Source organism: Novosphingobium sp. ST904 (genome assembly GCF_001298105.1).
Taxonomy (GTDB): Bacteria; Pseudomonadota; Alphaproteobacteria; order Sphingomonadales; family Sphingomonadaceae; genus Novosphingobium.
Genome location: NZ_LGJH01000151.1, coordinates 1 through 57,045, shown reverse-complemented (window position 1 = coordinate 57,045; position 57,045 = coordinate 1). Strand labels below are relative to the sequence as shown.

Here is a 57,045-nt window from a genome sequence, read left to right as displayed (position 1 = left end):
CAGCACGGCCTTGGCCTGGCGGGGATCGCCGGAGGGCAGCGCGGCCATCATCGGTTCGCGGTGGATCAGCACATGATCGAAGTCGGTGCGGTCGATCGGCGGGCGCACGAAGGCGAGGTCGATCAGGCCGGTGAGCAGGGCGTCGAGCTGTTCCGACGTCACCATTTCGCGCAGTTCGAGTTCGATGTTGGGCAGCTTTGCCAGCGCCTGCGCGACGATGCGCGGCAGTAGGTCGTAGCCCGAGGCGGCCGTGAAGCCGATCACCACGCGTCCGGCGTCGCCCTTGGCGATGCGCCGGGCGGCAAGCGCCGCGCCTTCGGCAAGGCGCAGGATACGGCGGGATTCGATGAGGAAGGCGCTGCCGGCAGGCGTGAGTTGCACCTGCCGGCTCGTCCTTTCGAGCAGGGTGACGCCGAGTATCCGCTCAAGCAGCTGGATCTGGCGGCTGAGCGGCGACTGGGTCATGTTCAGTCGCCGCGCGGCGCGGCCGAAATGAAGCTCTTCGGCCGCGGCAACGAAGCAGCGCAGTTGGCTGAGATCGAACATCGCCAACCGAGTAGGCCATCCCTTCGGCGCTGTCACCCTGTCAGGCCCTGGTGGTCCGGGCCTTATGCCCTGACGAGCGAGACGTCGGAAACGCGGGCGATCAGCGCGGCCAGTTCCTCGTGTTCGGCGGCGGTCAGGTCTGCCAGCGGGGTGCGGACCGGGCCCGCATCCCGGCCCACCGCGCGCATTCCGGCCTTGACGATCGAGACCGCGTAGCCGCGCCCGCGATTGCGCAGGGCGATATAGGGCAGGACGAAGGCATTGAGCTGTTCGACGACGAAGGCCTGGTCGCCCGCGCGCACTGCTGCATAGAAGCGCAGCGCCCACTCGGGCAGGAAGTTGAAGATCGCCGAGGAATACGTCGTGACGCCCATGGCGAGATAGGGCGTGGCGAAGGTTTCGGCCGTGGGCAGGCCGCCGATGTAGGTCAGGCGGTCGCCCATGCGGGCCTGGATGCGCGCCATCAGCTCAATGTCGCCGACGCCGTCCTTGAAGCCGACAAGATTGGCGTTGCGTTCGCAAAGGCGCGCCAGCGTCTCGTCGTTCACGATGCCGTTGTCGCGGTTGTAGACGATCACGGCGAGACCGGTCGCACGGCAGACCGCTTCGATATGGGCGGCAAGGCCGTCCTGGTTCGAACCGATGAGATAGGGCGGCAGCAGCAGCAGGCCGTCGGCGCCGGCCTTCTCGGCCTTGCGGGCGATGTCGGTGGCGATCGCGGTGCCATATCCGCAGCCCGAGATCACCGGGATGCGACCTGCGGTTTCGGCCACGGCGCGGCAACGACGGTGGCGACTTCATCGGGCGTGAGCGAGAAGAATTCGCCGGTGCCGCCCGCGGCGAACAGGCCGGCAAGGTCGTGTTCCAGCATCCAGCCGCAATGCTCGCGGTAGTCCGCTTCCACGAACCGGCCCTCGGCGTCGAAATGGGTGACGGGAAACGAAAGCAGGCCCGTTCCCAGCTTCGATCCGACTTCCACGGGGCTAAACATTATGAACTGACCTCTCCAAACAGATGCACCCTTCGTGCTTGCCGGGCGTTATTGCAGCGGTCGGAGTGGGTCCAACCCAATTAGGCAATCGATCAATGCCCTGCTTAGCTGGATCGACCCAGCGTAGTTCGGAAAATGACCCGAATTCCGCCAAATTTCGCATATTCTGCTATAAGGTCCCGACACCGGTTACCGCCCGTCAGTGCCGAGTTTGCATGGATTGAGCCAGAATTGGCATTGGTATTTGCCCGACAAATCCCGCAATGAGCCGTCCTCCGCCGGGGATGGCGGTCGCAAATCAGGAACGGGCCGGACAACCGGCCGCCGCAGCGGGGGAGTGACGAATGGACCGCAGGAACTTCATTCTGGCAGCAGGCGCCGGTGCATCGCTGACGCTGGCCGGTGGGGCTCAGGCAGCCACGCGCCGCTCCGGTAATCGCGCAGCAGGCGCTTCGGGTCGCAAACCTTATCTGATGAAGCTCGGCTGCCAGAGCATGCCGTCGAGCGAGGCGCATTTCGCCGATTTCGCGCGCTTCGGCGTCACCAACATATGCGCCCGCGCGCCGTTGCGGATGGGCGGCTCTACCCCACCGTGGACGAGCTTTCGCGCCTTCGCGAGATGGCCGAGCGCCACGGCCTCAGCCTCGACATGCTGGAGCCCGACCTGCTGGGCTCCACGCATATCGACCGCGAGAAGCACCCCGCGATCATGCTGGGCGACGGCGCGGCGCGCGACCGCGACATCGAGGCCTTCGCCACGACCCTGCGCAATTGCGCGGCGGCGGGTATTCCTGCGGTGAAGTACAACATGAGCCTGCTCGGCGTCCTGCGCACGGGCCCGGCCGAAGGGCGCGGCGGGTCGCACTATTTCGCCTGGGACCTTTCGAAAGCGAAGCCGGCCACGCCGCTCACCCGTGCAGGCGTGGTCGATGCCGACCTGTTCTGGGAACGCATCACCTATTTCCTCGACCGCATCGTGCCGGTCGCCAACGAGACGAAAGTGCGGATTGCCTGCCATCCGCAGGACCCGGGCACCCCGCCCGGCGGCTATCAGGGCATTACCAATGTGCTCGGCACCGTCGAGGGGCTTCAGCGGCTCGTCCAGATCAACGAGAGCCCATACCACGGGCTCAACTTCTGCCAGGGTTCGGTCTGCGAGAACCTGACGGACCCGGCCAACCAGATCTTCGACGTGATCCGCTGGTTCGGCAGCCGGAAGAAGATCTTCAACGTCCATTTCCGCAACATCCAGGGCCACCGCGACCGCTTCAACGAGAGCTTCCCGGACGAGGGCGACATCGACATGGTTCGCGCGCTCCAGACCTATGCGGAAGTCGGCTACGACGGCATGATAATGCCCGACCACGTTCCCGGCATGGACGATCCGCAAGTGGTGGACGGCAAGCCGGTCTGGACGCCGCGGGCCGAGAATTTCGCTTTTTGCTACGGCTACATTCGCGGGCTTCTGCAATCGGCGCAGCGGCTTACCTGATTTCGCAAGATCGACGCCCGGCGGGCGAAACAATCAAGATCCTTTGGAGGGGAGTTTTCACAAATGATGCAGCGGTTTACCGTCCTTGGCGGAGTGTCGGCGCTTGCCCTGTTCACGCATACGGCAGCCATGGCGCAGGACGCGTCGGCTTCCACCGATGAACAGCCTGCGATTTCGACCGAGGATATCGTCGTCACCGGCAGTCGTATTCCCCTGAGCGGCTTCAACCGCCCGACGCCGGTCACGGTAACGAGCGCGGAGCAGCTCAATGCGGCCGTTCCGACCACGCTGGGCGATGCGCTCAAGCAGCTTCCGGCGTTGTCGTCCTCGGCGGGGCCGCGCGGTGCGCAGACCTCCAGCGGGCAGGGCGGCGCCTACCTCAACTTGCGCAACCTCGGTACGACCCGCACGCTCACGCTGTTCGACGGCCGGCGCTTCATTCCCAGCGACGGCAGCGGCCAGGTGGACACCAACATGTTCCCGCAGGCGCTGGTTGAGCGCGTGGAAGTGGTAACCGGCGGCGCTTCGGCGGCCTATGGTTCTGACGCCGTGGGCGGCGTGGTGAACTTCATCATCAACAAGAAGTTCACGGCCTCACCGGCAGCATCCAGGGCGGCGTCACCACTTACGGCGACAATGACGAGCAGAAGGTCGAACTGGCCTACGGCACCCGCTTCGCCGACGACCGCGCGCATTTCCTCATCAGCGGCGAATATTACCGCAACGCGGGCGTGGACGATCGCCTGGAACGCCCGTTCTCGCGCAAGAGCTGCCAGCCGATCTCGTTGCCGGCGGGTTCGGCCACCCGGCGCGACTTCGCCTGCGACGTTCGCGTGGCCAATGCCAATTTCGGCGGGCTCATCACCTCGGGGCCGCTCAAGGGCACGACTTTCGACGCGAACGGCAATCCGGTCGCGTTCAACTACGGCAGCAGCCTGACCGGTTCCACCATGATCGGCGGCGACGGCCCGCGCCCGCAGTTCGCACCCCTGATCGCAGGGCTGGAGAAGAAGGTCGTCTATTCGCGTCTCGCCTATGACGTGAGCGACAGCTTCACCGTCTTTGCGGAAGGCAACTACGGCAAGACCAAGAACGATTATCAGGTCGGTTCCTACTCCAACCAGCTTGGCACCACCGCGCTGACGCTGAGGCGCGAGAACGCCTATCTTCCGGCCGAACTGGCCGCGATGATGGACGACGCGGGCGTGACCACGCTCACCATGGGCCGCTACGATGGCGACCTGCCGCGCACCCGCGTCAAGGTGGCGAACGAGACCCTGCGCGGGGTGCTCGGTGCGGAAGGCAGCGTGCTGGGCGGCCTCAAGTGGAACGTCTATGCGGAGGCGGCGCGCAATACCCGCAACCTTGCGCTGCATCACGATCTCATCCAGGCGAATTACGTCAATGCCGCCGATGCCGTGGTCGATCCGTCCAGCGGCAGCATCGTCTGCCGTTCGACACTGGCCAATCCCGGCAACGGCTGCGTTCCCGTCAATGTCTTCGGCACCAATGCCGTGTCCGACGCGGCGCTGAACTACGTGACCGGCACCAATACCGCGGATCAGAAGTTCCACGAATTCGTCACCGCGGCCTCCATCGCGGGTTCGCCCTTCGCGCTCTGGGCCGGTGACGTGGGCTTCGCGGCCGCGTCGAATATCGCCGCCAGACCTTCAACCAGGTCGTCGATCCGCTCTCGGAAGCCTATAACCCGATCACCAATGCCGAGGGCGCCTACCGTGTCGGCAATGCCAAGGCGCAGAGCGGCAAGTACAACGTCAAGGAAGCCTTCCTCGAACTCGACCTGCCGTTGCTCAAGGACCTGCCGCTGATCCAGTCGCTGGACTTCAACGGCGCGGTGCGCCGCACCGACTACAGCACCAGCGGCGCGGTGACGACGTGGAAGGCCGGCCTGACCTGGGAACTCTACGACGATCTGCGCCTGCGCGCCACGCGTTCGCGCGATATCCGGGCGCCCAGCCTCTACGAACTGTTCCAGCGCGGCACCACCAGCTATCAGCCGCAGGTCTACGATCCGTTCACCAACACGACCGCCACCAATGTGCGCTCGGTCGTGCGGGGCAACCCGGATCTTCGCCCGGAAGTGGCCAATACGCTCACGTTCGGCGGCGTCTATTCGCCGTCGTTCCTGCCGGGCTTCAACCTCTCGGTGGACTATTACGACATCAAGATCCGTGACGCGATCGCCTCGCTTTCGTATCAGCAGGAGATCGACGATTGCTATAACGGCAGCGCTTCGGCCTGCGCGCTCATCAGCCGCGATGCGAACGGCGTGTTGACGCAGATCGATATCGTGACCCAGAACCTCGCCTCGTTCGATACGCGCGGCATCGATTTCGAAGCCAGCTACCGTTCGAACCTGCCCTGGCTCTCGGGCGACGCCGTGCTCTCAACCCGCCTGCTGGGCAACTACATCGACAAGTACGAGCAGAGCTCGCCGGGCGTGGCCGCGATCGACCGTGCCGGCCAGATCGGCACCGCGCCGCATTGGCGCCTGACGGGGCAGGCCGACTTGCACCTGGGCCCGGTCTCGTTCTTCAACCAGGCCCGCTTCATCGGCGGGGGTGCCTATGACAAGGGAACGGCGGCCGAGGACCTGCCGCAGCGCCACTTTGCCGGGCAAGTGCTGTTCGATACCCGCATCGGCTACAAGCTGCCGGTCGGCGGCGACTGGGAGGCCTATCTCAGCGTCACCAACGTCTTCAACAAGCTGATTAATCCCTATGTGTCGAACGGACCCTCGGGTATTTCCGATTTCGATGCGATCGGACGTACGTTCCGTGTCGGCGTGCGGTTCACGCTCTGACGGTCGAATGAAGGGGACGGGATGATGAATGCGACGCTTTTCCGAGGCGTGCTGGTTGGCGCGCTGGCCGGGCTCTTGTTCGGTTTCGACACGGCGGTCATCGCCGGCACCACGGAAGGCATCCGCACCGCCTTCGGCCTCGACGCCACCGGCGTCGGGGTCACCGTCTCCAGCGCGCTCTGGGGCACGCTGGCGGGCGCTCTGCTGGCGGGCATCCCGGGAGACCGTTACGGCGCGCGTTCCTCGCTGACGGTGATCGCGCTGCTCTACCTTGTGTCGGGCATCGGCTGCCTCCTGGCGATGAACTGGCCGATGCTCCTTGTCATGCGCGTGCTGGCAGGCTTCGCGGTGGGGGCATCTTCGGTGCTGGCGCCGGTCTACATTGCCGAGATCGCACCCGCGGAACGGCGCGGCATGATGGTGGGGGCGTTCCAGCTCAATGTCGTGCTGGGCATTCTCGTCGCTTATCTGAGCAACTACTTCGTATCCAGCCTCCAGCTTGGCGCACTGGACTGGCACGTCAAGTTCGGCGTCACCGCGGTTCCGGCGGTGGTGCTGCTGGTGATGATGCGCACCATTCCCGACAGCCCGCGCTGGCTCTTCGCCAAGGGGCGGGAGGCAGAGGCCGCCGCCGTGCTAAGCAAGCTGGGCAATGCCGACGTTGCTGGCGAGATGGCCTCCTGGCGCCGTGCCGAAAGCCAGACGCACGCCCCGCGCCTCAGCTGGGTGCGTCACCACCGGCCGATCCTCCTGGCCATTGCGATCGCCGCGTTCAACCAACTCTCCGGTATCAACGCGATCCTCTACTACCTCAACGACATCTTCGCCGCCGCCGGGTTTACGGGGGTTTCGGCAGACCGCCAGGCCATCGTCATCGGTGCCTGCAACCTGGTGTTCACCGCACTTGCCCTGACCGTGATCGACCGGATCGGCCGCAAGACGTTGCTGCTGATCGGTTCCGTCGGCCTGACGGCAGCGCTGGCGGGTGTTGCCCTGATCTTCGGCAGCGGCACGCATCAGGGCTGGCTGCTTTACCTCCTCATCGGCTTCATCGCCTTCTTCGCCTTCTCGCAAGGCGCGGTGATTTGGGTCTATATCAGCGAGATATTCCCCACCGACGTGCGCGCACGCGGGCAGAGCCTCGGTTCCTCGGTCCACTGGTTCATGGACGCGATCATCGCTTTCGGCTTCCCGCTCGCCGCCGCCCATGCCCGCGCCCTGCCGTTCTGGCTGTTCGCGGTGATGATGGCGCTTCAGTTCGTGGTCGTGCTGGCCTTCTTCCCGGAGACCAAGCGCCGCTCGCTCGAAGCCATCGGCGAGGCCATGTAAGGGATGATCCGGCTTGCAGCGGCCATTCTCCTGACAGGCGCGGCGTTCCTTGCGAATGCCGCGCCTGTCATGGCGGACCGGAAGGAAACGGCGGCGCTCGATCCGGGGGCGCGCAATCCGCTCCTGCCCGGCTACTTCGCCGACCCGTCGATCGTGGAGCACGAGGGCGAGTGGTTCGTCTTCGCCACCGAAGACCCCTGGGGCGGGGACAGGCTGGGCCTCTGGCGCTCCCGCAATTTCCGCGACTGGACCTTCTCCGAGCCGAACTGGCCTACGAAACAGGCCGCCACCAGCCCCACCTCCAACAAGAGCAAGGTCTGGGCTCCCTCGGTGGTGCGCGGGCGCGACGGGCGGTTCTGGATGTATGTCTCGGTCGGCAGCGAGGTCTGGGTGGGCGTGGCCGATCATCCGGCCGGGCCATGGCGCGACGCCAATGGCGGCCGCCCGCTTATCCCCGGCAACTACCGCCCCGGCTATCACATGATCGATGCCGAGGCCTTCATCGACGATGACGGCACCGCCTATCTCTACTGGGGCTCCGGCCTCAACTGGGTGAACGGTCGCTGCTTCGTGGTGCGCCTCAAGCCCGACATGGTGACTTTCGACGGCGAGCCGCAGGACGTGACCCCGGCGCACTATTTCGAAGGTCCGTTCCTGTTCAAGCGTGGCGGGCGTTATTTCCTGACCTACAGCTGGGGCAACACCACGAAGGACACCTATCAGGTGCGTTACGCCGTGGGCTCTTCGCCGCTGGGGCCGTTCACCGAGCCCGAGGACGCCCCGATCCTCGCCACGGACGCGGCGCGGGACGTTGTCAGCCCCGGGCATCATGCGGTGTTCTCGGCGGCCGGGCGGGATTACATTCTCTATCACCGGCAGGCGCTGCCGTTCCCCGCAGCGGACGGCAAAGTGCGCAGGCAGGTCGCGGTGGACCGGCTGCTGGTCGAGGGGGACCGGCTGCGCGCGGTCCGTCCCACGCACAGCGGGCCTGACATTCCGGGCACTGCCGCGCATCGGCGCACCGGGCAAACCATGCGGTTCAGTGCTTCCGGCATGCTGGACGCGGCCCATGCCGCGGCCCTCGCGGGAGACGACAACTACGCCACCGGCTGGGTCTCTCCGGCGGAAGACGGCGCATGGCTGCAGGCCGACGCCGGACGCAGGCGCCGGATCGGCGCAAGCGAACTGCGCCCTGCCGATCCGGTCACGCCGTTCTCCTTCCGCCTCCTCGCCTCGGACGACGGCAGGCAATGGCGGACCGTTCACGAGGGGCACGATCGGTCCGGTTCGCCCGTGGTCCTGCCCTCGCCGGGTTCTGCCCGATACTTGCGGATCGTCTTCGACGTCCCGCCGCCATCCTTGAATGGAGTTTCCCCCGATGATGCCGCCGAGACACTTCCTGCTGGCAACCGCCGGCCTCGCGATCGGCATCGCCACGTCGGCATCGGCGGCCTCCCCGGTGCCCAGGCCGATCCAGCCCCAGATCTCCGATGAGCGGCCCGACTGGGAGAATCCGGCCGTCTTCGCCCGGAACAAGCTGCCCGCCCGCGCCACCGGTTTCCCTTTCGAGGACCGGGAACGCGCCATTGCCGGCGACCGTACACACTCCCGGCGTTTCCTATCGCTCGACGGAACGTGGAAGTTCGATTTCACGCCCGGCGCCGATGCCGCGCCGGAACACTTCTTCCGTCCGGACTACGATGTCTCGGGCTGGAAGCCGATCCAGGTTCCGGCCGACTGGCAGACGCAGGGTTTCGACCGCCCTCTCTACAACAACGTCCAGTATCCGTTCCCGCCCAACCGCCCGCTGATTCCGCACGATGCCAATCCGGTCGGCTCCTATCGCCGCGATTTCGACGTTCCGGCCGATTGGAAGGGTAGCGACGTGATCCTGCATATCGGTGCGGCGGGTTCGGCCTACCGCGTCTGGGTGAACGGGCAGGAAGTGGGCTACAGCGAGGATTCCAAGCTCCCTTCCGAATTCGATCTGACGCGCCTGGTGAAACCGGGGCGCAATTCGGTGTCGATCCGGGTCTGGCGCTGGTCGGACGGCAGCTATCTGGAAGACCAGGACTTCTGGCGTGTTTCCGGGATCGAGCGTTCGGTCTATCTCATCGCCGCGCCGCGCGCGCGGGTGGACGATGTCTTCGCCCGGGCCGGGCTTGCCAATGGCTACCGCGACGGGACGCTCGATCTTGCGCTCAAGACTTCATCCGCCGCGCGCGGGCTTACCGTGCGGGCCACGGTGCTGGACGGCGACAAGGCGCTGCTTGCCCGCAGCGTGAAAGTCTCAGGTGAAAACGTCACGCTGGACGGCGTGATCCCCGGCGTGCGTCCCTGGACGGCGGAAACGCCCGACCTTTACACCCTGCTTGTGGAACTGGTGGACCGCAAGGGACGCACCCTGCAGGCCACCGCCCGGCGGATCGGCTTCCGTAACGTGGCCATGAAGAACGGCCTCGTCACCGTCAACGGACGCCCGATCACCATTCGCGGCGTCAACCGGCATGAGCATGACCCGGAGCACTTCCATGTGATCTCGGAGGAATCCATGCGCCGCGACATCGAACTGATGAAGCGCAACAACGTCAATGCGCTGCGCACCTCGCACTATCCCAACGATGAGCGGCTCTACGATCTGGCCGACGAATATGGCCTCTACGTCATGGACGAGGCGAATATCGAGAGCCACGAATACCTCTCGGCCGCGAACCGCGCCAAGGACGACAAGACCTATCTGCTCGGTTACGACCCGGCCTGGGAAGCCGCGCATGTCAGCCGCGTCACCAACATGGTGGAGCGCGACAAGAACCATGCCTCGGTGATCTTCTGGTCGCTCGGCAACGAGACGGGCGTGGGCCCCACGTTCGAGAAGGCGGCGGCCGCCGCCCGCGCGCTCGATCCCACGCGCCTGATTTCGTTCCTCGGCCATTCGCAGATCAGCGACCACCGCCCGAACGCCTATGCCGACATCTACGCACCGATGTACGATGGCATCGACAAGATGGTGGACTATGCCGCGCACCGCGAGCAGTTCCCGCAGCCGATGATCCAGTGCGAATATGCCCATATGCAGGGCAATTCCGGCGGCAATTTCAAGGAGATCTGGGATACGATCCATGCCCATGAGGACCGCTTGCAGGGGGGCTTCATCTGGGACTGGGTGGACCAGTCGATCTACCGCTACGCTGCCGATGGCCGCCGCTACTGGGGAGACGGCAGTTCGTTCGGCCCCAATCCGCGCGGCGAGATCGAGTTCGGCGATGGGCTCAACCAGTCGGACCGCACGCCGAACCCGCAGCTTTTCGAAGTGCAGAAGGTCTATTCGCCGATCCAGTTCGCTGTGCTGGATGCCGGGGCAGGGCGGATCGAGGTGCTCAACCGCCACGATTTCCGCGATCTTTCGGGCTTCGACTTCGATTGGGAGCTCGACGAGGACGGCGTGGCCATTGCACGCGGCGCGCTTGCTGCGCTTGCTGCGCTTGCCACGCCGGCACGCAGCAAGGAAGCCTTCTCGGTGCCGCTCCCCGCTTTCGCGCGCAAACCGGGTTCGGAATACATGCTGACCTTGCGCGCCACCGCGAAGGATGGGGCGGTGCCGCTGGTCAAGGCCGGTCAAGTGGTCGGCTGGGAGCAGTTCTCGCTCGGTTCGAGTCCGCTGGCGGACGTGGCGCGACCGGTCAAGGTTGCACTGGTGCAGGATGCGGGCAGCTTCCGCCTCTCCGCCGGCGGCGCGACGCTGACAGTGGACCGCAAAACCGGTCTCGTTTCCGGCTATGCCGTGAAGGGCAGGGCCCTGCTGACGGGCGGAGCACCCAGCTTCACCCGGGCGCTGACGGACAACGACATCGGCACGCGGCCCAAGGGCGCAGACGCGCGCTGGGAGGCGATCGAGGCGGCGCGCAAGGTCGCCGCGATCAGCGCCGTAAAGACCGCCTCCGGCGCGGAAGTGACCGTGCGCTATGCCTTCGCGGATGGCAGGAACACGGCCGATGCCGTCCGTTTCGAGACGCATTACCGCATGGCAGGGGACGGCAGCGTCGAGGTGGAAGGCGCATTCACGCCGCTGGCGAAAGACCTGCCCGATCCGCTGCGCATCGGCTTCGCCTTTACCACCGTCGGCGGGTTCAAGACGGTGGAATGGTACGGCCGGGGGCCGCACGAAAGCTATGCCGATCGCAAGACCAGCGCCATGATCGCGCTCTGGCGCGGGGCGATTGCCGATCAGAACCATGATTACCAGCGCCCGCAGGAAACCGGCACGAAAACCGATGTGCGCTGGATGCTGCTCTCCCCCGAACAGGGACCGGCCCTGCGCATCGCCGGGGATCGGCCGCTGACGATGAACGCGCTGGCCTTCCCCTATGCTGACCTGGCGCGCCGGGAACCGGGCACGCGCAGGAGCACTGACATCGTTCCGCAGGAAAACGGTTCGTTGATGGTCGATGCGATCCAGTCCGGCGTGGGCGGAGATACGACCTGGAACGCGGTGGGTCGCCCACTGCCGCAATATCGCGTACCCGTGGAGCCGCGCCGCTTCTCGTTCCGTCTCCAGCCGCTTGCGGATGGCGCCGGCGAAAGCGAAAGCGCCAGGCCCGCGCAAGCGACCATTGTTCAGTGACTGGAGACCCGAGAATGCTTTTCGCCGCCATCGAGGCCGGAGGAACCAAATTCGTCTGCGGCATCGGCAGCAGCAAGGGATCGCTGCGCACCGAAGTGATCCCGACCACCGATCCCGCTGAAACGCTGTCTCGCGTGGAAGCCTTCCTTGACGCAGCGATTGCCGAATTCGGGCCGATCGCGGCGATCGGCATAGGTTCGTTCGGCCCGCTCGATCTTGATCCGGCTTCGCCGGGACACGGCCGCATACTCGCCACGCCCAAGCCGGGCTGGGAAGGCACGGACATGCCGGCCCGCCTGCGCGCCCGTTTCGGAGTGCCGGTCGGCATCGATACCGATGTCAATGCGGCTGCCTTCGCCGAAATGCGCCTGCACGGGGTGGACAACCTGGCCTATGTCACGGTGGGGACCGGAATCGGCGCTGGGATCGTGGTGCAGGGGCGCACGATGCGCGGCCTGGGGCATCCGGAGTGCGGCCATATCGCGGTAGCGCGACATCCCGCTCATGCCGATTTCGCCGGAATCTGCCCCTATCATGGCGACTGTCTGGAAGGCATGGCCAGCGGCCCGGCATTGCAGGCGGCCTGGGGTGCTTCCGCCAGCCATCTGCCGGAAGACCACCCCGCCTGGGATGCGCAGGCCGATTATCTCGGCCAGCTTTGCGTCACGCTGATTCTCACCGTTGCCCCGCAGCGGATCGTGCTCGGCGGCGGAGTGATGAACCGGCCTTTCCTGCTCGAACGCGTTCGCGCCGCCACCTTGCGGCGTTTGAACGGGTACTGCGTCCAGTGGGACGCGGCGAAGGCGAACGAGGCGCTCCTCCCGCCTCGTTCGCCGGAGGCCCCCGGACTTGTCGGCTCCTACCTGATCGCCGAAGCGGCTTCGGAGCAGTAGCCCGGCGGCGACTTAGGGCGCCGACCGGTTTCTGATCTTCGGCTTGCGATGCAGCCCGGTCTGCGGGCAAGCCTGAGGCTGGTCCTTGCCGACGATCCGGCAGATGAAGGCGCCCTTCCGCCGCCCGGCGGTGTCAATCCGGTTGCGGGCATCGGCGGGCCATCCCGGGCCAACCGCAATGCGCACCCGGCCGTCAGGATCGACCACGGCATTGCGGTCATGAACGCCGGGTCGCTGGAGGTGCTCGTACCAATAGCTGTAGACGTGAAGCGACCAGTAGCCCCTGAGGCCCGGCGGCATCGTCACTTCCAGCCATTCATGTTCCGCAAGGTCGAAGCCGCCCAGGAAATAGCGGGTATCGCCGTCCCCCTGGACCGTCTCGGCCAGTTCGCGCGGCGCGGTGTCCAGCCGGTTTTGCAGTTCCAGCGCAGCGGCTGTCCATTGCAGGTATTCGGCAAGGTTCGCGCGCAGCATCCCCGCCGCGCGGACGAGGGCCTCGTCACCATTTCCGGGAGCAAGGGCGGGCGCCGGGGCGGGATTGTCGCTGGCGAGCTCGAGGGCGGCGGGCAGGGACGTGTCGCGGTGGAGGATCCGGCACATCACGATGCGCGCCTCTGGCGGTATCGCCAGCCCGTGCGGACCCGCGACATCGGGTGCAAGGTCGATCGCAAACGTGCCGTCCGGGCAGGTCGCAGGGTCGAACGCGGCATGACCGACGAGAAGCGGCGCACCGTTGCGGCCCAGTGCAAACAGGCTCACGGAGACGCGTTCCGAGCCATTCAATATGCCGGAAAGGCGGTAGCGCCCTGCAGGATCGATCGCCGCATGATACAGCAGGTAATCGGGGTTGGGGCCGCCGTGGACGGGAAGGGCGCGTGTCAGGCCGCCTGCGCGGAAGTGATGGCCCAGCAGCCCGCCGCCCAGTGCGGCGGCCACCATCCGGTTGACGTAGGCCTGCCCTTCGGCGGCGGTGTCCGGGTCGGGTGCGGTGGCGGCAACGAGGCCCCGGGCATCGCCGATGGCGGCGTTCAGCGTTTCCCAGCCGCTGCTCATGCCGTCGCTCCGGCGCGGGCAGTGCCTTCGGCTTCGGAGGGGATGGCAAAGCGGCCGATGTAGTCGGCGAACTCTGCGCGCAGGTCATCCGCGTCGAGCCCGTATTGCTCCAGCGAATAGTCGTTGCGGCCGCGCGCATGCCTCGGGTTGGCCTCATGCCAGTCCGCCACGGCGCGCGATACGCTTTCCGGCGTGTCGATGCCGATACCCGCATGGATGCGTCGCAGTTCTCCCACGGGACTTGCGACGAGCGCGTAATAGTCCACGTGGACAACCCGGCCGCCCTGTGGCCCCCTGTCGAATTCCAGGATGCGGTCGACATGCCGGCGGATGAAGGCGCGCATATCCCTGCCCACTTCGTGCCTGTCTACCGGACCGGCGGCGCGGGACGAGCGCAGGTTCCACGTCATCTTGGCGATCGAGGCCACGACCTGGGCCGGATCGCGATGGGTCATGACCATGCGCGCGTCGGGATGGACGGCGAGGATAGCATCCATGGCAAGGACGTGGTTGGGGTACTTGAGCGCCCAGGGCTTTCGCGGACCGCGCCACTGCAGGCACTGGAGCTGCCGCTTGTGGATGCGGTAACTGGCTTCCAGGTCGAGCCCCTGCGTCAACCAATCGAAATAGGAGGGTACGCGGTAGAGGTTGTGCAATCCCGCCGCGCCCCAGCTCTGTTCGAGGAAGGCGTGGCATTCGTCGGACCCATCCTCGTCATAGAGGTGCAGCGCCTCGAAGCCTTCGAAATGGCCGCGGCGCTTCTGCATTTCCGTCCAGGCCGCGCGGCGCGGTGCGATCGAGGCGGGGTCGAAGCCCGGCGGCGGCGAGGGCAGGGTCGATTCCCAGGTGCGGATCAGGCGGAAGCGGGGGTCCCGGTCGAACAGGTACTGGAAATAGGTTGTGCCGGAGCGCGGCAGGCCCATCAAGAATACCGGAGCCTCGATCCGCTCCTCGCCGATTTCCGGCTGGTCGCGCAGCCATTTGAGGCTTTCGAGGCGGTTCACCGCATCCATCGTCAACATGGCGCGCGTTCCCGCTTCGCCTTCGGCCGACATCGGAAAGCTTTCCCGCAGAGAAGCCAGCAGGTGTTCGAGATTCTGGCGGGCGCCGGGATCGATGTCGGCAATGCCGACCTTCGCCTCTGCCTCGCCGATGATCGTCGCCGCGTCGAGCATCCCTGTTCTCCCCCGTTTTGCAGCCGGCTTTCTGTTCTTTGCCCGGCCGTTTCCCGAACATGACGCAAAGCGCCGTGGCCGTCGATTGGCGTGCCGGCGGCATCGCCGGCGGGGTAGCGGGATCGGCAGGGCGATGAAGGCCGGGTAAACCCGGATGGCCGTGCGGCTTGGCGCGCCGCGCCTGCTGGTCTATGGGCCCGCCCCGGCGTTCGCGGTGAGCGTACCACCTGGGAATCGTAATGGCAGCAGCAAAAGACCTCATGCAACTCGGCACTCTCGTGGCGGCGCGCCACGGCTGGCCGGAAGCGAAGGCGTTCAAGGCCTACGAACTGGCCGATGCCGATCGGATGAAGCTTGCGGGTACGGCGGTCGAACTCCTGAAGGTCTTCCCCAAGACGCCTGGCGGCAATGCCGCTCATCTTACCGCTGCCTTCGCAGTGCAGCTCGACCGCCATCTGGCCGCGCCGGTCCATGTCGTTGCGGGAACCCTCGCGGTGGATGGCAAGCCCGTCTACGGGGATCGCCTGCCGTTTGACGGACCCGCCGTTTTTGGCGACGACGAGCCACAGTGGAACGGACACTTGTGGGTGATGGTCGGCCCCTTCATCGCCGATATCGCGATCTTCCGTGCAGCCAACTCCAGCGATTGCCCGCCCGAACTCGCCCGCCATGTCCATTCGGTGTTCGGACAGGACAAGGGGCTCTACGTGGATCACTGGCGCCGTTCGCGGCAGGTCGGCCTGAGCTACGAGCCGCAATATGTGCTGAGCCGCGACGAGGTGACGCAGCTCATGGGCGGGGCCTATCGCCTGCTGCAGGGTTCCTGACGGCAAGGCGGGGCACGTTTCCGGCCCCGCCGACTTTGACGGTTCCGGCGATTACTGCGGCGCAGTCACGCCGTGGCGGCCGAGAAACGCGAAGATCGTTTCCCAGACGTGCTTGCTGATCTTCGGCCCCTTCACCGCATGGGTATAGCCGGGATAGAGCATCATCTCGAAGGGCACCGCTTCGGCCTGCAGCCGGGAGATGAGCACGGTGCTGTTTTCGAACACCACGTTGTCGTCCGACATGCCGTGGATCAGCAGCAGCGGATCGCTGATCTTCGCCGCGTTCTCGATCGCGTCGGAGGCCTTGTAGGCTTCCGGCACAAGACGCGGGTCGCCCATGTACCGTTCGGTGTAATGGGTGTCGTAAAGCTCCCACTTCGTGACCGGGGCGCCGGAGATGCCTGCCGCGTAAAGGCCGTGATCGGCCTGAAGCATCTTCAACGTCATGTAGCCGCCGTAGGACCAGCCATAGGTCGCGATCTTCTTCGGGTCGACGAAGTCCAGGGACTTGAGATACACCGCTCCCGAACGCTGGTCGGCCACCTCCACGGTGCCCATCTTGTGGCGAATCTGGCTTTCGAACGCCACGCCGCGATTGGGGCTGCCGCGATTGTCGATGCGGAAATAGATGTAGCCCTTGTCGACGATGGCCTGCGGAAGGGCGCCCAGCCACTGGCTCGCAACCTGCTGGCTATGCGGGCCGCCGTAGTGTTCGAAGAACACCGGGTAGCGCTTGCCGGGCTCCATCTTGGGCGTGATCATCAGCCAGTGCAGGTCGCTGCCGTCCTCGGCCTTGATGGTGCCGAAGGTGGGCGTGCGGTGCGCGGCAAGATAGGGCGCATAGGGATGCGCGCCGTCCAGCCGGTTTTCCTCCACCCAGGCGAGCCGCTTGCCATCGGCGTCGGCCACATAGCTTTGCGAAGGCTGGGTGGGCGAGGAGCGGGTGACGACCAGCGTGCGTCCGTCCTTGTTGGCAACGGCGGCGTTGAACCAGCCTTTCTCCGTCAGCCGCTGCGGCGCGCCCGGCTTGGCAAGGTCGATGGCGTAGAGCTGCGGGGCCAGCACGTCGTCCTTCGTGCCGGTGAAGAGGATCGCCCGCGGTCTTCATCGACCGATACGAGCCGGGTCACGGCCCAGTGTCCGGAGGTCAGCTGGCGCCATTTGCCGCCAGCGAAGTGGTAGAGGTGGCCGTAACCGTCCCGCTCCGACCACCAGACAAGGCTGCCGTCCTTGAGGAAGCGGTAATTGCTCGACAGGTTGATCCAGCTTTCCGGTGCCGCCGTTTCGGTGAAGAGCACGCGGCTCTTGCCGGTATCGGGATCGACCGCGAGCATGTCGATCCGGCTCTGCGCGCGGTCCTGCCGCTGGACATAAAGCGTCTTGCCGTCACGCGCCCAGTTGACGCGGGCAACGTAGATGTCGGTTTCCTTGCCGAGATCGACCTGCACCTTGCCGCTGCCGTCGGGCTTCATCACGAAGAGCGAGACGAGCACGTTGGGTGTTCCGGCGGCCGGGTAGCGCTGCTCGTACGTGCGGGTGCCCTCGGCACCGATCGCGGCGCGGGTTACGATCTTGACCGGCGCTTCGTCGTATCGCTCCACGGCGATAAGGCTGTCGTCGGGCGACCACCAGTAGCCCGCCATGCGGTCCATCTCTTCCTGGGCGACGAATTCCGCCTCGCCCCAGTGGACGGTCTTTGCGCCTTCTTCCGGCGTGACGGGCTTCTGCGCGCCCTGTTCGAGCGAGCCGACCCAGAGCCGCTGGTCCCGCACGAAGGAAAGGTATTTGCCGCCGGGGCTGAGCGCGGAATTCAGTTCGTCTTCAGGGGAATCGGTGAGGCGCCGCACCGAACCGTCCAGCCCGGCAAGATAGAGATCGCCGTCCAGCGGGACGATGATCGAGCGGCCGTCATCGCTCCAGCCATAGGCGACGATGCCCTTGAGGTCTCCCACGCGCTTGCGTTCGCGCTGCATCTTCTCCGTTTCTGACAGCGGGCGGTTGGAGCCGAGCTTGAGCGAATCCACCAGCATCCGCCATTCGCCGCTTTCGCGGTCGTAGCCCCAAAGGTCGTAGCGCTGGCGGTCCTCGGTGCGGTTGCGCAGCAGGGTGAGATATCGTCCGTCGGGCGAGATCTTCACCTCGCGCGGCTGCGGGCCGTCAAGCGAGGGGCTGGCGAAGACGCGCTCGAAATCGAGTTGCGGAGCGGCCGGAGCCGGGGGCTGCCCTGAAGATTTTTGGGTCACGGAAGCGGCCTCGGCGGGGATGGAAGCGACGGGGACTGTGGCACACAGGGCGGCGATCAGCATGGCGATTCTGGACATCGCTACTGTGCCTAATCGCTCCGCGCGGGACAGACCAGACGGGCGGCACAGATTTCGACAGTGCCGCCGTGCCAGCGCTGCGAGCCGGACGCCGCTTTTCGGGTTCAGGGAATCACGCCCCTGGCGGCGAGGTCCACATGTTCCTTGCCGACAGCCGCAGGCGGCACCTTGCCCCCATCGCGCACGGCCTTGACCTCGGCTGGCGTGAACGGTTTCACCGGCTTGCCGCCCTTGCCCAGCGACACGAGGTGGTTGAGCACGTCTGCCACGTCCTGGTCCTTCATCATGCCCATCGCCGGCATCATTCCGCCGATCTTCCGGCCGTCCACGGTGATCGGGCCGGTCACGCCGAACAGCACGGCCTTGACGAGATAGGCACGGCCCGCCGGCGATCCGGCGATCTGCGCGGCGCGGCCGTTCAGGCGTGGAAACTGGCCGGGAGCGCCGGTCCCATCGGCCTTGTGGCACATCGCGCAGCGTGCGCCGTAGACCTGCGGCCCTGCCGACAGTGCGGGCGCGGCGAGGAAAAGCGCCGGAATGAGCGACGCGGCGAGCATTCTTTTCATGGAGCGGATCATTCCCGTCATGGTGGGAGAGATTTCAATACTTGACGATCATCCAGTATTCGTCAAGCTGCCAAATCGATGGCCGATATGGAAAAAACCTGAGTGCCTATCGGTCGTCGCTGCCTTCGTGTATGCGTCATTTACCCCATGCGGGCGTTCGTGGCGCAAGGCCTCGGCAACGCCCCGTCTCATCAGCGTGGGGCCGGCCGATGCGGTGTCCTTGCAACTGCGTCGTTCGTGCCGCCGCCAGTGCCCTGGCTGCGGCCTCGATTGTGATTCAAGAGGTAGTCCGTGGCCCAGATCGACAGTGATTCCGTTTCCCGTCCCGGTGTCTACGCACGCGGCACCGAGACGGTAGACGCGATTCTCAAGGCGGCGCTCAGCGTCCTGATCGAAGAGGGGGCAACGGCTTTCACGATCCGCCGCGTTGCCGCCGCCTGCGGATTGCGGGTGGGCAACGTCAGCTATCATTTCCCGCGCAAGGAAATGCTGGTTCAGGTCCTGCTGGACGACATCATGGCGCATTACGATGCCAAGCTGGAAGTGAACGTCCGTCAGGCCGAAATCCCGGACGAAGATCGTCTGCGACTGGTCATCACCATGTGTCTCGACGACATTTCGACCAAGCGCACCACGCGCCTGTTCACCGAGCTCTGGGCCCTCGCCAATCACAATGACTTCATCGCCGAGCGGATCCACGCCTTCTACGGCAAGGTCCACGACGTTCTGAGCGAGCATATCCGTCCGCTCAATCCGAACCTGAGCGAGGATGAGGTTCGCACCCTGGCGCTGTTCATAAGCGCTTCGATGGAAGGCACCACGCCGTTCCTCGGCTTCGACAAGCCGTGGAAGGCCCGGATGCCCGCAATCACCGCGATCTCGCTCGAATGGTTCGTGCACCTTGTCAAAAATGTGAAACCCGGTGACATTGCCAGCCTGACAAGCGCCCTGACGTGATCGACTCGGACGCGATCGGGAGGCGCGGGGCGGAAAGGTAACCTGAGGGGCCAAGGCACGGACAATCGTGCCATGGTACAGGGGGTTATCGTGGGTTCGCACAGCTTTCGTGATCGTCTCGTCCTGCCTGCCGTCGCCGTTGCGTCGCTGGCTCTGCTTCAGCCGGGTATCGACCCGGTCTTTCTCACCCTGTTGACAGCGGCCCATCATGTCCCGCCGGAATCGCATGGCTGGATCGTCGGCGCGACGCAGGGCGGCATGGCGCTCGGCTCGGTAACGGCATGGGTGTTCGCGCGCGATATGCCGGGCCGCCTCTTCGTGCTCGCTGCGCTTGGGGCATTCGTTGCGGGGCTGGCTACCGTAAACGTCGGCGCGGCCATGCCGCTCATGGCGATCCGCGCGGGCTACGGCGTGGCAATGGGCCTCCTTTACACGCATGCCATGGCAAGTGCCGCGCAGAACCGTCCCTCGGGCGCCTATGGCGCGGTGTTCCTGCTCCAGCTTGTCATTTCCACCGTCGTGGCGGTGCTTCTCCCAATAGTGTCTGACATGCTCGGGCCGAGGATGGCGCTGATGACACTTTGCCTCGCGGCGCTCGCGGTGCTGCGGCGTTTCTGCTGTTCCCGGCGGCACTGGGCGGGGCGGCGGTACCCGGCTCTTCCCCGGCCAGATGCCCTGCCGCACCGGCGGGTGAGGAGCGTCAACCCGTTGGAATGCAGGGCTGGCTCTACGCGGCGTCGGCGCTCGCATTCATTTGCGCGACGATGATGGTCTGGTCCTTTACCGGCGCATTGGCGATCGAGTGGCGGATCAGCGAGGACGTGGTGGGGCGGGCCGTGGCAATGGGCTCTATCGCGGGTGCGGCGACGGCACTCGCCGTCATGCGCGAGAAGCCGGTAGTTCCGCCCGTCGTCAGCGGCCTTGTGGCGGGGGCGATGCTGCTGGCGCCGATCGCCGGCGCTCGCGGCGGAGACATGGCCTTCGTGCTGGCGATCGTGCTGTTCAATCTCGGCTCCACCGCAATCATCGTGCGCACGTCCGGCCTCGCTTCGGGGGCGAGCGAGGACCGGCTGTTCCGCCGCTTCGTCACCTGCACGCACAGCCTCGGCATGATCGCGGGTCCGGTCCTGGGAGGCATCGCCACATGGCTTATGGGCGCGCTCGGATTGCCGGTCATGGCGGCCCTCGCCATTGTCGCCGGTTGCCTCGCGCTGGGGATCGCGGGGTTCCGGGCGAAGCCTTCGCGCGATGATGCGGTACAGCATGACGAGCCGCAGAATGACCTCGCACTCGCTGTCTCGTTCGGCTGACGGGCGGGGTAAATGACGTATTCCCGCTGCACCGGCGCCGATCCTAACAGGGGTGCCGGAAGATTTTGCAACTGCACAAAATTGACGCTTGACCAAAATTTGAAGGTCGTCCAGTTTTCTTCCGACAGATAAGGGGAATCGGGCATTTCCCCAAACAACAGGGGGCTGACGAGAGATGAGCGCGTCGCGTATCCATGGCGGCCGGGCTGGTCCCAGCGATAGAGATTCCGTGCGGACCATGACGCCGCATGTCACGCAGGAAAGCTTATCCCGCCGCGCATCGGCGCGTGGCGCGGTCTCGGCGCGCGGCGCATTCCGTTTGCGGTGATGTTGCTCGCGGGGGCCTGCACCGTGCCGATGGTGGTCGGCGCCCAGGTCGGCGGCGAGGTCGAGGCGGACAAGGATCCGGCGGACTGGGTGGAGCGCGAGGCGGGCATTCCCGTCACCGACCAGCTCACCATGGAGAAGTGCGGCACTTGCCACACGCCGGACGCCAAGGGCAATCTTTCCCGCATTTCCTGGATCCGCGCGACGCCAGAGGGCTGGTCTCAGGCCATCAAGCGCATGGTCAAGCTCAACGGCCTGTCGATCGAGCCTGAAGAGGCGCGGCAGGTGGTGAAGTATCTCTCCACCCAGCACGGCCTCGCGCCCGAGGAAGCCCGCTCGGTCATGTACCTCGCCGAACGCCGCATCCTTGACGAGACGAACATCCCCAACGAGGCGGTGCGGCAGGCCTGTGCAAGCTGCCATGCCTTTGCGCAGCCGATGTCCTCCCGCCGCAGCAAGCGCGAATGGGCGCTGCTGCAGAACATGCACATGTCGCTCTATCCAACCGCGCAGATGGCTTACGAGCGACCCGACCCGGCCCATGCCGGGGACGATGATGGCGAAGACGACAAGAAGCCCGAAAAAGTCGCGAAGATCGCGCTCGAATATCTCGCCAAGGCGGCGCCGCTGCATACGCCGGAATGGGCGGCCTGGCAGCCGCGTATCCGCACCCCGATGCTGGGCGGCAAATGGGCGGTCAGCGCCTCTCTGCGCGGGCAGGGCCGCTTCGTGGGCGAAATGACGATCCAGCCCAAGCCCGGCTCGAACGAGTTCACCGCCGTCACGACCCTGCGCTCGCTCGATACCGGGAAGACCTTCACCCGCAAGGGTTCGGCGCTGGCCTATACCGGCTTTTCGTGGCGCGGTACCTCCACCGGCGGTTCCGCCGCTCTGGCGCGCCGGACGACATGACCGGCACCCTGCGCGAGACGATGTGGTTCTCTCCCGACCAGACTTTCGCCGAAGGGCGCTGGTACTGGGGCGAATATCACGAGTTCGGGCTCGACGTGAAACTGACCCGCGCCCTGGGCGCACCGGTGCTTGCCGCTGCGGCTCCAGAGGCACTCAAGACGGGTACAAAGGGGGCAGAAGTGCACCTGTACGGTGCGACCTGCCTTCGGGCCTCACCCCGGGTGAAGTCGATTTCGGTGCCGGCGTGACGGTGCGCAAGGTCGCCTCGGCAAGCCCGAACGAACTGGTGGTGACAGTGGATGCCGATGCCGATGCGATGCCGGGGCTGCGCGACGTTTCGCTGCGCGGCGCGGTGCTCCAGAAGGCGCTGCCGGTCTACAGGACGATCGATTACCTGAAGGTCACGCCGGAAACCTCGCTCTCCCATCTTGGCGGCATCAAGTACGGCAAGGGCTACGAGCAGTTCGCGGCGCAAGGCTGGTCTTCCGGTGCCGACGGCAAGCCGGGCACGGCGGACGACTTCGTGGTCCGCACCGTCGATGCCGACTGGAAGCTCGATGAGTTCCGCACCGTCACTTACGACGACGATGTCAGCTACGTCGGCAAGATCGACAATGCCGGGTTCTTCACCCCCGGCGAGGAAGGGCCCAATCCGGCCCGCCACTTCATGCGCAACAATTACGGCGAAGTCTGGGTGGTCGCCACCGCCCGGTCCGAAAAGGACAAGTTCGGCAAGCCGCTCGCCGCGCGCGCCTATCTCGTCACCACCGTCCCCGCGTACAAGCGCTGGGACCAGCCGGAGGTCTCGCAATGAACACGATGACATCGCTGAAGGCCGGACGCTACAGCATCGGCGAACTGCACGAGTTCGAGGCCGAAGGGCAGGGCTTCGCCTATCTCGTCGGCGCGGGCGCGATCTTCGCGCTGGACGAAGGCGCGCGGGCAGTGATCGCCCGGTTGCGCCGCGAGGAACTGTCGCACGCAGAGCTGGTTTCCGCGCTGACCGCGCATGGCCATTCGGCGGCCGATGCGGAGGATCTGATCCGCGAACTGCTCTATGTGCGCGGGATCGTCTCCGACCGGATCGCTCCCGCTGAAGCGCCGGTGCCCACCAGCCCGCCGGCCGATTTTCCGCTTCAGGCGCTGGTGCTCAACGTCACCAACCAGTGCAACCTCGCCTGCACCTACTGCTACGAATTCGGCGCGGACAAGATCGCCACGCCTGCGGGCAAGCCGAAGTTCATGACGCTGGATACGGCCAGGTCGTCGGTCGATTTCCTGCTGGCGGAATCCGGCAGTCGCAAGGCCGTGCACATCACCTTCTTCGGCGGCGAGACGCTGATGAACTTCAAGCTGCTGCGCGACGTGGTGCTCTACGCCAACGAGCGCGCCGCGGCGCAGGGCAGGGCGATCACCTATAGCCTGACCACCAATGCCACGCTGCTGACGGATGAGATCATCCAGTTCCTTTCGGACCAGCAGGTCGGCGTCACCGTTTCGATGGACGGTCCGCCCGAATTGCAGGATCGCCACCGCGTCTACAAGAACGGCAAGGGCAGCTATGCGGTGATGGAGCCGCGCCTGCGCAAGCTGATCGCCACGCACAAGACCCGCGCGATCACCGCGCGCGTGACGCTGACCGAAGGTGTCACCGACGTGATCCGCATCTTCCGCCACCTGAAGGACGATATCGGCTTCCACGAGGTCGGCTTCGCGCCGGTCACCAATTCCGGCGATCAGGCCTACGGTCTTGACGACGGCGGCATGGGCACGGTGCTGGCGGGCTTCCACGCCCTGGCGGACGAATGGCTGGAACATGCCCTGCGCGGGCAGATGCACGGCTTTTCGAATGTCTCGGAAACGATCGGCGAACTGATCCAGGGCGTCAACAAGTCGCACCCCTGCGGCGCCGGTATCGGCCTGCTGGGCGTCAGCCCTTCGGGCGACCTGTCTCCCTGCCACCGCTTCACCGATGCCGATACCCACACGCTGGGCCACATTTCCAGCGGCATCGACAGCGAGAAGCGCGAGGACTTCCTGTCGCGCGGACATGTCGGCGCGAAGTACGAATGCCAGAGTTGCTGGGCGCGTCCGCTCTGTGCGGGTGGCTGCCATCACGAGGCTTTCGTGCGCTACGGCGATACCGGCCACGCCAACCTGCACTATTGCGACTGGATCCGCGAATGGACCGATCGCTGCCTGAAGATCTACGGCGCGGTCGCCGCGCGAAACCCTGAATTCCTGGAACTTTTCGCGGCACGAAAGGCCCTGTCATGAAGCACTTGAAGCCGATCAACCGCAAGGCGCAGCGGATCGACGACATGGTGGCCCCGGCACTCGAAGCCTCCACCGAGGAAGACGTGGTGGCTCTTCAGCAGGCGCCGCGCCCGCACGTGCCGATGGGCTGCACGCTGTCGTTCTCGCCCGGCTGGGAAGTCGATGCCGGAGGCGGCACGGCGGGCCTGTGCCAGCCTGTGGAGCGCGACATCTACGATTGCTATGTCACCTGCTTCTGGCCGGTGCAGGTGCCCGATCACGTCAACTATTCGCCGGACTGGGCCAGCAACTGCGCCGTGGCGACCAAGGACTGGCGCAATCTCGACCTGGTGTTCCCATGAACTGCGCGCCTCCCCCTCACCCGGCCCGTCGCTCGCATTCTGGGAACGCCCGCATGAAGACCCTTCGCCTCGGCCTTGCCGGGCTTGCCTCGGCTCTCGCATTCGCCGCAATACCTTCGCAGGCCGGCACCATCGTGCTGGGCGGCTATCCCGACCAGATCCAGTTCGTTGACGATGCCAGCGGCAAGGTCGTCCAGAAGGTCACGCTGGAAACCGGGCTGCCGGACAACATCCAGCTTTCGGCGGATCGTTCGAAGATCTACGTCACCACGCTGACGACATCGGGGATCGAGGTTCTGGATGCCGCCTCGCGCAAGGTGGTGAACAAGTTCAGCCTCAACACCCCGACCACGCGCTATCGTTTCACCGGCGGCGTGGCCGATCCCACGGGGCGCTGGTTCTACACGGTGGCCCAGCACTACGACAAGGAGATCGATCTCTACCGCGTCAGCAAGCCGCAATACGTGGTGATCGACCTCAAGACCCAGAAGATCGCCCGCGCCGTCGATATCGACAAGGAAGACGAGGGGCCGGGCTATCGCACGCGCCTTGCCATCGCGCCTGACGGCAAGACGCTCTACGTCTTCGACAAGAAGATCCGGGTGATCGACACCGCCACGCTCAAGGTGGCGGACCGCATCGACCTCGCCAAGCCGGAAGATCCCGGCATGCGCGATGTCAGCATGGGCGGCACGCTGGAAACGCTGCACGATCCCAATGCCTATGTCTCGGTGTTCAACGCCGCCGATCCCTACATCCACAACAAGGTCTTCGGCATCGCCCGCTTCGACCTGACCTCGCGCGAGTTCAAGTTCACGCCGATCGGTCCGGCGCGATTCGATGTCGGGCCTGCAGGTCACGCCGGATGGCAAGCAGGGCTATACCGTGGCCGAAACCGGCAAGCTGGGGGCCAAGCGCTGCGAGTTCTGGCACTTCGACCTCACCACCAACACCGCACTGGAAAAGTCGGAGTTTCCCTGCCGTTCGCGCTATTACTTCGGCATGTCGCGCGATGGGAAGAAGCTCTACATCTATGGCGCGGGCTTCGAGATTTCGGTCTTCGACGCGGCGACGCTCAAGCATGAACAGGACTGGGCGCTTGGCAACGACATCACCATGGCGGGCATCCTCACCACACCGTGATGAGCCGGGCCGCAGCATGACGGCCGCGATCCGGGGGCGCGGGATCGCGGCGCGCTGCACGGCGCGCCTGCTCGGCGCGCAAGGGCTGGACTGGACGCTGGACGATGCGCCGCGTCCTTCCGGCCCGGCGGTGATGCTGAGCGATCCGGCGCTGTCCCTGATGCGCGACTGTCTTGGCGATCCGGAACTGCTGGCCGGCAAGCGCCGCGTGCAGCGCCGCGTAGTGGCATGGGGCGGGCAGGAGCCCGCCACGCTCGATCACGGCGCGATCGTGCTGGACGAAGGTGATCTGGATCAGTGTCTTGAGATAGATAATATAAATAAATCAAATATATACAGTGATTTTTTCATTCACGCGGCCATGCCTTTCCCTCGGGAAACATGCGCCGGTTCGGTTCGCGGCCATCCGGCGCGGCGCAAGTGCGGTTGCTGCGCGAGGAAGACGGCGATGCCTGCCGGGTGGAATCGCTCGATACCGGGTGGCTGTTCCTGATCCCGGTCAGCGACACGACCGGCTGGCTGCTTGCCATCGGCGGATCGCCCGACGAACTGCTGCCGCAAAGCCGCCATCTGGGTGCGCGGGTCGAACTGTCGCGGCTGTCCGGCGCCAGCTTCGAAACCGCGCCCGGCATGCTGGAATGCCTTGCCGCGCCGGGCTGGCTCGCTTGCGGTACGGCGCCATCGCCTTCGACCCGATCTGCGGAGATGGCACCGCGCAGGCCGTGCGCGAGGCCGTTCTTGCCGCCGCCGTGGTGCAGGCCCTGGCCGAGGGCGAGGATGCACAGGCGCTTGCCACGCATTATCACTCCATGCTGCTGGCCGCGATGCGGCGCCACCTCAAGCTCTGCGCGCAGTTTTACGCCACGGGCGGGAAGGGGGCCTGGTGGCAGGCCCAGCTCGCCGCGCTGGCGGAAGGCTTCGAATGGTGCACCGCCGCGCTCTCCCGCCTGCCGGAGCCGCGCTACGAATTGCGGGGCCTCCGCCTCGTCCCCCGGGAGACCGTGACCTGAACGCCCCCATTCCAACAGAGCCGCCCAAGATCGCGGACTGGAGCACCTACCGGCGCTTGCGCCCCTTCCTGGCGCCATACTGGCGGCCCTTGCTCACCGTGCTGGTCATCAGTCTCGTGGCGACGGCGATGAACCTTGCGCAGCCCTATCTTTCCAAGCTGATGATCGACCAGGCCCTGCTCAAGAGCGACATGCGCGCGCTGCTGACCATCGCGGCGGTCATGGTGGCGGTTTCGATGGCGGGTTTCGCGCTCAATATCCTTGCCAGCTACCGCTATGTCGGCACTTCGGCGGCGATGCTGTTCGATATCCGCGCCGCGCTGCTGCGCCATCTGCAGACGCTGTCGCCGCGCTTCTACGGATCGTTCCGGCTGGGCGACCTGATGTCGCGCCTCAACAGCGATGTCAGCGATATCCAGCGCGTCACCGCCGACACCATGCTTTCGGTGCTGAGCAATGCGCTGATGCTGGCGGGCAGCGTGGCTATCATGCTGTGGCTGGACTGGAAGCTGTTCCTGGTCAGCGTGGTACTGATCCCGGCCTGCGTCCTGACCTTCCGCCACTATCAGCGCCGCCTCAACGATCTCACCCGCGACATGCGCGAGCGCGGAGCGGATCTGGGCAGCCTGCTGGTGGACACGGTGATGGGGATGCGCGTGATCGCCTCGCTCGGCGCCGGGGAGCATGAGGTTAGCCGCTTCGCCACGCGCAACAACGCCTTCGTGCGCGCCATGCTGCGGATGCAGGTCGCCTCATTCATGACCGGCGCGGTGCCCGGCACGCTGCTGACGGTGACGACATCGGCCGTCATCATCTACGGCGGCGCGCGGATCATCGACGGCACGATGACGATCGGCACGCTGGTGGCCTTCATGACGTACCAGATGCGCCTTTTCGCGCCGATCCAGGTGATGATGGGGCTGGTTTCCGGCCTCAGTTCGGCGCGCGTCTCGCTGGCGCGCATCTTCGAGCTGTTCGACACGCCGCCCGAAGTGACCGAGCGCGCCGACCCGCTGCCGCTGGCACGCGTGCTGGAGGGCATCCGCTTCGAGAACGTCTCCTTCGCCCATGCCGGCCGCCCGGTGCTGGCGGGCGTGGACGTGACTTTCCCGCGCGGCGCCTTCTGCGCGATCCTCGGGCCGAGCGGTGTCGGCAAGTCGACCATGGCGGACCTCATGGTGCGCTATCTCGATCCCGATTCCGGCCGCGTCACCGTGGACGGGCACGACATGCGCGATCTGGCGCTGGCCGACTTGCGGCGCGAGGTGATCCTGGTCGACCAGTCTCCCACCATGTTCAACGACACCATCGCCGCCAATGTCGCTTTCGCGCGGCCGCAGGCGAGCGCGGGCGAGATTGCGGAAGCGGTGCGACTGGCCGGTCTCGACGCGCTTGTCGCGCGGCTGCCGCTGGGCCTCGAAACCCGCACCGGGGAGCGCGGCCTTGCCCTTTCGGCGGGAGAGCGCCAGCGCGTGGCCATCGCCCGCGCCTTGCTGCGCAAGCCCGATGTGCTGATCCTCGACGAGCCGACTTCGGCGCTGGACAGCGAGACCGAGCGGCAGGTCGCGGCATTGCTGCGGGAGGCTTTGCCCGAAGCGACGATCATCGCCATCACGCACAAGCCGCTGCTCGCCGAAATGGCGGACGTGGTGGTGACGATCGCGGAGGGCCGGGTGAGCACGCACCAGCGCGAGGCGGCATGACCGCGCCCGATCCCGACCGGGCGATGCCGCCGCTGTTTCCGGGCCGCACCGGCGGGGGCGTGCGCATTGCGGTGATCGACAGCGGGGTCCATCCGGGGCACGACCATATCGACGCCGCCCGTATCGCGCCGGGCGTGGCCGTGCTTGCCGACGGCAGCCTCGACACCGGCCCGGACGCCGTGCTTGACCGTCTCGGCCACGGCACCGCCGTCACGGCCGCGATCCTCGAAAAGGCGCCCGAGGCCATGTGCCTGCCGGTACGCGTCTTTCGCGAGGGGTTGAAAACCAGCGCCGCAGCGCTCGTCGCCGCGATCCGCTGGTCGGCTGCACAGCGGGTCGATCTCATCAACCTCAGCCTCGGCTCGACCAATCCCGCGCATGAGCCGGTGTTCGCCGCCGCCGTGGCCGAGGCCCGCGCTGCGGGCGCATCGGTGATCGCCGCGCGCGAAGCCGGCGGCGTGCCGTGCCTGCCGGGAATGCTTCAGGGCGTGATCGGCGTGGAACTGGACTGGGACTGCCGCGCGCACGGCTTGGTCTGGCGCGGCGCGGGGATGGCCCGGTGCTGCTCGCCTCGGGCTACCCCCGGGCGATCCCCGGAGTGCCACATCGGCGAAACCTTTACGGCATCAGCTTCGCCGTTGCCCAGGTCACCGGCTTTGCCGCGCTGGCCTGTGAGGAAGGCGGGGCCGAAATGCTGTTCGAACTGGCGCAGGCCACATAGAGCGGTCTGGCGCATCGCCGCATTTTCCCCTGACCCGCGTTCTTCCCAAAAAAAAAGGCCCGCCACGGATGAACCGTGGCGGGCGACAAGGTGGGTTGGTGAGAGACCGTCAGAACCGCTGGCCGAACTTCAGCCCGAGGAACCTTGGCTTGATCGGGTAGGTTCGCGACGAGTCCGAGCAGTAGGCGATCGAGCAGAAGGTGTTCTTGCTCAGTGCCCCGCGCTTGTCGAAGGCGTTCTGGATGAAGGCTTCCACCGACCAGTTGTCCTTCTTGAAGCCTGCCGAGAAATCGAAGCTCTCGAACCCCTTGGTGTTGCCGAGCAGGCTGTTGTTGTACGTGTCGAGGTCCGAGGTGCTGGAGGTCTGGTAGAAGGCTGCGGCCTGCACGAACGCGTCGAAATCCGAGACCATGAAGCTGTAGCGCGCGGTGGCGTTGGTCTTGAACTTGGGCTGGCGCGGCAGGCGGGTGCCCTTGGCGGCGGCCTGCTGGCCGACATCGGGGCAGGAAGCGAGCTGGTAATAGTCCGAGGTGGGAGAATCGCGGGTGATCTTGCAGAAATTCTCCGCCAGCGCCGCATCGTTGTAGGCGCCGGCGGCGCTCAGCATGAGATCGCCGATCTTCCATTCGGCGTCCATTTCCACGCCGTAGACCCTGGCATCGCCGGCATTGAGGCGAAGGCCCGCGCCCTGGAAGCCGAACGGCACGACCAGGTACTGCACGCCCTTCCACTGTTCGTAGTAGACCGCGCCGTTGAGGCGGAAGTTGTTGCCCCAGGTGGTCTTGAAGCCCATTTCCCAGTTGGTCAGGGTATCGGCCTTGTAGGGCTGGGTCGGGGCGATACGGTTGCCGCCGCCGGGGCGGAACCCGGTGGAGTAGGTCGCGTAGAGCATCTTGTCCGGCGTTGCCTGCCAGGCGAGGCTGAGCTTGTGAGTCTCGCCTTTTTCCGAATACTTGATGTCGGTGTTGATGCAGGTCAGCCGTTCGTCGGGCAGCGGCACGTCGCAGCCCTGTTCGCCGGTAAGCGTATTGTAGGCGCGGCTGGACCGGGCGCTGGCTTCGACGCCGCCGAAGCCGTAGTTGCTGTTCTTGGTGTCGAAGTAGCGGATGCCGCCCGTCACCTTGAGATTGGGCACGATCTCGTAAGTGCCTTCGGCGAAGAGGGCGAAGTCCTTGTACACCGTGTTGGTTTCCACGAGGTAGAAGGCATCGCGCTTCACCGCGTGGCTGGACCCGGCGTTGATCGGCAGGGTCGAGAGATAGCCCAGATCCCTGATGTAGTAATCGCTGTCGGTCTTCTGCTTCTGGTACTGGTAGAAGGCGCCGGCAGTCAGGGTGAAGGGCCAGGACTTCGGCACGGAAAGCCGCAGTTCCTGCGTGAACTTGCTCTGGCGCTGATTGCCGAAATAGGCCTGCGCCGGGTTCTGGAAGTTTCCGTCGGGATCCTTGAACTGAAGGTAGGATTCGTAGCCCGGCCCGAAGTTGTCGTAAGTGACCGAGTAGTAGGTGTAGTCGTTGGCGTTCTTGATCCGGCGCTTGAAGTAGCCGGTCGACGATACGAGGTCGAAGTCGCCCAGATGGCCCTGGATGGTCAGCGCGGCCTGGTACCACTTGTCCTTGTTGTAGGTTTCCGAATAATCGTGGACCTTGAGGTCGCCGACGTCGGGATCGTAGTTGAACGAGCCCTTGGCGTTGAGGTTCTGGTACGTGATCGACGGCATGATCAGCCAGTCGTCACCCAGATCCACCGAAACGGTGCGCGGCCGCCCCAGTCGGTTACGGGGTTGTAGTTCTTCTTGACCAGATCGTCGTTGGTCAGGAGGTAATTGGTGTCGGGATCGTCGTCGCCCAGCTTGAAATTGTAGGAGCCGGGCGTGTTGTCGATGTAGCCGCCATCGTGGCGGTAGTAGCCCATCAGGCGGATCGCGACGTTTTCGGTCACCGGCAGGTTCATGAAACCTTCGAGCTGCGCGCCCGGATCGCCTGCGCCGTACTTGTTGATCTGCGCATCGTAACCGGCCTCGAACTCGCCGAGCTTGGGTTTCTGGGTGATGATGCGCAGGGTGCCGGCCAGCGAACTGGCGCCGAACAGCGTGCCTTGCGGACCGGAAAGCGCCTCGATGCGCTCGATATCGTAGATGTGCAGGTCCGGCATGCGGCCTGCGGTGGTCAGCGGGATTTCATCGAGATAGACGCCCACTGTCGGCAGTGCCCCACCCGAGACCGAAATGCCGCGGAAGAACGGTTCGCTGCGGCCGGGGCCCAATGTCGCGAAGCTGACGGAAGGCAGGATATTGGCATAGTCGGCGAAGTTGGCGACCTGCCGCTGGTCGAGCTTTTCGGGCGCGAGCGCCTGTATGCTGATCGGTACGCGCTGGACGCTTTCCGAGGTGCGCGTGGCGGTGACGACGATATCGGTGAGGCCCGACGACGGCGCCGTGGTTTGTTCCGAGGCTTGAGGCGCGCCGGCCTCTTGCGCCATGGCCGTGGCCGGAAGCGCGAAGGGTGTGAGTATCGTCGTCGCCAGCAGGCATAGTTCACCGGCGCGACGATGCCGCGTAGTCAAGTGCATGTCATGGACCCCCAAATTGTCGTTTCGTGCCCTCTCCCGGCCCGAAAGCTCCCACCTTGCCGGCGGGTCGCCGTGCACCGCCTTCGCGCCCTTTGGGTCTGGCGAAGGCAACCTCCTCCTGTCCCGGAAGCAACGCCTTCCGGGTTCGCCGACAAGACTTCGCCGACGCCGAATTACCAGAGATAAAAGGGAATGCTTCGCAATCGCAGCATTCCGAACACCCGTCCTAAATTGGATAGTGACAGTCATTTTTCTGCTGTCAAGGCGCTAAAATGTGATCTTATCTTTCAGGTTCCTGCGCGAACTTTCCAGTTTGCGCGTTGCGGGACTCGACGAGCCTGAACATATGTCCTAGATCTGTTTCGCAGTTGCACATAGGAGTTTCATGGCTCACTCCCCCGTCGCTCCCGCCCAAGTACCGGCCACCGGAACGCTTGAAACGGCCTTGTCCCATGCGGCCGGATTGCTGGCCGAAAGGCCCGACATCGCGCATGCCCAGGCGCTGGAAATCCTGCGCGCGCTGCCCGGTCATCCGCAGGCGCGGCTGGTGGAGGCGCGGGCCTTGCGGCGGATGGGGAAGGGGCGCGCGGCAAGGGCGATTCTCGGCGATCTTGCGGCGACCCAGCCGCGCGCGGCGCTGGTGTTTCTGGAACTGGGGCAGGTATGCCGCGAACTTGGCGAACCGGTTCAGGCCGAAGCAGCGTTCCGCCGTGCCGGTGACCTGCGTCCCGATCTCTGCGCGGCATGGAGCGGACTGGCGGCGGCGCTTCGCGATCAGGGATCCGGGCGGACGCGCGAGGCGGAGGCCGGCCAGGCGGACCTTGTCGCGGTCAGGGCGGCAACGCGCGACCCCGATCTGGTCAAGGCCGCGCTGGCGCTGGGCGAAGGGCATTTCGAAGCGGCGCAGAAGCTGCTGCACGATTTCCTGCGCCGCGATCCCGAAAATGCTGCCGCGATTCGCATGATGGGCGAACTGGCATGGCGGATCGGGCGGCTGGATGATGCGGTAGCCTTGCTGGAGCGGGCGATATCGCTGGCCCCGGGTTTCGAGGCCGCGCGCGACCTTCTGGCCCGCGTGTTAGGCCAGGCGAACCGCCTTCCCGAAGCGCTCGCCCAGGCTGACGAACTGATCGCGCGCAATCCCCTCAGCCCTGCCCATGCCATGCTCAAGGCCTCGTTCCTCGTGCGGACGGGGGAGCAGCATGGGGCCAAGGCGATCTACGAAGCGCTGCTCGAACGGCGCGAAGACCAGCCGCGGATCTGGATGAACCTCGGCCATGTCTGCAAGACGATCGGCCGGCGCGACGATGCCATTGCCGCCTATCGCCGCGCGGGCCGGCTGGCGCCGTCGCTGGGCGAGGCGTGGTGGAGCCTGGCCAACCTCAAGACCGTGCGCCTCGGCGCCGAAGACCTGGCAGCGATGCGCGCGGCGCTGGCCGGTCTCGAAGGCGAACAGGCGCAGGGCGAGGATGCGGTGCACCTGCACTTCGCGCTCGGCAAGGCGCTGGAGGATGCGGGCGCCGATGCCGAGGCTTTCGGCCACTACGAGACGGGCAACCGCCTTCGCGCCGCGCGCGAACCGTTCGGCGCTGCGGAGGCGCATCGCCATGCCCGCGATCATGCGGCGACCTTCACCGCGCCGTTTCTGGCGGGGCGCGGCGAAGGCGGCTGCCTTGCTGCCGATCCGATCTTCGTGGTGGGCCTGCCGCGCGCCGGATCGACCTTGGTGGAGCAGATTCTCGCCAGTCATTCGATGGTCGAGGGGACGATGGAGCTGCCCGATCTGATGATGATCGCCGCGCGCTCGAATCGCGGATCGAGGAGGGCGAATTCGCCGACTACGGCGCGCTGATGGCCTCGCTCTCCCCGGCCGACCGTACGCGGCTGGGAGAAGAGTATATCGAGCGCACCCGCGCGCACCGGCAGAGCGGCAAGCCGCACTTCATCGACAAGATGCCCAACAACTGGCAGCACCTTGGCCTGATCCGCCTGATCCTGCCGAATGCGCGGATCGTGGATGCGCGGCGCCATCCGCTGGGCTGCTGCTTCTCCGGCTGGAAGCAGCATTTCGCGCGCGGGCAGGACTTCACGTACGATCTCGCCGGGATCGGCGCTTATTACCGAGACTACATGGCGCAGATGGCGGCATTCGAACAGGCGGCGCCGGGGGCGGTGCACCGCGTGATCTATGAGCGCATGGTGGCCGATACGCCGGGCGAGGTGGCGCGGCTGCTCGGCCATCTCGGCCTGCCGTTCGAGGACGCCTGCCTTGCCTTCTGGCAGACCGAGCGAGCGGTCCGCACCGCGAGTTCGGAACAGGTGCGCCAGCCGATATTCACCGATGCGGTGGAGCACTGGAAGCGCTTCGAACCGTGGCTGGGTGATCTCGTTTCCGCGCTGGGGCCGGTCCTGGCGGCTTATCCCGATGCGCCTGACGAGTGGCGGGAACGGCTGGCCTGAGGAAAACCGGCCCGCGCAGGTTGGCCTAACCTGCGCTGGCCGCCATTACTGCGAAATCACCCGCACCGCGAAAGCCGCGGCGGCGGCGCGGGTTTCCACGCCCAGTTTCTCGAAGACCTGTTCAAGGTGCTTGTTCACCGTGCGCGGGCTGATCGCCAGGATTTCGCTGATGACGCGGTTGGGCTTGCCGTAGCTGATCCACAGCAGCACTTCGGCCTCGCGCTGGGTGAGGCGGAAGTGTTCCTGCAAACAGGTGATATCGGCCTGCGGGTCGATCAGGTTGACGCGCACCAGCAGTTCGCCGGGACGCGAGCGGCCGACCACCACCGTTTCGAGCGAGCGTCCGCCTTCGAGGTCGAGCTTGGTGGTGGTGCCCGGCGCTGCACTGTCCTGGAACAGGCGCATGAACGGGGGCAGCAGCAGCGGCGGCAGTTCCCCGCCATGGCGCGACCAGTCGGGCGCGAAAGTCTGGAGCAGCTTTTCGGCCGTGGGCGTGCACCAGCCCATCCGGCCTTCGGCCTGCACCGCGATGAGACTGCGCCCGGTGGCGTCGAGCGCGAAATGGCTGCCGTGCGCGATGCGCGCATTGGCCATGTGGACGCGCACCCGCGCCAGCAGCTCGTCCACGACGATGGGCTTGCGCAAGTAATCGACCCCGCCTGAATCGAGCGCGTGGACGACGTGCTCGCTTTCGGTGAGCCCGGTCATGAAGATCACCGGCACATGCGCGCGTGCCGGCAGCGCCTTGATCGCGCGGGTGGTCTCGAAGCCGTCCAGTCCGGGCATCACCGCGTCCATCAGCACGAGGTCGGGCACGACATGGTCGAGCAATTGCAGCGCCGCCTCGCCGCTCGTCGCCACCAGCACCGATATCCCGGAGGATTCCAGCGTGTCGGTCAGGAAACGGAGCGATTCCTGCGTGTCGTCAACGACGAGCACGGTGTCGGTATGGGCGGTCATGGCTTGCGGGTCATCATGTGTGGGCTCTGGCGGTCTTTGAGGAGCATCTGTATGTCGAAGCGGTCGAGGTGATCCACCAGTTGCGCGACGAGCGGGGCGGCTTCGGGAACTTCGCGTTCCAGCGTGCGGATGGCGGCTTCGATCCCGCGAACATGGCCGATCAGCGCCTTCTGTTCGATCTCGGCCAGGAGCGGCGCGGCGGCGGCGGGCAGCGGCGCAATGCCCGGATCGATGGCGGGCGGGCGCATGGCTTCGGGCTTCTCGCCGATCCAGCGGATCGAGAGCTGTTCCGCCACGACATCCAGCATGGCGTCGAGTTCGACCGGCTTCTTGAGGAACATGTCGTGGCTGGCCAGTCCATCGCCGCCGCGGCTGAATTTGTGGGCATTGGCCGAGACCATCACGATCTTCACGTCTTTGCCGAGCGTTTCGCGCAGGCGTGCGCAGATGTCCCAGCCGGATTCGCCGGGCATCGAGATGTCGAGCAGGACGATGTCGGGCCGCTCGGCCAGCGCGAGGGCATGGCCCCGTGTGCCGTTCGATGCATCGAGCACGGTGAAGTCCAGCGGTTCCAGCAGGCTGCGGACCATGCCGATCTGGGCGGGATCGTCGTCGATCACCAGCACCTTGCGGCGTTCGCCCTCGTAGCCGGCGACCCGGTCCACTTCCTCGACATCCTGCTTTGGCCCGGCGACCTGACCCAGCATCAGCCGGACGGTGAAGCGCGTTCCCTGCCCCGGCTCGCTCACCACCGCAAGATCGCCGCCGAGGATGCGAACCAGCGCCTGCGTGATCGCAAGGCCAAGGCCCACCCCCTTCTGGCGCTGGGCATCGGGATTGCCGCCGCGCTCGAACGGTTCGAAGACCTTGGCGAGGTCTTCGGGCGAGATGCCGATGCCGGTGTCGACCACCTCGAACGTCGCCATTTCGCTGCGGTACTGGACGCGGAACGTAACCGAGCCTGCCGGCGTGAACTTGATCGCGTTGGACAGCAGGTTGATGAGGATCTGGCGCAGGCGTTTCTGGTCGGTCCGCACGAAGCCGGGCAGGCGTTCGGGGCGCTCGAAATGGAAGGCGATCCCCTTGGCCTGCGCCTGCGGGCGGAACATGTTGGCGATCTGGTCCACGAAGGAGGGGAAGCGCACCGTCTCGCTGGAAATGCGCAGCACGCCGCTTTCGACCTGCGATATGTCCAGCAGGCCCTCTACGAGGTTGGTGAGGTGTTCTGAGCTGCGGCGGATCACCTTGGCCGCTTCCACCGGGGTCACGTCATGCCCGCGCTCCAGGAGCTGCGAGTAGCCGTAGATGGAGTTGAGCGGCGAGCGGATTTCGTGGCTGACGCTGACGAGGTAGCGGCTTTTTGCCGAATTCGCGGCCTCGGCCGCTTCCTTGGCGGCCTGGAGCTCCTTTTCGGTGCGGTTGTGCGCCTCGATCTCGTTCATCAGCAGGGTCACGTGGTGTTCGCTTTCCTGCATCGCCGAGCGGCGCGAGTGGTGGACCAGCACGATGATCCACGCGATCACCCCGCCGCACAGCGAAAGCAGCAGGAACAGGCCGATCAGCACCGAGGAGAAACGGGCGGCGGCATTGGGCGAGGTCAGCTCGATCTGCCAGGAAAGCGTGCCGACGATCACCCCGATCACCGAGACGATCGCCGCCATCACGAATACGAAGTGCCCCACCGGCGTATGCACGAAGCGGGCCGCGCGGCGCGGGACCAGCCGCTCCAGCCAGCGGGCAAGCTGCTGTGTCGCGCGGCTGTCGCGCTTGCAGCGGTCGTGGCAGCGGGCTTCGAGGGTGCAGCAAAGCGAACAGATCGGCGCCGCATACATGGGGCAGTGCGCCATATCATTGAGTTCGAAGCGGTTCTCGCAGATCACGCAAGTGGCGTCGGTCTGGCCGGGCGACCAGCGGGTGCGGCGGGCGATGTAGTAGCGGCCTTGCGTGGCAAGCGCGATCACCGGTGCGGCGGTGAAAGCCACGGCCAGCCCGATCACCGGCGCGAACGCCTGTGCCAGCGGGCCGAGCAGGTCGAAATGCGCGCATGTCGCCACCGCGATCGACAGGGCCATGGCGCCGAGACCCACCGGGTTCAGGTCGTTCAGGTGGGCGCGCTTGAACTCGATCCCGCGCGGCGAGAGGCGCAGCGGCTTGGAGATCATGAGATCCGCCGCCAGCGCGCCGATCCATGCGGCGGCTACCGTGGCGTAAAGGATCAGGATCTGCTCGATCACGGTGAAGATGCCGATTTCCATCAGCAGCAGCGCCAGCAGCACGTTGAACACCATCCAGACGATGCGGCCGGGGTGGCTGTGCGTGAGGCGCGAGAAGAAGTTGGACCACGCGATCGAGCCGGCATAGGCATTGGTCACGTTGATCTTGAGCTGGCACACCACCACGAACAGGCCCGTCAGCACCAGCGAGAGCGCGGGCCAGCCGGTCATCTGCGTGAAGATCGCATGAAACATCGCAGTGGGGCTGGACGGATCGTCCGCCATGAGGTGGCGGCTGGTGACGAACCAGGCGAGGTAGGAGCCCAGCAGCAGCTTGGTGCCGCCGAACAGGGTCCAGCCGGGCCCGCCGATCAGCATCGCGGTCCACCAGCGGGTGCGGCCGATCTTCGCTTCCGGCGGAAGGAAGCGCAAGTAGTCCGCCTGTTCGCCGATCTGCGGCAGCAGCGAAAGCAGGGTGGAAAGTGCGAGCCCGAAGTGAAGCAGGGTTACGCTACCGTCCGCCAGCCCGAACCTGCCGGAATAGTGCGACCATTCGGCCAGCGCCGCAGGACCGGACCACACGATGTAGACGATCGGCGCGACTTGCAGGACGATCCAGAGGTATTGCGTCCAGGCCTGGAACCGGGTGATCGCGCTCATCCCGTAGAAGGCGATGGGGATCACCACGAGCGCGCAGATCAGGTAGGCCACGCTCATCGGCATCCCGGTCATCGCGCGCAGGGCGACCGCCATGATCGTCGCCTCCACCGAGAACAGCAGGAAGGTGAAGGAGGCATAGACCAGCGAGGTGATCGTCGAGCCGAGATAGCCGAAGCCCGCGCCGCGCGTCAGCAGGTCGATGTCCAGCCCCCGCCGGGCGGACTGGTAGGCGATGGGCAGGCCCAGAACGAACATCAGCGCCATGCCCGCCGCGATGGCGGCCACGCTGTTGGCGAAACCGTAAGTCAGCGTGATCGAGGCGCCGATCGCCTCGCAGGCGAGGAAGGCGGTGGCGCCGATGGCGGTGCCCGCCACCGTGCGCGGCGCCCAGCGCCGCGCCGCATCGGCGGTGAAGCGCAGGGCATAGTCTTCAAGCGTCTGCGTCGCGACCCACTTGTTGTAGAGCCGCTTGTCTTTCAGGACGTAGTCGGGCTGCTTCATCACCCGATTTCGGTGACGGGAGCGGGCTCGCGAGGGCGCAGGCCGCCGCTGGCGACGATGAAGTCGACCACTTCGTCCAGCCCGACCATGTCCTTTAGGTTGGAGAACAGGAAGGGCCGCGTGCCGCGCATCTTTCTGGCGTCGCGGTCCATCACGCCCAGGTCGGCGCCGACCAGCGGGGCAAGGTCGATCTTGTTGATCACCAGCAGGTCCGAACGGGTGATGCCGGGGCCGCCCTTGCGCGGGATCTTGTCGCCCGCGGAAACGTCGATCACGTAGATGGTGATGTCGGCCAGTTCCGGGCTGAAGGTGGCGGCCAGGTTGTCTCCGCCGCTTTCGATGAAGATCACCTCGAGGCCGGGGAATTTCCTGGCCATCTCGTCCACGGCGACGAGGTTGATGCTGGCATCCTCGCGGATGGCGGTGTGCGGACAACCGCCGGTTTCCACGCCCATGATCCGCTCCGGGGCGAGCGCGCCGGAGCGGGTGAGGAATTCGGCATCCTCGCGGGTGTAGATGTCGTTGGTGATGGCCGCGATGTTGTAACCCTCGCGCATGGCCTTGCAGAGGCGTTCCGTCAGCGCGGTCTTGCCGGAGCCGACCGGGCCGCCGATGCCGACGCGCAGGGGACCGTGACCTGAAGCGGTTGGGGCAGTGCTCATGAGCGGAAAAGCCTTGTGTAGAGGGTTTCGTGGGCGATCGACGCCAGTTCGAGGTCCGGCGCGGCGGTGCCGAGGTCTTCCAGCGGCGTGACGAGGGCGCGGGCGGCGATCCGTTCGATCAGCGGGGCAAGCGCGGCGATGGCATGTTGCCCGTCGGTCTGGCCGAGCGGAACCAGCCGCACGCCTGCCGAAACGAGGTTGGCGGCGGTGGAATGGAGCAGGGCGTGGAGTGCGCTTTCCAGCGGCACGCCGTGCGCCGCGCAGGCCAGCGCCATGACCGTACAGTGGGCGACGGGCCAGTCGCCGTTGCGCGCCGAGAAAGCGTCCAGCGCGGGGTGTGGCCAGGCCTTGCGGGTGACGGCAAGGAACGAGGCGCCCTGCTGGCGGGCCTCCAGCGCGGTTTCGCTGCTGCCCCGGAAGGCGGCGGCGAGTTCGGAGATGTCGTCGAAGGCGGCGTCATCGCCGGCCGCTTTCCAGGCGTGCACGAAAAGGACGGCATCCACCCAGCCGCCGCCGCGCGCCAGCACCGCTTCGACATAGGCGACCACGTCCATGGCGCTGCGCACCCGGCCATCCTCCACGGCGGTTTCGAGGCCGTGGCTGTAAGTGAAGCTGCCGACCGGATAGGACGGGGAAGTCCATGCGAGCAGCCGGTGCAGCGCCCCGTCAGTGAGCATGGGAGCAGGGGCCGTCATGATCGTGGTCATGGTCATGGTGGTGGCCGTGGTCGTGATGCCCATGGCCTTGCGAATGGTCGTGCCCGTGCGAATGGTCATGTCCGTGGGCATGGCCGTGGCCGGAATAGGCGCCGCCCTCGGGCGTGAAGGCGGCTTCCAGCCTGGTCACCGTGGCGCCCAGCCCTTCGAGCATGGCGTTGATGACGTGATCGTCGCGCAAGCGGATGGCGTGGGGGTGGAGTTCGGCGGGCAAGTGGCGGTTGCCGATATGCCAGGCGAGCCGGATCATCGTTGCCGCGCTGTCCGCCGTCACTTCCACCAGTGCCTCGGGCGCGGCGAGCACTTCCACCAGCCGCCCGTCCGAGAGCTGCAGCGCATCGCCGTGGCCCAGCACTTGCGCGCGCGGCAGGTCGAGCAGGAAGGCGGTGCCGTTGTCTGCGGTATAGTACCAGCGGCGGCGGTGGCGCGCGTCATGGTCCAGCGTGATGCGGTCGGCGGCCTCGCCGGTCCAGTGACCGTGGGGGATGACTTCGTGGACGGTCAGCATGGGAAGGGCCCTGTGTTGTTCCGAATCTTGCTCCGGGCCGACGGCATAATCAGCTTTTCCTCGCCATGACGAGAGGGGAGGCCCATCAGAACAGGAAATAGCGCTGGGCAAACGGCAGCACTTTCGCCGGTTCGCAGGTGAGCAGTTCGCCGTCGGCACGGACCTCGTAAGTTTCGGGGTCGACCTCGATATGCGGCATCGCGTCGTTGAGCACCATGGATGCCTTGGAAATGCCGCCGCGCGTGTTGCGCACGGCTTCCAGCGGGCGCTGGAGCTGCAGGCGCTCCGCCACGCCGCCCTCTATCCCCGCCGCCGAGACGAAGTGGAGCGAGGAGGCCACCCCCGCCGCGCCCAGCGCGCCGAACATCGGCCGGTAATGGACCGGCTGGGGCGTGGGAATGCTGGCATTGGCATCGCCCATCGGCGCGGCGGCGATGGCGCCGCCCTTGATGACCATGTCCGGCTTCACCGCGAAGAAGGCGGGCGACCACAGCACCAGATCGGCCAGCTTGCCGGGCGCGATCGAGCCGACGACATGGCTGATCCCGTGGGCGATGGCCGGGTTGATGGTGTACTTGGCGATGTAGCGTTTCGCGCGGAAATTGTCGGAATCGGCATCGTCAGGGCCAAGGCTGCCGCGCTGCTGCTTCATCTTGTCGGCGGTCTGCCAGCAGCGGATCACCGTTTCGCCCACGCGGCCCATCGCCTGGCTGTCGGACGACATCATCGAGAAGGCGCCCAGATCGTGAAGGATATCTTCCGCCGCGATGGTTTCCTTGCGGATGCGGCTGTCGGCGAAGGCCACGTCCTCGGCGATGCGGGGATCGAGGTGGTGGCACACCATCAGCATGTCGAGGTGCTCCTCGATGGTGTTGACGGTGTAGGGCCGGGTCGGGTTGGTGGAGGAGGGCAGCACGTTGGGCAGGCCTGCCACGCGGATGATGTCCGGCGCATGGCCGCCGCCCCGCCCTTCGGTGTGGAAGGCGTGGATGGTGCGGCCCGCGAAGGCGGCGATCGTGCTTTCCACGAAGCCGCCTTCGTTCAGGGTATCGGAATGGAGCGTGACCTGCACGTCGTACTCGTCCGCCACCTTGAGGCAGCAGTCGATCGTGGCGGGCGTGGTGCCCCAGTCCTCGTGCAGCTTGAGCCCGCATACGCCCGCGCGAACCATCTCCTCCAGCGCGGCGGGGGTGGAGGCATTGCCCTTGCCGAACAGGCCGAAGTTCATCGGCAGCGATTCCAGCGCCTGCATCATGCGGCCGATGTGCCATGCACCCGGCGTGCAGGTGGTGGCGAGCGTGCCGTGCGCCGGGCCGGTGCCGCCGCCCAGCATCGTGGTGATCCCGGAATTCAGCGCCTCTTCCACCTGCTGCGGGCAGATGAAGTGGATATGCGCGTCGATCCCCCCGGCGGTGAGGATGCGCCCCTCGCCGGCGATGATCTCGGTGCCGGGGCCGATGGGAATGTCCACGCCCGGCTGCACGTCGGGGTTGCCCGCCTTGCCGATGGCGCTGATCCGCCCGTCGCGCAGGGCGACGTCGGCCTTGATGATTCCCCAGTGATCCAGGATCACCGCATTGGTGATGACGGTATCGGGCGCACCTTCGGCCCGGGTCATCTGCGACTGGCCCATGCCGTCGCGGATCACCTTGCCGCCGCCGAACTTCACTTCCTCGCCGTAGACGGTGCGGTCTTCCTCGATGCGGATCAGCAGCGAGGAATCGCCCAGCCGCACGCGGTCTCCCACGGTGGGGCCGAACATCCCGGCATAGGCGCGGCGGTTCATCGTCACCGGCATCAGAGGTCTCCCATCACGGCGGCGCGGAAGCCGAACACGCGGCGCGCGCCGGCATAGGGAACAAGCTTGACCTCGCGCGTCTGGCCCGGTTCGAAGCGGACCGCCGTGCCCGAGGCGATGTCGAGCCGATATCCGCGCGCCGCCTCGCGATCGAAGGATAGCGCGGGATTGGTCTCGGCGAAGTGATAATGGCTGCCGACCTGGATCGGCCGGTCGCCGGTATTGGCCACGGACAGGGCGATCGCCTCGCGCCCCTCGTTCAGCACGATTTCGCCCTCGGCCGGGATGATTTCGCCCGGGATCATCGGATCGGCCTGTGCACGGTGACGAGCTTGGTGCCGTCAGGGAAGGTCGCCTCGACCTGGATGTCGTGGATCATCTCGGCAATGCCGTCCATCACCTGGTCGCGGGTGAGGACATGGGCGCCGCTGGCCATGAGTTCCGCCACCGGCCGCCCGTCCCGCGCGCCTTCCACCACATGATCGGAAATGAGGGCGATGGCCTCGGGATGGTTGAGCTTCACGCCCCGCTCAAGCCGCCTGCGGGCGACCATGGCAGCCATGGCGATGATGAGCTTGTCTTTTTCGCGACCGGTGAGGTTCATTGGCCCTAGCAGTAACAGATGGAGGGAAGGCGTGGCGAGAGGCCGAACACGGCGGACCTCAGGATTTCCGCGCAGCGAAGCGCGATATCGCGGACCCGGCGCGGATCCGGCGCCGTCATGCGCAGGATCAGCATGCCGTCGAAACAGGTTGCGCCGCCGTGCGGGGCGGGGATCAGCGTTGCGGGCGCGCTCCAGATGATCGGCGGCGTCCGGGCCGACGTAGACCAGGGTGAGAACCGCACTTGCACCGCCGAAGCCGAAGGGGCGGGCGGCGGTTCCGGCCACGTCGCCGCCGATGTGAAGCGTGTCCGCCCAGATCAGCCGTCCGCCCCGGCGAATGCGCCATGAATCGTGGATGAGGCCGCTCTCGAAGGTTTCGCCCATGGCGCCCCGGCCCAGCACGATCATCTCGCTGGCGAGCAGGCGCGCATCTGCCGCCATGTCCACTTCCAGCGAGCGGCGCATGTGGCTGCGGTCGAACAGGATGGCTTCCTGCGCCAGCCATTCGCAGCGGCTGGCCGCTCCAAGGGCGATGCGTGTCTCGATGCGGGTCGGCGGGTCGTCTGGCAGGGCGCGGTAGATCTTTTCCGCTGCCTGGGGGATCACCGTGGCGGCGGCATCGTCGTCCACCTTGATGTCCAGCGCGAGCCCGTCTCCCCCCGTCAGCCCGCCGCTGGTGGTGACGGTGACGGCAAGCGGGAATTCGCCCGCGTCGCCATCGGGAAACAGCAGGCGCGCCGGGGCGATCTGGCTGAGGTCGCGCAGGCCGCGAGGGCCGAAGTGCACCATCGCGGCGCCGTCCACCCGCTGCAACCGCGACCGCGCGGGCGGCGCGGCTTCTGCGGGGCGGTTAAGGAGGTTTGCGACCATGGCCTAGCTACGCTTGCGGCGGGAAAACGGGGCATGGGGCATTTGACGTATGGGCGGGAGGCCCACGTGAATCGCGCGGATCTCTGCAGGAGCGGGCCTCGTCCCGTCCCCGATCCGGGACGAGGCTTCCTGCGATCGGTTCAGATCGGTTTGCGGCGGCCGAAGTTCGGATCGATCTTTTCCGCCTTGCCGGCCTTTGCCGCGCGTTCTCCGTTACCGGGCTGGCCATGCTCGGTGGTCAGGTCGGACAGGTAGCCTAGCTGCCTGATGCCCTTCCTGCGCATGGCCACGCCGGTCAGGCAGGCGTGCATGATGGTGTTGGCGTTCAGCGCGCTGCGGTATGTCGGGTCGAGCACGGGGGCCAGTTCGACGATCTCGAAGCCCACCAGTTCGTTCTCGGCGCAGAGGCGGCGCACGATGGGGATCGCCTCCCGCATGGTCAGGCCGCCCGCAACCGGGGTGCCGGTGCCGGGAATGAAGGCCGGATCCAGCACGTCCACGTCGAACGAGACGTAGAGCTTCTTGCCGCTTTCCCGCGCTTCCTTGAGCGCGCGTTCCATGACGACCTGCCAGCCGCTTTTCTCCACTTCCGGCATCGCGTGATAGCGCACGCCGTTGTCGCGCATCCATTCGAAGCCTTCCGCACCCGGCCACGACCCGCGCAGGCCGACCTGGATGTAGTTCCGGCCCAGCACGTGGCCTTCCTTGACCGCGCGGTAGACCGGGGCGCCATGCGTGATGAAGTGGACGCCGCCCTTGCCCGCATCATAGTGCGAATCGAAGTGGACCACGCCGAAACTGCCCTTGCCGTGAACGTCGGCCAGGCCGGCCACGTCGGCATATTCCAGGCTGTGGTCGCCGCCCACGATGAAGGGAATGGCGCCGGTCCGGGCGATTTCCGCCACGCGTTCGCGCACATGCTGGACGCTGCGTTCGGTGCTCATGTTGTCGATGGCGATATCGCCGTAGTCGACGATGTTCAGCTCCTTGCTGGGATCGACCATGGTGTACATGTCCACCCCGCCCGCGCCGTACTGGCTGCGCATGGCAGAGGGGCCGCCCTTGGCCCCGCGATAGCCCGAGCCCATGTCGAGCGGCGCGCCGACGATGGCCACGTCCACTTTCCCGGCGACCAGATCGTCCGGATAGATCGCCACCGGGGCGCCCGCGAAAGTGGCGATGCCGCCTGCATACATGCCCGCACCGCGCCCATTGGCGTAGTAGCTCAGTTCGAAGGGCCCCGGTTCGCGCCGGGGATCGAGCCCCTTGGGGCGCATGGCCTTCCAGCCGTTGAAATCCTCGTTCTCGGTATCGAGGGCGATTTCGCCCATGTCCTTGCCGGGATGGAACTTGGCCGCTTCCACCGAATCCATCATCGCCTCGATATAGGCGTCGATTTCCTGCGGGGTCTTGGTGGAAAGCCGCTGGAACAGCTTGTCGAACGAACCGGCGAAACCTTCGGCCTTGTCCGAGACGAGGAATTCGCGCTTTTCCTTGGTCAGTCCGCCGATCCTGGCTTCCAGTGCGGCGGGAATCTCCGGCCGGTCGGTCTGCGCGATGACCGCGCCGGAAAGGATGGCCGCAAGAGCGCATGCCCCTGCCAGCAGCTTGCGTTTCGCGTTCACTAAGTACCCCCGTCTTCTGGCCTCGTATGGGCTGGGAAGTGCGGGGAGGGGGCGCTGTGCGGCAATGGGGCGATTGACGTAGGGGGGCCGGGAAGGGGCCGGACGCGGACAAAAAAGGAGGTCCGGACGCGGGGTCCGAACCTCCCTTGTAGTTTCGTCAGAGTGAAAATCCGGCAAAGATGGCGAACGCCCGGTGCCCCGCGTCGTGAGGGCGAAGCGCGGGAGGACGTTCCTTTGCGAAAACCACTGACATCGTTTGTAGCGCCCGGTTTGCGGAACGCCCTACGTCAAACGGCGTATGCTGCGATTTGCTCCGCCCTCCTAGGATGGGCCGGTCATGCTAGTCGCTTTGCTGTTCCTGTTCGGGCTTGGCGTCATCCTGCTCGCGGTCGCCGTCCTGGCGATGCGGCGGCAATTGCGGCTCACCCGCCAGTCGCTCACCCCGGTAGACCGGATCTCCCTTGTCGGCGATGCGCGCGAGCGTGAAACGGCGCCGATCGTCAGCGCCCCGGCCGTTTCGGGCGAGACGCTGACGATCGGCGGCCTCAGCCGCGATCCGCGCCTGCTGCTGCTGCTGTTCATAGAGGCGGATTCCGCGCTCTGCGAGACGGTGGTGCGCGATGCGGTGGAACTGTGCGCGGACGCCGAAGTGCGCCTGCTGCTGCTTGGCGACGGTCAGCGGGAGGACTACGCCGCGCTGATCGCACGCAGCGGCCTCGGCGCGGACGACATCATTCTGGACGCCGCCGTGGGAGAGGACTTCCACATCGGCCCGGTCCCTTCCGCGGCCCTGATCGATCCGAACGGGCACCTGCTTGCCCGCGGCACCGTGCAGCGCAGGGAACAGCTGGAAGCCTTGTTGGCGGCAGTAGGACAAGGCGCGGCACCGGCGGACGAGGACATTCGGCAAGTACAGGTTTCAGGGAGTATCGTGACGTGATTGCCAGCAAGATGCGGTCGATGGCGGTGGCCGCAGGTGCGCTCATGACAGGCGCAGGGATAACGGGCGCGGCGCTCCTGGCGGGGCTTGCGGCGCATCCCGCCCCGCTGCGGGCGCAGGCCGCGCCAAAGGCCTGGGCGGCCAATTGCCAGTCCTGCCACAAGGCCGACGGCAGCGGCATGCCGGGCATGTTCCCGCGCCTTTCCGGGCGGGTGGGGCCGATGGCGGGCAGCAAGGATGCGCGCCAGTGGCTGATCTCCACCGTGCTTTACGGCCAGTCCGGCGCGATCACGGTGATGGCAAGCCGATCCGCGGGGCCATGATGCCTTTCGGCCGCCTGCCCGACGCCGATGTCGCCGCCGCGCTCAAACTGGGTGGGCAAGGGAGGCAAGCCCTTTACTCCGGCCGAAGTGGCCGCCGTTCGCGCGGCGGGCGGCGGCAGCGCGGCGAAGAATGCGGAGATGCGAAAGAAGCTCGAAGGCGCGGGACAGGTAAGGTAGCGTCGCGCGCGGGCATATCGATACGGAACGACTGAGGGGGCAACGGGCACATGGCAATCCGCTTCACGCTGAACGGCGCAGCGAGGGAACTCGACACCGATCCGGAGAAACCGCTGCTCTGGGCCCTGCGTGAGGACATGGGCCTGCCGGGCACCAAGTTCGGCTGCGGCGCGGGGCTCTGCGGGGCCTGCACCGTCCATCTCGAAGGTGCCGCCATCCGTTCCTGCCTGACGCCGGTAGGCGCGATCGAGGGCAGTCGGTCACCACTATCGAAGGCGTGGCCGCGCTTGACGCAGGACGCCGCGTGGGAGCGGCCTGGCGCGAGCTCGACGTGCCCCAGTGCGGATATTGCCAGGCGGGCCAGATCATGAGCGCCGTGGCGCTGCTTACCGAGACGCCCGATCCGGACGATGCCGCCATCGACGCGGCCATGGCCGGAAATCTCTGCCGCTGCTCGACTTATGTCCGCATCCGCGCCGGTATCAAGGCCGCCGCCAAAGCCCGGGGGGCAGCGGCATGATGGCAGCAGATATCTCACGCCGCCGCTTCGTCGGCGCCTCGCTGCTGGCCGGCGGCGGTCTCCTCCTGGATATTGCGATCCCGCTGCCGGCCCATGCCGCGCAGGCATCGGCCGGAGAACCCCGGGTTCTCACCGCCTTCATTCGCATCCTGCCCGGCAATCGCTTCGTGATCGGCGGGAAGAACGCCGAGATCGGGCAGGGCGCCAAGACCTCGCTGCCGATGATGATCGCCGAGGAATTCGACGTGGACTGGGATCAGGTCACGGTCGAGCAGACACACGCGGACCAGTCGTTGTTCGGCGCGCAGAGCGCGGGCGGAAGCCGCACCACGCCGCGCGAATGGCTGCCGATGCGGCAGGCGGGCGCGGCGGCGCGGGCCATGATGGTGGCGGCGGCGGCCCGCCAATGGAATGTCCCGGAAGACGGCCTGACAACCGGCAGCGGCATCGTCACCGACCGGCGCTCTGGCCGTTCGGTGGCCTATGTCGATCTCGCCCCGATCGCCGCGGCTCTGGCCGTTCCCGACCCCGCCTCGCTGAAGCTCAAGGACCCGGCGGACTTTCGCGTGATCGGCAAGCCGATTCCCGGTGTCGATACACCGGCCATCGTCGCGGGACAGCCCCTGTTCGGGATCGACCACCGGCAACCGGGCATGCTCCACGCGGTGCTGGAAACCAGTCCGGCGGTCGGCGGCAAGCTGAAGAGCGCCAATCTCGACGAAGTGCGCGCCTTGCCCGGCGTGCGCCACGTCGTGACCATCGCCGGAGACGGTCAGGCGGAATCGCTGTTCGACGGGGTGGCGATCCTGTCCGAGAGCTTCTGGTCCGCGAACAAGGCACGCGAGAGCCTGAGGGCCGAGTGGGACGACAGCACGCAGCTGGGGTTCTCCACCCAGGGCTATGCCGTTCAGGCCGCGGAAGCGCTCAAGGGTGCGGGGGCGGGCGAAGTCCTGCGCAAGGGGGATATCGATGCGGTGTTCGCCGGAGCGGCGAAAACCGTGACGGCGCGCTATGAATATCCATTCCTGGCGCACGGCACGCTGGAGCCGCAAAACTGCACGGCCCTGTTCCGCGACGCGCCGTCGAGATATGGGCGCCCACCCAGAACCCCGAAAGCGGACGCGGGCTGGTAGCCAAGGCGCTGGGGATCGCGCCGGACAAGGTGCGCATTAACCTCACGCGGATCGGCGGCGGCTTCGGGCGGCGCTTGATGAACGACTACATGGTGCAGGCCGCCGCGATCGCCGCCAGGGTGCCGGGCACGCCGGTGAAGCTGCTCTATACCCGGCAGGACGATTTCCGGCGCGATTTCTACCGTCCGGCAGGATGGCACGCCTTTGCCGCCGCGCTTGACGGGCAGGGGCGGCTGGTGGGATTGCGCGATCATGCGGTCAGCTTCGGCAAGGACGGCACACCGACCCGCGCGGGGGAACTGCCCGCTGCGCTGGTGCCGGCAAACCTCGTGGATGCGGTGCTGCTCGAACAGACCCTGCTGGCCACCAACCTGCCCGCCGGCTGGTTGCGGGCGCCGGGATCGAATGCGCTCGGCTTCGTTTCGCAGGCCTTTCTCGATGAAGTGGCGCAAGCGGCAGGGAAGGACCTGCCGTCGCTGATGCTGGAACTTCTGGGCGCGCCGCGCAGCCTTCCGGGCGAAGGGCGCGGGCCGGTGTTCCAGACGGGGCGGGCGCGCGGCGTGATCGAGAAAGTGATGGCGATGGCCGACTGGCAGGGCCGCGCGAAGCTGCCGAAAGGGCGCGGCAAGGGATTTGCCTTCTATTTCAGCCATGCCGGATACTTCGCCGAAGTGGTGGAGGTTTCCGTTTCGGAAGGCCAGGTCGCGGTTCACGAAGTGTGGGCGGCGGGCGATGTCGGCAGCCAGATCGTCAATCCCCTCAACGCGCTGCACCAGGTGCAGGGCTCGGTGATCGAGGGGCTGGGGCAGGCGCTGGCGGGGCAGAACGTCACGCAGGTCGCAGGCGTGGTGGAGCAGCAGAACTTCGATGCCCACCCCTTCCAGCGCATCGACGCGACGCCGAAGATCAACGTGGAGTTCGTCACGACCGACAATCCTCCCACCGGCCTTGGCGAACCGGCGCTGCCGCCGGTAATCCCGGCCATGGTCAACGCGATCTTCGCGGCAACCGGACGGCGGGTGCGCAGCCTGCCGGTCGATCTGTCGGCACCGGCCTGATTCCCGCGCCCGCGCACTGCCTATGCGTCATTTGACGTAGGGGGCACTGGCCCCCCGCTGGCGTAGCTTCCTGCCCAAGGATCGGCTCCGTTCCGGGGCGGGGGTAAAGGGTTTCGCAGCCAATGGGTCACATGATCGCCGCCATTCGCCAGCGGGCGCCGCGCGATCCCTTCGTCGTCTTCCTGATCTCGGCGGGTGCGATCTTCGCGCTCTACTGGGCGGTTGCCGGGCGCAAGGAGACGATCGAGGTGCCGCTTTCGGTGCAGCGCAGCCTCGATGACGACTACAGCCTGATGACCGGGCACCAGCCCGATGCCCGGGCGCGGCAGAAGCTGGTGGACGATTACGTCGGCAACGAACTGCTGTTCCGCGAGGCGGTGCAGCGCGGCATGCACATGACCGACAAGACCACCAAGCAGCGCCTGATCGACCGCGTGCGCTTCATGATCAGCGGTGCGCCGCCGGAACCGAGCGAGGACAGCTCATGACCTGGTACGCCGGCCACCAGGACCTCTACCGCGCCGAGCCATGGGTTTCGCTGAAGCACGTCTTCTTCGAACGCAAGCCCGCCGATGCCGCCGCCGTGCTGGCGAAGCTGAACGGGGGCGGCAGCGTTGCCGGCGATGAATTCTGGATGGGCCACGATCTGTCGAAATACGGAATTTCGATGCTGCGCGGCATGTTCGGGGAAAGCTTCCTGGACAGCGTGGAAAAGCAGCCCGAGGGCAAGTGGGCGGGGCCGCTGCGTTCCTCTCGCGGGTGGCACTTCGTGGAAGTGACGGCACGGGGCAAGGACCAGCTGCTGCCTTACACCGACGCCCGCGAACAAGTGAAGCAGGACTATCAGGCTGACCAGACCGGCACGGCAGTGCGCAGGGAAATCGCGCGGCTGCGGCAGGATTACGCGGTCCATGTGGAGTCCTGACGTGCTGCGCTTCCTTGCCGTTCTCCTGCTTGCCCTCGGCCTGTCGCCCGCACCGGCCATGGCGGACGTTTTCCGCGTCGGCGAGTTCACGCTCCAGCGCGGCAGCGATCCCGGCACTTACGAACTGACCGCCAGCGTGCCCAACGTGCTGGCCAGCAACGATGCGCTGGGCCTGCCGACCGGCTGCGCGGAAACGGACCGCGAGCGGTTCGTGGAGGCGGTGGTGGTGCGCTATGCCATTCGTTTCACCTGCCAGGGCGGCTTCCCGCCCGAAGCGCAGATCGTCACCCCGTGGGGGGTGGACGGCGGTACGTTCACGTCGGCGCTGGGCGGGGCGATGGTGAAGATGCCGCTCCAGTCGGACGGCGACAGGCTGCTTTTGCCGCTGGCCGACACCGCGCCGCAGGCGCGGCCGCTGCCCGAAGTGGCGCGCTACTATACGGTCGAGGGCGTGGTCCACATCCTGGGCGGCTGGGACCACCTCTGTTTCGTGCTCTGCCTGTGCCTGCTGGCACGGGGACGTTTCCTGCTGGCGCTGGTAACGACTTTCACGCTCGGCCATTCGCTCAGCCTGGCGCTGGCGTTCTTCGACGTGATCCATGTGCCGGTACCGCCGGTGGAGGCGGTGATCGCGCTGTCCATCGCCTTCATGGCGCGCGAGGCGATCATGACCCGGCAGAACGGCGGCGAGATCGATCCGGCCCAGCGCCCGCCGCCAGCTTGCCGTGGTGGCGGGGTTCGGCCTGCTTCACGGCCTCGGTTTCGCAACGGTGCTGCGCGAACTCGGCGTTGCGCCGGGTGAGCGGGCGAGCGGCCTGCTGTTCTTCAATGCCGGCGTCGAGCTGGGCCAGTTGCTGTTCGTTTCCGCCGTGCTCGGCGTGATGGCGGTGGCGGGGATCTTCGACCGGAGCGAGCCGGTGCGCCGGGCCGCGCTCTACTTTGCCGGGATCGTGGGCTGTTTCTGGGCGATCGAACGCGTGGCCGGCTTCAGCCTGGGGATCGCGTGAACGCAGCGCGGGCCGCCCTTGCTCGCGGCGACCTGCCGGGCGCGATGGCGGCGGCGCAGGCACAGGTCCAGTCGCGACCGGCCGAGGCGGAAGGCTATTTCCTTGTCGGGCTGATCGCTGCGGAGACGGGGCAGGTGGCCAGGGCCGTGCCGCTGATCGAGCAGGCGCTCGGCCGCGAGCCCGCCAATCCCGAATACCTTGCGCAATATGCGCGGCTGCTGATCCTGCTGCGCCGCGACGGCGAGGCGGCGGCAGCGGCGCGGGCCGGGCTCGCCGCGTCCGGAAGCGATGCGCGCACGCTCGATACGCTGGGCTGCGTACTGGCGCGGCTGGGCGACCACGAGGCCACTCTGGCGCCTTTTGCGGCGGCGGCGGGGCAGGAGCCGGCCAACCTCGATTATCGCTACAATCTGGCGGCCGCCTGCGGCTTTACCGGCAGGGTCGAGGAAGCGCGCGGACACTACGAGACGATCCTGCAGGCCGATCCCGGCGATGCGCGCACGCATTATGCGCTCTCGATCCTTTCGCGCCAGACCCGCGGGGACAACCATGTAGCGCGGCTGGAGGCGGCCACGGCGCGCGCCAGTGCCCCGGAAGACCTGCTGCGCCTGCGTTATGCGCTGGCCAAGGAGCTGGAGGATATCGGCGAGCCCGAACGGGCTTTCGCCGCGCTTTCGGCCGCCAATGCCGGGCACAAGCGCGCCACGGGCTATCGGTTTGCGCAGGACGAGGCGATCTTCGATGCCCTTGAGGCGGCGTTCGCCGATGTGCCTGCGGCAGCACCGGGCCATTCCGATCCGGCGCCGATCTTCGTGGTCGGCATGCCGCGCACCGGGACGACGCTGGTGGACCGCATCCTCTCCTCCCACCCGGAAGTCGGCTCGGCGGGGGAATTGCAGGCCATGCCGCTGGCGATCAAGCAAGCCGCCGCCACACCTTCGCGCAAGGTTCTCGATGCCGAGACGATCGCGGCCGCCATGCGCGCCGATCCGGCGGAAATCGGCCGGCTCTATTCCGCCCGCGCGGCCCATCACCGCCCCGCCGGCAAGCCGCGCTTCGTGGACAAGCTGCCTGCCAATTTCCTCAATATCGGGCATATCCTGCGGGCGCTGCCGAATGCGCGGATCGTCTGCCTGCGCCGGGCGCCGATGGACACGGTGTGGAGCAATGTCCGCAATCTCTTCGCGGCATCCTCGCCTTTTTACGCCTATTCCTACGACCTCATGGACACGGCACGCTATTATGCGCGGTTCGACCGGCTGATGGCGCTGTGGGAGCGGCACTATCCGGGGCGCGTGCTCTCGCTGGGATATGAGGCGCTGGTGGCCGGGCAGGAACGGGAGACGCGGCGCCTGCTGGAGCACTGCGGCCTGCCGTGGGACGCGGCGTGCCTGTCCTTCCACGAGAACCGCGCTGCCGTGGCGACGCCGAGCGCGGCGCAGGTCCGCCGCCGGCTCAATGCCGACGGGATCGGGCGGTGGAAGACGCATGAGGCCGGGATGGCCGAGGTGCGGGCGTTCTTCGAAGGGCTGGGGATCGAGGCAGGCTGAACCGTCCTGGCGGACCGGTTTTCCCATTCACCGCGTCATGGTTTCATCGCTTCGGGCCGGAAACGAAGAAAGCGGGACCGCATGTCGCGGCCCCGCCCTCCTGCGTTGGCGATCGGGGATGATCGTCAGAACTTCACGCGGCCCTCGATGCCGATCACGCGCGGCTGCGCGACCGAGCGGGCATAGTAGCGCGACACGATCCCGTCGTTGACGAGGCCGTAGCGGGTCAGGTCGTTGCTGACGCCGGTGACCGCGTACTTGTCGAAGATGTTGTTCGCGAACAGGCCGATCTCGTAGGCGTCGGTCTTGTAGGTCACATTGGCGCGGTGCATCACGTAGGACGGCAGACGCTCGCCGCCGCCGCGCAGGCCCGGGCGGGTGTAGATGCCGCCGGTGTAAGTCGCCGTCCAGCCCAGCACCATCGAATTGGCGCCGATCGGGAAGTCGTAAGTCACGCCCAGCGCGCCCGAGTTCTTGGCGGAGCCCGGCAGGCGGTCGCGTCGTAGACACTCACGAGGTCTCCGCCCGCCACGGAAAGCAAGTCGGGCACGTCCTCGGTCAGGTGGGCGTCGAGGTAGGAGTAGTTGCCGCGGATGTTGAGGCCGGCGATGGGACGCGCCGTGAACGAGAAGTCCACGCCCTTCGATACCGCCGCGCCGCCGTTGGTGGTGATGCCGATGGCGCCGTTGACGGTCTGGCCGTCAAGCTGGATGCCCTGCCACTTGATGTAGAAGCCGGAGAGATTGAAGGTCAGGCGGTTGTCGAGCACCTGGGCGCGGAACCCGATTTCGGCGTTCTTGACCTTGTCGGGGCCGAAGAACAGCTCGTCGGGCAGGGCGCAGAGGTTCTGGCCGGCCGGAAGCGGCACCACGCAGGGCGCCACGCGGTTGACGCCGCCGATGCGGTAGCCCTTCGAATAGGTGGCATAGACCATCATGTCGGGCGTGATGTTGTACGAGGTGTTGAATTTCCAGACGAAGCCGTCGTCCCCGGTCGAGCCGGAGCGCGAGCGGAAGTTGATCTGCGGATAGGGCTGGCCCAGCGGCAGGGCGGTGCCGCCGGTCACGTCGGCCGCATACTTGAAGTAGCGCAGCCCGCCGGTGACCTGCCATTCCTTGGTGATGTGGAAGGTGCCTTCGCCGTAGATCGCCTTCTCGTCGGTCTTGGTATCGACGTAGGAGGCGTATTCCACTTCATCGGGACGGTCGATACCGGCCCAGGCCGGGTAGCCGGGAACGATTTCCTGGCGATCCGAGGTCGTCTTCAGCCGGTTCCAGAACCCGCCGAGCACCCAGCTGAAGGGGCCGCCGTGCGTGGAGACGAGGCGGACTTCCTGCGTGTACTGCGACTGGGTCGCCACCGAGGGCGAATAGCTCGAGAATGCGGGGAACAGCTCGTAGCCATAGTCGAGATCGAGCAGCAGGTCGGTGTTGTCGTTCGACTGGCGCTGCTTGGTCTTGGTGTAGGACGAGGTGAACACGGCCTGCGCGATATCGGCCACGTTGCCGCTCATTTCCAGCGACAGCAGGTGCGACTGGCGCTTGGACGGTTCCTCGTAGCGCCACGGGGCCTCGTACTTGCCTTCGCCCACCACGCCGGCGCCGGTGGCCTGGCGGCCGCCCGTCTTGGTCTGCTGGAAGGCGTAAGTGAGATAGGCCTGGAAGTCCGGCGAGACGAAGCCGAGCTGGTTGCGGGTGGTGAAGGTCTTCTCGTAGTTGAGGTCCTTCTTGCCCGCGAAGTTGGCGTCCTGCTGGGCTTCGGTGCCCATCGGGTTGGAAGCGCTGCCCGGCTGCGGGATCGAGACGCCCGGCTGCTTCAGCAGGAACGGATAGTCGATGAAGCCGGGGTCGTTGTAGTAGCCGGTGACGGTGCGGAAGGCGATCGAATCCCGGACGATCGGGATGTTCAGCACGCCGTAGCCCGAATAGCCCAGGCCGCTCGAATGGGCGACGTCGTAGGCGCGGCCGTAGACTTCGCCGGAGAACGCCGTCGGGTCGGGGCGGTTGGGGATGTAGCGCATCGCGCCCGCCAGCGTGCCGAGGCCGTAAAGCGTGCCTTGCGGGCCAAGCAGGACCTCGACGCGGTTGAGGTCGATCAGCTTGAAGTCGGTGTAGAGCGGCACGTCGCCCAGGTACATGCCGATCGAGTTGTCCGTGTTGTTGCCGCCCGCGCTGGAATCGCTGGCGGAAAGACCGCGCATGACCACGGTGCCGGCGCCGCGCGGGCCGGTGTCGGTGATGGTGATGCCCGGCGTGAAGGCGCCGAGGTCGCGCATGTCGTCGATGTGCTCGCTGGCGAGTTCGGCCGAGCCGATCGCCGCGATGTTGATCGGCGTTTCCAGAAGCGTGGTGTTGCGGCGCGTGGCCGAAACGATGATGGCGCCGTCATCCGCCGTGTCTTCCGCGGCGGCGGGTGCGGTGGACTGGGCATGGGCCGGCGCGGCGGCCAGCGACGTGGACATCATTGTAGCGCAGAGCAGCCCGATCTTCAGTTTGGCGCTGTTCGACATGCAGAACCCCCTATGTTGGTTTTGTTTCCTCCCGCTTCGGGCATCCTCTCCGGGACATGGATGGCGATGAGCGTGCCGGCCTTTGCAGCCTGGCAAGTGTTGCAACCCGAGGACCCGGCGCTTGCGCGGTTCCCTGCGTCCTTGCGGAGGACGCGACTTGTTTTTCGATGTGCCCGAAACCTATGGGTGCCTTCGCGGAGCGGTAATGGGTCATTTGACGTACCCGGCCCGAGAGGCGCGGAATTCCGCCATCTACGTCAAATGCCCCATTGGGCGGGCGGCCGATTTGCTGCCTTCTTCGCGGCGTCGATCCGACATTCCTTTTCAGATTCATTCACCAGCCCGGCGCGGGTCGCTAAGGGGCGGGAGTGATCCCGGAGACATTGGGGCCATGACGTCAATCAGCGCCGTCACAGGTTGGAGCCTGGCAGCCGCGGCAGCGGTAGCCGGAGCGCTGACCGCAGACATTCCCACGCGTAACGCGGCCACGCCCGCGCCGGTCATGCCGGCCGAGGACGACATGGGGAAACCCAAGCCGCTCGAACTGCCGGAGGACGTGGCGCAGAAGCTTTCCGTCCTCGCGCCCGAAAAGCTGGACTTCGTGAAAAGCGGCATGACGGCCGCTATGTCGAGAAGGACAAGCTGTTCGAACGCGTGCGGGCGATGCCGGCGCAGGAACTGGTCGCCTATATCGATGCGATCTACGCACTTTCCGCCGAAGTGGAATACAAGGCCGAGCGGGACAAGCTGGCGATCCCGCTGGACACCAGTTCGCCCTGGTTCAACGCCTGGAAGCTGCGCCGCCCCACCTCGCTCGATCCCAGGCGCGAAGCCGGGCCGGTGGACCTCGGGCGCTATATCGGCGGCTATGGCGGCGGATTCGCCACCTTCGCCAATGCCCCGGTCGCCTGGACGCCGGAGGACCTCAAGGCGGGCAAGGTGGACGTAGCCATCGTCGGCGCCCCGCTCGACATGGGTTCGGGCTGGCGCAATGCCATCGACGGTCCACGCGCCCTGCGCATGACCGGCGGCGCCGGCGGCAATGACATGTATTCGATGATCAGCCCCAACGCGGAGCTGAACATCGTCGATTACGGCGACATCGCCGTGGACCAGAACTCCACCGAGCGCAGCGTCGACCATGTCCGCGAAGTCGTGGCGGAAATCGCGAAGACCGGCGCCATCCCGATCGTGATCGGCGGCGATCACAGCCTTGAATATCCCAATGTCGCCGCCGCCGCCGATGTCTACGGCAAGGGCAAGGTCGGCGTCGTCCACTTCGATTCGCACTACGATATCGGGCGCGGGCGCGTGCACCTGCTGGACCACGGCCAGCCGGTCTACCGGGTGCTGAGCGAAGGCCATGTCAACGCGAAGGACTATATCCAGGTCGAAGGACTATATCCAGGTCTCTCC

The 57,045-nt window shown here is 66.4% G+C and carries 52 protein-coding genes and 5 pseudogenes (1 of these 57 only partly in view); 34 read left to right on the top strand and 23 right to left on the bottom strand.

Going from position 1 to position 57,045, the window contains the following annotated elements; genetic code table 11:
* The 3 genes from ADT71_RS16680 to ADT71_RS35055 form a co-directional block, all read right to left on the bottom strand.
* A protein-coding gene (locus ADT71_RS16680; protein WP_054438617.1) for a LysR family transcriptional regulator crosses the window boundary here: on the bottom strand, positions 1-546 show its 5' portion. It extends 342 nt beyond the left edge of the window; only the first 546 of its 888 coding nucleotides appear in the window; its start codon is at positions 544-546; its stop codon lies off the left edge, out of view.
* A gap of 62 nt (positions 547-608) precedes the next feature.
* Positions 609-1,319, bottom strand: coding sequence for a 5-dehydro-4-deoxyglucarate dehydratase (locus tag ADT71_RS16675; protein WP_255351658.1), 711 nt, complete (start codon positions 1,317-1,319; stop codon positions 609-611).
* Positions 1,289-1,525, bottom strand: coding sequence for a dihydrodipicolinate synthase family protein (locus ADT71_RS35055; RefSeq protein ID WP_255351657.1), 237 nt, complete (start codon positions 1,523-1,525; stop codon positions 1,289-1,291). Before ADT71_RS35055 ends, ADT71_RS16675 begins: the two co-directional genes overlap by 31 nt.
* A 562-nt stretch (positions 1,526-2,087) precedes the next feature.
* On the opposite strand from ADT71_RS35055, the gene ADT71_RS16670 reads away from it, so the two are divergent.
* The 8 genes from ADT71_RS16670 to ADT71_RS16640 all read left to right on the top strand — a co-directional run bounded on the left by ADT71_RS16670 (position 2,088) and on the right by ADT71_RS16640 (position 12,696).
* The gene (locus tag ADT71_RS16670; protein ID WP_197283053.1) at positions 2,088-3,029 is read left to right on the top strand and encodes a mannonate dehydratase; all 942 of its coding nucleotides are present in this window, start codon (positions 2,088-2,090) and stop codon (positions 3,027-3,029) included.
* Between the two features lie 63 nt (positions 3,030-3,092).
* On the top strand, positions 3,093-3,968 hold the full coding sequence (locus ADT71_RS30465) for a TonB-dependent siderophore receptor (RefSeq protein WP_082370402.1): 876 nt from the start codon (positions 3,093-3,095) through the stop codon (positions 3,966-3,968).
* The gene (locus ADT71_RS16665) at positions 3,863-4,858 is read left to right on the top strand and encodes a hypothetical protein (protein WP_082370401.1); all 996 of its coding nucleotides are present in this window, start codon (positions 3,863-3,865) and stop codon (positions 4,856-4,858) included. Before ADT71_RS30465 ends, ADT71_RS16665 begins: the two co-directional genes overlap by 106 nt.
* On the top strand, positions 4,741-5,853 hold the full coding sequence (locus ADT71_RS16660; protein ID WP_197283057.1) for a TonB-dependent receptor: 1,113 nt from the start codon (positions 4,741-4,743) through the stop codon (positions 5,851-5,853). Before ADT71_RS16665 ends, ADT71_RS16660 begins: the two co-directional genes overlap by 118 nt.
* 24 nt (positions 5,854-5,877) lie before the next feature.
* Entirely contained in the window at positions 5,878-7,182 is a 1,305-nt protein-coding gene (locus ADT71_RS16655; RefSeq protein ID WP_132469663.1) for a sugar porter family MFS transporter, read from the top strand.
* A 3-nt stretch (positions 7,183-7,185) separates the two neighbouring features.
* Entirely contained in the window at positions 7,186-8,676 is a 1,491-nt protein-coding gene (locus tag ADT71_RS16650) for a family 43 glycosylhydrolase (protein WP_082370400.1), read from the top strand.
* On the top strand, positions 8,561-11,803 hold the full coding sequence (locus tag ADT71_RS16645) for a glycoside hydrolase family 2 TIM barrel-domain containing protein (protein WP_132469662.1): 3,243 nt from the start codon (positions 8,561-8,563) through the stop codon (positions 11,801-11,803). Before ADT71_RS16650 ends, ADT71_RS16645 begins: the two co-directional genes overlap by 116 nt.
* Before the next feature lie 14 nt (positions 11,804-11,817).
* Positions 11,818-12,696 (top strand): ROK family protein, encoded by an 879-nt coding sequence (locus tag ADT71_RS16640; protein WP_054438608.1) that lies wholly within the window; start codon positions 11,818-11,820, stop codon positions 12,694-12,696.
* Positions 12,697-12,708: 12 nt separating this feature from the next.
* Here ADT71_RS16640 and ADT71_RS16635 read toward each other — a convergent pair whose 3' ends face one another.
* Together ADT71_RS16635 and ADT71_RS16630 are read right to left on the bottom strand one after the other, a co-directional pair.
* Positions 12,709-13,749 (bottom strand): DUF1254 domain-containing protein, encoded by a 1,041-nt coding sequence (locus ADT71_RS16635; protein WP_054438605.1) that lies wholly within the window; start codon positions 13,747-13,749, stop codon positions 12,709-12,711.
* Positions 13,746-14,924, bottom strand: a complete 1,179-nt coding sequence (locus ADT71_RS16630; protein WP_054438603.1) for a sulfotransferase — start codon at positions 14,922-14,924, stop codon at positions 13,746-13,748. The genes ADT71_RS16635 and ADT71_RS16630 overlap by 4 nt, the downstream gene beginning before the upstream one ends.
* A gap of 239 nt (positions 14,925-15,163) precedes the next feature.
* Between ADT71_RS16630 and ADT71_RS16625 the strand changes: the two genes are divergently transcribed.
* Positions 15,164-15,751 carry a hypothetical protein gene (locus tag ADT71_RS16625; protein WP_054438601.1) on the top strand — a complete coding sequence of 196 codons (588 nt, stop codon included), beginning with the start codon at positions 15,164-15,166 and terminating at the stop codon, positions 15,749-15,751.
* Between the two features lie 51 nt (positions 15,752-15,802).
* On the opposite strand, the pseudogene ADT71_RS16620 reads toward ADT71_RS16625, so the two are convergent.
* Together ADT71_RS16620 and ADT71_RS16615 are read right to left on the bottom strand one after the other, a co-directional pair.
* A pseudogene (locus tag ADT71_RS16620) lies at positions 15,803-18,072 on the bottom strand (DPP IV N-terminal domain-containing protein).
* Between the two features lie 104 nt (positions 18,073-18,176).
* Complete coding sequence (locus ADT71_RS16615; protein WP_231635953.1) at positions 18,177-18,638, bottom strand: cytochrome c; 462 nt, start codon at positions 18,636-18,638, stop codon at positions 18,177-18,179.
* A gap of 291 nt (positions 18,639-18,929) precedes the next feature.
* Here ADT71_RS16615 and ADT71_RS16610 point away from each other — a divergent pair, with 291 nt between their 5' ends.
* From ADT71_RS16610 to ADT71_RS16570, 9 genes are all read left to right on the top strand, one after another.
* Positions 18,930-19,595 carry a TetR/AcrR family transcriptional regulator gene (locus tag ADT71_RS16610; RefSeq protein WP_231635952.1) on the top strand — a complete coding sequence of 222 codons (666 nt, stop codon included), beginning with the start codon at positions 18,930-18,932 and terminating at the stop codon, positions 19,593-19,595.
* Between the two features lie 90 nt (positions 19,596-19,685).
* Complete coding sequence (locus ADT71_RS32240) at positions 19,686-20,363, top strand: hypothetical protein (RefSeq protein WP_197283052.1); 678 nt, start codon at positions 19,686-19,688, stop codon at positions 20,361-20,363.
* Positions 20,360-20,905 carry a hypothetical protein gene (locus ADT71_RS32235; RefSeq protein WP_054438595.1) on the top strand — a complete coding sequence of 182 codons (546 nt, stop codon included), beginning with the start codon at positions 20,360-20,362 and terminating at the stop codon, positions 20,903-20,905. Before ADT71_RS32240 ends, ADT71_RS32235 begins: the two co-directional genes overlap by 4 nt.
* 327 nt (positions 20,906-21,232) lie before the next feature.
* Entirely contained in the window at positions 21,233-22,144 is a 912-nt protein-coding gene (locus tag ADT71_RS33850) for a hypothetical protein (RefSeq protein WP_054438593.1), read from the top strand.
* Positions 22,141-22,392 (top strand): hypothetical protein, encoded by a 252-nt coding sequence (locus tag ADT71_RS33845; protein ID WP_054438591.1) that lies wholly within the window; start codon positions 22,141-22,143, stop codon positions 22,390-22,392. The genes ADT71_RS33850 and ADT71_RS33845 overlap by 4 nt, the downstream gene beginning before the upstream one ends.
* On the top strand, positions 22,389-22,958 hold the full coding sequence (locus ADT71_RS33840; protein WP_054438589.1) for a hypothetical protein: 570 nt from the start codon (positions 22,389-22,391) through the stop codon (positions 22,956-22,958). Before ADT71_RS33845 ends, ADT71_RS33840 begins: the two co-directional genes overlap by 4 nt.
* On the top strand, positions 22,955-24,421 hold the full coding sequence (gene peaB / locus ADT71_RS16580) for a quinohemoprotein amine dehydrogenase maturation protein (RefSeq protein WP_231635951.1): 1,467 nt from the start codon (positions 22,955-22,957) through the stop codon (positions 24,419-24,421). Before ADT71_RS33840 ends, peaB begins: the two co-directional genes overlap by 4 nt.
* Complete coding sequence (qhpC, locus tag ADT71_RS16575; protein ID WP_054438587.1) at positions 24,418-24,762, top strand: quinohemoprotein amine dehydrogenase subunit gamma; 345 nt, start codon at positions 24,418-24,420, stop codon at positions 24,760-24,762. The genes peaB and qhpC overlap by 4 nt, the downstream gene beginning before the upstream one ends.
* Before the next feature lie 53 nt (positions 24,763-24,815).
* Positions 24,816-25,847, top strand: coding sequence for a YncE family protein (locus ADT71_RS16570; protein ID WP_231635950.1), 1,032 nt, complete (start codon positions 24,816-24,818; stop codon positions 25,845-25,847).
* A gap of 44 nt (positions 25,848-25,891) precedes the next feature.
* Here the strand turns inward: ADT71_RS16570 and ADT71_RS16565 are convergent, their stop codons facing one another.
* Positions 25,892-26,167, bottom strand: coding sequence for a hypothetical protein (locus ADT71_RS16565; RefSeq protein WP_054438585.1), 276 nt, complete (start codon positions 26,165-26,167; stop codon positions 25,892-25,894).
* Positions 26,168-26,252: 85 nt separating this feature from the next.
* Positions 26,253-26,537 carry a hypothetical protein gene (locus ADT71_RS16560; protein WP_054438583.1) on the bottom strand — a complete coding sequence of 95 codons (285 nt, stop codon included), beginning with the start codon at positions 26,535-26,537 and terminating at the stop codon, positions 26,253-26,255.
* 33 nt (positions 26,538-26,570) lie between these two features.
* Here ADT71_RS16560 and ADT71_RS16555 point away from each other — a divergent pair, with 33 nt between their 5' ends.
* The 4 genes and pseudogenes from ADT71_RS16555 (at position 26,571) to ADT71_RS33830 (ending at position 29,339) form a co-directional block, all read left to right on the top strand.
* Positions 26,571-26,915: a hypothetical protein gene (locus ADT71_RS16555; protein ID WP_156336632.1), complete on the top strand. Its 345-nt coding sequence runs from the start codon at positions 26,571-26,573 to the stop codon at positions 26,913-26,915.
* Complete coding sequence (locus ADT71_RS16550; protein WP_132469658.1) at positions 26,828-28,618, top strand: ABC transporter ATP-binding protein; 1,791 nt, start codon at positions 26,828-26,830, stop codon at positions 28,616-28,618. The genes ADT71_RS16555 and ADT71_RS16550 overlap by 88 nt, the downstream gene beginning before the upstream one ends.
* Positions 28,615-29,001 (top strand): annotated as a pseudogene (locus tag ADT71_RS33835) (S8 family serine peptidase); the annotation flags it as partial. The gene ADT71_RS16550 and the pseudogene ADT71_RS33835, both read left to right, overlap by 4 nt.
* Before the next feature lie 176 nt (positions 29,002-29,177).
* The gene (locus ADT71_RS33830; protein WP_231635948.1) at positions 29,178-29,339 is read left to right on the top strand and encodes a hypothetical protein; all 162 of its coding nucleotides are present in this window, start codon (positions 29,178-29,180) and stop codon (positions 29,337-29,339) included.
* Positions 29,340-29,448: 109 nt separating this feature from the next.
* On the opposite strand, the gene ADT71_RS16540 is transcribed toward ADT71_RS33830, so the two are convergent.
* Positions 29,449-31,086 carry a TonB-dependent receptor gene (locus ADT71_RS16540; protein ID WP_231635947.1) on the bottom strand — a complete coding sequence of 546 codons (1,638 nt, stop codon included), beginning with the start codon at positions 31,084-31,086 and terminating at the stop codon, positions 29,449-29,451.
* Positions 31,062-31,904, bottom strand: a complete 843-nt coding sequence (locus tag ADT71_RS33825) for a TonB-dependent receptor plug domain-containing protein (RefSeq protein ID WP_231635946.1) — start codon at positions 31,902-31,904, stop codon at positions 31,062-31,064. The genes ADT71_RS16540 and ADT71_RS33825 overlap by 25 nt, the downstream gene beginning before the upstream one ends.
* Before the next feature lie 391 nt (positions 31,905-32,295).
* On the opposite strand from ADT71_RS33825, the pseudogene ADT71_RS16535 reads away from it, so the two are divergent.
* A pseudogene (locus ADT71_RS16535) lies at positions 32,296-34,370 on the top strand (sulfotransferase).
* 45 nt (positions 34,371-34,415) lie between these two features.
* Here ADT71_RS16535 and ADT71_RS16530 read toward each other — a convergent pair.
* From ADT71_RS16530 to ADT71_RS16485, 10 genes and pseudogenes are all read right to left on the bottom strand, one after another.
* Entirely contained in the window at positions 34,416-35,330 is a 915-nt protein-coding gene (locus ADT71_RS16530; RefSeq protein ID WP_054438579.1) for a DNA-binding response regulator, read from the bottom strand.
* Positions 35,327-38,704, bottom strand: a complete 3,378-nt coding sequence (locus ADT71_RS16525; RefSeq protein ID WP_054438577.1) for an ATP-binding protein — start codon at positions 38,702-38,704, stop codon at positions 35,327-35,329. Before ADT71_RS16525 ends, ADT71_RS16530 begins: the two co-directional genes overlap by 4 nt.
* Positions 38,704-39,366 (bottom strand): urease accessory protein UreG, encoded by a 663-nt coding sequence (ureG, locus tag ADT71_RS16520; protein ID WP_054438575.1) that lies wholly within the window; start codon positions 39,364-39,366, stop codon positions 38,704-38,706. The genes ADT71_RS16525 and ureG overlap by 1 nt, the downstream gene beginning before the upstream one ends.
* Positions 39,363-40,142 (bottom strand): urease accessory protein UreF, encoded by a 780-nt coding sequence (locus tag ADT71_RS16515; RefSeq protein ID WP_231635945.1) that lies wholly within the window; start codon positions 40,140-40,142, stop codon positions 39,363-39,365. Before ADT71_RS16515 ends, ureG begins: the two co-directional genes overlap by 4 nt.
* Positions 40,033-40,590, bottom strand: coding sequence for an urease accessory protein UreE (gene ureE, locus ADT71_RS16510; protein WP_054438570.1), 558 nt, complete (start codon positions 40,588-40,590; stop codon positions 40,033-40,035). The genes ADT71_RS16515 and ureE overlap by 110 nt, the downstream gene beginning before the upstream one ends.
* A gap of 85 nt (positions 40,591-40,675) precedes the next feature.
* Positions 40,676-42,388, bottom strand: a complete 1,713-nt coding sequence (ureC, locus tag ADT71_RS16505; RefSeq protein WP_054438568.1) for an urease subunit alpha — start codon at positions 42,386-42,388, stop codon at positions 40,676-40,678.
* Complete coding sequence (locus ADT71_RS16500) at positions 42,388-42,693, bottom strand: urease subunit beta (RefSeq protein ID WP_054438567.1); 306 nt, start codon at positions 42,691-42,693, stop codon at positions 42,388-42,390. Before ADT71_RS16500 ends, ureC begins: the two co-directional genes overlap by 1 nt.
* Entirely contained in the window at positions 42,690-42,992 is a 303-nt protein-coding gene (locus ADT71_RS16495) for an urease subunit gamma (RefSeq protein ID WP_054438565.1), read from the bottom strand. The genes ADT71_RS16500 and ADT71_RS16495 overlap by 4 nt, the downstream gene beginning before the upstream one ends.
* A 225-nt stretch (positions 42,993-43,217) precedes the next feature.
* A pseudogene (locus tag ADT71_RS33820) lies at positions 43,218-43,781 on the bottom strand (urease accessory protein UreD); the annotation flags it as partial.
* A gap of 221 nt (positions 43,782-44,002) precedes the next feature.
* The gene (locus tag ADT71_RS16485) at positions 44,003-45,487 is read right to left on the bottom strand and encodes an agmatinase family protein (RefSeq protein ID WP_054438563.1); all 1,485 of its coding nucleotides are present in this window, start codon (positions 45,485-45,487) and stop codon (positions 44,003-44,005) included.
* A 337-nt stretch (positions 45,488-45,824) separates the two neighbouring features.
* On the opposite strand from ADT71_RS16485, the gene ADT71_RS16480 reads away from it, so the two are divergent.
* The 10 genes and pseudogenes from ADT71_RS16480 (at position 45,825) to ADT71_RS16440 (ending at position 53,120) form a co-directional block, all read left to right on the top strand.
* The gene (locus ADT71_RS16480) at positions 45,825-46,427 is read left to right on the top strand and encodes a hypothetical protein (RefSeq protein ID WP_054438561.1); all 603 of its coding nucleotides are present in this window, start codon (positions 45,825-45,827) and stop codon (positions 46,425-46,427) included.
* Positions 46,424-46,750, top strand: coding sequence for a c-type cytochrome (locus ADT71_RS16475; RefSeq protein ID WP_054438559.1), 327 nt, complete (start codon positions 46,424-46,426; stop codon positions 46,748-46,750). Before ADT71_RS16480 ends, ADT71_RS16475 begins: the two co-directional genes overlap by 4 nt.
* A 227-nt stretch (positions 46,751-46,977) precedes the next feature.
* Positions 46,978-47,447, top strand: a pseudogene (locus ADT71_RS16470) ((2Fe-2S)-binding protein).
* Entirely contained in the window at positions 47,444-48,580 is a 1,137-nt protein-coding gene (locus tag ADT71_RS33815; RefSeq protein ID WP_231635944.1) for a molybdopterin cofactor-binding domain-containing protein, read from the top strand. The pseudogene ADT71_RS16470 and the gene ADT71_RS33815 overlap by 4 nt, the downstream one beginning before the upstream one ends.
* On the top strand, positions 48,463-49,638 hold the full coding sequence (locus ADT71_RS33810; protein WP_369818289.1) for a xanthine dehydrogenase family protein molybdopterin-binding subunit: 1,176 nt from the start codon (positions 48,463-48,465) through the stop codon (positions 49,636-49,638). The genes ADT71_RS33815 and ADT71_RS33810 overlap by 118 nt, the downstream gene beginning before the upstream one ends.
* A 122-nt stretch (positions 49,639-49,760) precedes the next feature.
* Positions 49,761-50,126: a hypothetical protein gene (locus tag ADT71_RS16460; RefSeq protein ID WP_156336629.1), complete on the top strand. Its 366-nt coding sequence runs from the start codon at positions 49,761-49,763 to the stop codon at positions 50,124-50,126.
* On the top strand, positions 50,123-50,563 hold the full coding sequence (locus tag ADT71_RS16455) for a peptidyl-prolyl cis-trans isomerase (protein WP_054438555.1): 441 nt from the start codon (positions 50,123-50,125) through the stop codon (positions 50,561-50,563). The genes ADT71_RS16460 and ADT71_RS16455 overlap by 4 nt, the downstream gene beginning before the upstream one ends.
* A complete protein-coding gene (locus ADT71_RS35050) occupies positions 50,550-51,365 on the top strand; it encodes a HupE/UreJ family protein (protein ID WP_054438553.1) in 816 nt (271 codons plus the stop codon). Before ADT71_RS16455 ends, ADT71_RS35050 begins: the two co-directional genes overlap by 14 nt.
* Entirely contained in the window at positions 51,289-51,570 is a 282-nt protein-coding gene (locus ADT71_RS35045; protein ID WP_369818287.1) for a HupE/UreJ family protein, read from the top strand. Before ADT71_RS35050 ends, ADT71_RS35045 begins: the two co-directional genes overlap by 77 nt.
* Before the next feature lie 44 nt (positions 51,571-51,614).
* The gene (locus ADT71_RS16440) at positions 51,615-53,120 is read left to right on the top strand and encodes a sulfotransferase (RefSeq protein WP_082370410.1); all 1,506 of its coding nucleotides are present in this window, start codon (positions 51,615-51,617) and stop codon (positions 53,118-53,120) included.
* A gap of 125 nt (positions 53,121-53,245) precedes the next feature.
* On the opposite strand, the gene ADT71_RS35805 is transcribed toward ADT71_RS16440, so the two are convergent.
* A complete protein-coding gene (locus tag ADT71_RS35805; RefSeq protein WP_369818286.1) occupies positions 53,246-53,575 on the bottom strand; it encodes a hypothetical protein in 330 nt (109 codons plus the stop codon).
* Positions 53,572-55,629, bottom strand: coding sequence for a TonB-dependent receptor (locus ADT71_RS16435; protein WP_369818285.1), 2,058 nt, complete (start codon positions 55,627-55,629; stop codon positions 53,572-53,574). The genes ADT71_RS35805 and ADT71_RS16435 overlap by 4 nt, the downstream gene beginning before the upstream one ends.
* Positions 55,630-56,292: 663 nt before the next feature.
* On the opposite strand from ADT71_RS16435, the gene ADT71_RS16425 reads away from it, so the two are divergent.
* On the top strand, positions 56,293-57,045 hold a 753-nt coding region (locus tag ADT71_RS16425), incomplete at its 3' end, for an arginase family protein (protein WP_231635943.1).

Bases quoted from the DNA above. Each gene is read 5' to 3' on its own strand.
- ADT71_RS16670 (WP_197283053.1), top strand. From the start codon at position 2,088: ATGCGCCCGCGCGCCGTTGCGGATGGGCGGCTCTACCCCACCGTGGAC.
- ADT71_RS30465 (WP_082370402.1), top strand. From the start codon at position 3,093: ATGATGCAGCGGTTTACCGTCCTTGGCGGAGTGTCGGCGCTTGCCCTG.
- ADT71_RS16655 (WP_132469663.1), top strand. From the start codon at position 5,878: ATGAATGCGACGCTTTTCCGAGGCGTGCTGGTTGGCGCGCTGGCCGGG.
- ADT71_RS16650 (WP_082370400.1), top strand. From the start codon at position 7,186: ATGATCCGGCTTGCAGCGGCCATTCTCCTGACAGGCGCGGCGTTCCTT.
- ADT71_RS16645 (WP_132469662.1), top strand. From the start codon at position 8,561: ATGATGCCGCCGAGACACTTCCTGCTGGCAACCGCCGGCCTCGCGATC.
- ADT71_RS16640 (WP_054438608.1), top strand. From the start codon at position 11,818: ATGCTTTTCGCCGCCATCGAGGCCGGAGGAACCAAATTCGTCTGCGGC.
- ADT71_RS16635 (WP_054438605.1), bottom strand. From the start codon at position 13,749: ATGAGCAGCGGCTGGGAAACGCTGAACGCCGCCATCGGCGATGCCCGG.
- ADT71_RS16630 (WP_054438603.1), bottom strand. From the start codon at position 14,924: ATGCTCGACGCGGCGACGATCATCGGCGAGGCAGAGGCGAAGGTCGGC.
- ADT71_RS16625 (WP_054438601.1), top strand. From the start codon at position 15,164: ATGGCAGCAGCAAAAGACCTCATGCAACTCGGCACTCTCGTGGCGGCG.
- ADT71_RS16615 (WP_231635953.1), bottom strand. From the start codon at position 18,638: ATGAAAAGAATGCTCGCCGCGTCGCTCATTCCGGCGCTTTTCCTCGCC.
- ADT71_RS32235 (WP_054438595.1), top strand. From the start codon at position 20,360: ATGATGGTCTGGTCCTTTACCGGCGCATTGGCGATCGAGTGGCGGATC.
- ADT71_RS33850 (WP_054438593.1), top strand. From the start codon at position 21,233: ATGTTGCTCGCGGGGGCCTGCACCGTGCCGATGGTGGTCGGCGCCCAG.
- ADT71_RS33845 (WP_054438591.1), top strand. From the start codon at position 22,141: ATGACCGGCACCCTGCGCGAGACGATGTGGTTCTCTCCCGACCAGACT.
- peaB (WP_231635951.1), top strand. From the start codon at position 22,955: ATGAACACGATGACATCGCTGAAGGCCGGACGCTACAGCATCGGCGAA.
- qhpC (WP_054438587.1), top strand. From the start codon at position 24,418: ATGAAGCACTTGAAGCCGATCAACCGCAAGGCGCAGCGGATCGACGAC.
- ADT71_RS16570 (WP_231635950.1), top strand. From the start codon at position 24,816: ATGAAGACCCTTCGCCTCGGCCTTGCCGGGCTTGCCTCGGCTCTCGCA.
- ADT71_RS16560 (WP_054438583.1), bottom strand. From the start codon at position 26,537: ATGCCGGGCGCGGTTTCGAAGCTGGCGCCGGACAGCCGCGACAGTTCG.
- ADT71_RS16550 (WP_132469658.1), top strand. From the start codon at position 26,828: ATGGTGCACCGCCGCGCTCTCCCGCCTGCCGGAGCCGCGCTACGAATT.
- ADT71_RS16530 (WP_054438579.1), bottom strand. From the start codon at position 35,330: ATGACCGCCCATACCGACACCGTGCTCGTCGTTGACGACACGCAGGAA.
- ADT71_RS16525 (WP_054438577.1), bottom strand. From the start codon at position 38,704: ATGAAGCAGCCCGACTACGTCCTGAAAGACAAGCGGCTCTACAACAAG.
- ureG (WP_054438575.1), bottom strand. From the start codon at position 39,366: ATGAGCACTGCCCCAACCGCTTCAGGTCACGGTCCCCTGCGCGTCGGC.
- ADT71_RS16515 (WP_231635945.1), bottom strand. From the start codon at position 40,142: ATGACCATTCGCACGGGCACGACCATTCGCAAGGCCATGGGCATCACG.
- ureE (WP_054438570.1), bottom strand. From the start codon at position 40,590: ATGCTGACCGTCCACGAAGTCATCCCCCACGGTCACTGGACCGGCGAG.
- ureC (WP_054438568.1), bottom strand. From the start codon at position 42,388: ATGCCGGTGACGATGAACCGCCGCGCCTATGCCGGGATGTTCGGCCCC.
- ADT71_RS16500 (WP_054438567.1), bottom strand. From the start codon at position 42,693: ATGATCCCGGGCGAAATCATCCCGGCCGAGGGCGAAATCGTGCTGAAC.
- ADT71_RS16495 (WP_054438565.1), bottom strand. From the start codon at position 42,992: ATGAACCTCACCGGTCGCGAAAAAGACAAGCTCATCATCGCCATGGCT.
- ADT71_RS16480 (WP_054438561.1), top strand. From the start codon at position 45,825: ATGCTAGTCGCTTTGCTGTTCCTGTTCGGGCTTGGCGTCATCCTGCTC.
- ADT71_RS33815 (WP_231635944.1), top strand. From the start codon at position 47,444: ATGATGGCAGCAGATATCTCACGCCGCCGCTTCGTCGGCGCCTCGCTG.
- ADT71_RS16460 (WP_156336629.1), top strand. From the start codon at position 49,761: ATGGGTCACATGATCGCCGCCATTCGCCAGCGGGCGCCGCGCGATCCC.
- ADT71_RS16455 (WP_054438555.1), top strand. From the start codon at position 50,123: ATGACCTGGTACGCCGGCCACCAGGACCTCTACCGCGCCGAGCCATGG.
- ADT71_RS35050 (WP_054438553.1), top strand. From the start codon at position 50,550: ATGTGGAGTCCTGACGTGCTGCGCTTCCTTGCCGTTCTCCTGCTTGCC.
- ADT71_RS16440 (WP_082370410.1), top strand. From the start codon at position 51,615: ATGGCGGCGGCGCAGGCACAGGTCCAGTCGCGACCGGCCGAGGCGGAA.
- ADT71_RS16435 (WP_369818285.1), bottom strand. From the start codon at position 55,629: ATGTCGAACAGCGCCAAACTGAAGATCGGGCTGCTCTGCGCTACAATG.